Raw genomic sequence first — 55,042 nt, forward strand, 5'->3', positions numbered from 1 at the left:
CTGAACACACCGAGCACTCCGAGCACTGAAGAGCCGTCCCGTCGGGCTCGTGTTCCTGCCCGGTCCGCGATGCCGGACCGTGCGTCGATGGACGATGAGGAGATCTTCGGGCCGGTCGTGTACCGGCTGACGATGTCGGAGGCGATCGAGCGGGGGCTGATCGCGCAGTACCAGGTGGTCTGCGTGGATATTGCTGATCCGCAGTTGTCGGCGGTGCGGTTGGTGGGTGCAGAGGCGTTCACGGATGAGGTGCGGGGGGTGCGGTTGGCGGCCTTGCAGACGGCGGTTTTGAAGGCTGCTGCGGAGCACCGGCTGCAGCGGGTGCTGACGTTTCATCACCGCACGAGTGAAGCGGAGGCTTTCGCCGGCGGGCTGGGGCAGGTGGCCGCGGCGCTGTGGGAGGCCGATGCTGGATCGTTCGCGGAGCCTGAGGCGGTGTGGGCGGACTGGCTGTGCGGGGAGCATCGGGCGGTACACCGGCGGCGGGTGCTGGAGACTTTTTCCGCGGGGGTGGTCCAGGATGCCGTGATGGAGCTGTGCGTGCTGTCGTCGGCGCGTGTGCTCGGCGAGGGGGTCGATACCGCGACGTGTGATGCGGTGGTGTTCGTGGATGCGCGGGGCTCGACGCCCGATGTGGTGCAGGCGGTGGGCCGGGCGCTGCGGATGCAGCCCGGAGAGGGCAAGGTGGCCTCGCTGGTGGTGCCGGTGTTCCTGGAGCCGGGTGAGGAGCCGGACGAGATGCTGGCCTCGCGGTCGTACACGCATCTGGTGAAGGTGCTGACCGCGCTGCGGGCGCACGATACCGAGGCCGTCGAGCAGCTCGCCGTCCCCCAGTCCCCCAGCCGACAGGCTGCCTCGGCCGCAGGCGGGACGGCGGGTGGGGTGGCCAGCGGGGCGGCGCAGGGGCTGCTGCGGTTCTCCACGGCCCGGGATCCGGTGCATTTGGCGGCGTTCATCAGGGCGCGTGTGCTGCGGCCCGAGGGCGAGTACTGGCGACGGGGGGTGCAGGCCGCGATCGCTTACGCCGCCGATCACGGGCACCTGCGGGTCCCCTACGGGTATACCGCTCCCGATGGTTTCGCACTTGGGGTGTGGATCGCCAAGCAGCGCGTCGCCTACCGCCAGGGCACCCTGGCCGAGGAACGGGTGCGGGAACTGGATGCGGCCGGGATGGTGTGGTCCCATCTCGAGGTGGCCTTCTCCGGGGGCCTGGCCGCCGCGCGTGGCTGGGCAGGGGAACACGGGCACCTCCTCGCTCCCACCGGGGCAACCTGGCAGGGCTATCCCGTGGGGATCTGGCTGCGTGACCAGCGTGCCGCCGCGCGACGAGAACGAGCGGCACAGAACGGGCCTGACGGGGGCCGGACATCGGGGAAGCCCAACAGTCCGCGGCGGTGGCGGAAACTGGAGATGATCGACCCTGCCTGGTGCCCCGCCTGGGACATCGTCTGGCAGCGGTGCTTCCACCTCGCCCGCACCCATGTCAACGGCGGCGGGGAACTGCCCGCTGTGTCCGGAGAGATCGTCGTCCAGGGCGAGGACCTCGGGCGGTGGGCCGGCGCCCAGCGCACCGTTGCGGTATGGGACGGCTTGCTGCCCGCGCAACAGTGGCTGCTCACGCAGGTGCTGCACCTGACGCCGGACCAGGAGCAGCCTCAGGCAGGACCTGCGCCAGGCCGGCAGAGGGCCGTGGGCAGGACGCGGGCGCAGATGTGGGCCGACAACCTCGCCGCCGCACGCCAATATCACCAGCGGGAAGGACACCTGAACGTCCCTCGCCAGCACGTGGAAACCGTGGACGGCGACGACCGTGCGCTAGGCGTGTTCATCGCCAACTGCCAGGCCCGCAAGCAACGCCTGGCCCCTGAGCGGGTGCAGGAACTCAATGCCGTCGGGATGAAGTGGTCTTGAGGGCGTTGTCAGTTGTTGGCTGTGTGACTGCCTGACGGCGCGTCGTGGTGTGGTGGAGCCTGGTTCCGGGCTGTGTTCAGGCCGTGGTGGCGAGGCCGGCGACGCCGGTGATCTACTCCTAGATGGCGAAGCGGACGGTCATATCGGCCCGGTAGTCGTGGGCGGGCATCAGATGGCGGCGGGGCCGGAAGTGGGGCGAGATACCGCTGAACGCGGACAGGAACCGCTGCGCTCCGCCCACGCTGCGGAAGCCTTTCATCGCCCGTTCGCGCTGCCTGGTGGGCTGGTGGCTGTTCTCCGCCCGGTTGTTCAGGTACTTCGACTGGCGGTGCTCGACGGAGGGCATGACCTCGCGGTGGCCGCGCCGTAGGAGCGGAGCTTGTCGGTGACGACCACCCGCGGCACCATGCGCGTCTTCTTCATCAGCCTGCGGAAGAAGCACCTGGCCGCTGCCTTGTCCCGGCGCTTCTGCACCAGGATGTCGAGGACGTTGCCGTCCTGGTCGACGGCCCGCTACAGGTATTTCTGCTCGCTGTTGATCTTGATGAAGACCTCGTCCAGGTACCACTTGTCACCGGGCCGGGGCTGCCGGCGGCGCAGCGCGCCCGCGTAGGCCTGCCCGAACTTGGCGCACCAGCGACGCACGGTCTCGTAGGAGACGACGATCCCGCGCTCGAGCATCAGCTCCTCGACCTCGCGGAATGACAGCGGGAAGCGGAAGTACAGCCACACACAGTGGGAGATGACCTCGACCGGGTACCGGTGACCCTTGTACGACAGCGACGCGCTCCCCACGGACAACCCTTCCCAGGCTGATCAACCAGAAGATCATCCCACCGGTCAGCCAACGTGACAGTGCCTGGACGACAACATCTACGCCACCGCCACGTCGCTGAGCGGCACCTGGTCGTCGTTCCGTGACTTCGCCGCTCCCGGCACACGCACCTCCGGCAGGCAGACCGCGAACGTCATCACCGTCCAGTGCGCCTCCGGTACCAAGCACATCTACGCGGGCGACCGCTGGAACACCGCCGATCTGGGCGCGTCGAAGCTGATGTGGCTTCCCCTGACCATCAGGGGTACTGACCGTGAACTGAACTGTTCCGGTTAATGGAACATGTTCTGCCGTGCTCGGGGTGTGTCGTCTATCCATGGAGTGCCGCATTCGATTGCTGCACCCGCACTTCCGGAGGTCGCCCATGCCGTCCCATTCGTCCCGCACGCCCTCCCCGGAGACGAAAAAAACGGCCCACGCCCTCTGGGAGGCTGAGCAGTCCGGTACGCCATGTCCGCCGGTACGCGACCAGTTGCCTGCCGGAGATGTGAGCAGCGCCTACGCCGTGCAGCGCCTCAACGTCGAGCGCAAGCTCGCTCGGGGCGGTCGCCTCGTCGGTCGCAAGATCGGTCTGACCTCGCCTGCGGTGCAGGCCCAACTCGGCGTAGATCAGCCGGACTTCGGCGCGCTGCTGGCGGACATGGCGGTGCCCGACGGCGGGACGGTGCCCTACGGGCGGCTGCTCCAGCCCAAGATCGAGGCAGAGGTCGCGCTCGTGCTGGCGGCCGACCTGCCGCACCCCGACACGACGGTCGCCGACGTGCTGCGAGCAGTGGACTTCGCCCTCCCCGCCCTGGAGATCGTCGACAGCCGGATCGCGGACTGGGACATCAGTCTGATCGACACGGTCGCCGACAACGCCTCCTCCGGCCTGTTCGTCCTCGGCGCAACACCAGTGCCGCTGACCTCTGTCGATCTGCGCGCCGTGCGCATGACGCTCAGCCGCGACGGCGAGGAGGTCTCGCACGGCACCGGCGCCGACTGCCTCGACGGCCCCCTGAACGCGGCCGTGTGGCTCGCGTCGACGCTGGCCGGGATGGGCGATCCGCTGCGCGCCGGCGACGTCGTGCTGACCGGCGCCCTCGGCCCCATGGCTGTCGCCACCCCCGGCAGCCGCTTCGAAGCGGTCATCTCCGGACTCGGCTCCGTACGCGTCGGCTTCGCACCCGCATCCGACCAGAAGGCAGGGCAGCAGTGACCACCACAACACCTTCTCCCCGTACCAAGGTGGCCGTCATCGGCTCGGGGAACATCGGCACCGACCTCATGATCAAGGTTCTGCGGCTCTCGGAGAGCCTGGAGATCGCTGCCATGGTGGGCATCGATCCGGATTCCGATGGTCTCGCCCGGGCGAAGCGCCTCAAGGTCGCCACCACGCACGAGGGCATCGACGGCCTGGTCGCCATGGACGAGTTCCAGGACGTGAGGATCGTCTTCGACGCCACCTCCGCCGGCGCTCACCGCCACCACGACGAGGTGCTGCGCGCGCACGGCAAGACGGTGGTCGACCTCACCCCCGCCGCACTGGGACCGTACGTCGTCCCGCCGGTCAACGGCGCCGCGCATCTGGACGCGACGAACGTGAACATGGTCACCTGCGGCGGCCAGGCCACCATCCCGATCGTCGCCGCCGTGAACGCCGCCACGCCCGTGCACTACGGCGAGATCGTCGCCTCTATCTCGTCCCGCTCCGCCGGTCCGGGTACCCGGGCCAACATCGACGAGTTCACCGAGACGACGTCGTCGGCCATCGAGAAGGTGGGTGGCGCGGCGCGCGGCAAGGCGATCATCATCCTCAATCCGGCCGAACCGCCGCTGATCATGCGTGACACCGTGCACTGCCTGGTCTCCGACTGCGCCACCGAGGCCGTCACCGCGTCGATCGAAGAGATGGTCGGGCGGGTGCAGGCGTACGTGCCCGGTTACCGCCTGAAGCAGATGGTGCAGTTCGAGCGGGTGGCCGCTGACGATCCGCTGCACACCCTCGCCCCCGGCGGTGGCGACGCACTGAAGGTGTCCGTCTTCCTGGAGGTGGAGGGCGCCGCCCACTACCTGCCGGCCTACGCCGGCAACCTCGACATCATGACCTCGGCCGCGCTGCGCACCGCGGAGCGCATGGCCGAACTCCCCCACTCTCGGCTTCGCTCGAGCGGGGGGACCCCCATCGCCCCGGAGGTGGCGTCCCGATGACCCGTCTGTACGTCCAGGACGTCACCCTGCGGGACGGCATGCACGCCGTCCGCCACCGCTACACCGTCGACCAGGCCCGCACCGTCGCCGCCGCCCTCGACACGGCCGGAGTGTCCGCCATCGAGATCGCCCACGGCGACGGATTGTCCGGCTCCAGCATCAACTACGGCGTCGGCGCGCACACCGACTGGGAGTGGATCGAAGCGGTCGTGGACGCTGTACACCAGGCGACCCCCACCACCCTGCTGCTCCCCGGTATCGGCACCATCCACGAACTGAAGCAGGCCCACTCCCTCGGCATCCGCTCGGTGCGCATAGCCACGCACTGCACCGAGGCCGACATCTCCGCCCAGCACATCGCCGCCGCGCGCGAGTTGGGCATGGACGTCGCCGGGTTCCTGATGATGTCCCACATGGCCGAACCGGCCGAACTCGCCCGCCAGGCCAAGCTGATGGAGTCCTACGGCGCGCACTGCGTCTACGTAACCGACTCCGGGGGCCGCCTCACCATGGACGGCGTCCGCGACCGCTTCCGCGCCTATCGGGACGTCCTGGACCCGGCCACCGAACTGGGCATCCACGCCCACCACAACCTCGGCCTGGGCGTGGCCAACTCGGTCGTCGCCGTCGAGAACGGCGTCACCCGCGTCGACGCCTCCCTCGCAGGGCAGGGCGCCGGGGCGGGCAACTGCCCCCTGGAAGCTTTCATCGCGGTCGCCGACCTGATGGGCTGGGAGCACGGCTGCGACCTGTTCCCCCTGATGGACGCCGCCGACGACATCGTACGACCGCTGCAGGACCGCGAGGTGCGGGTGGACCGCGAGACTCTCACTCTCGGCTACGCGGGCGTGTACTCGAGCTTCCTGCGGCACGCCGAGAAGGCCTCCGAGCGTTACGGCATCGACACCCGCGCCATTCTCGTCGAGGTCGGACGCCGCAAGATGGTCGGCGGCCAGGAGGACATGATCACCGACATCGCCCTCGACCTCGTGTCCCAGGCGTCGTCGGCCTGACGGCGGGGAGGGCGGGGCGGCGGGTGCCTTCGCGGGACACGCTGAGTGATCTCGTGTCTTGTGCCTGCTCCTCATCGCTGTTGGCGCGGAAAGCCGACAGGGGCCTGATCCACCGGGATCAGGCCCCTGCCCTGGTACTGGCTCCGGTGCCGGCCGTCGGCCCCTGATGCCTGCTTCAGTAGGCGACCGTGAATCGGTCGCGGATGTGTGAGGGACTCTCCAGCTCGTCGACGATCGCGATGGCGTAGTCGTCGAACGAGATCCCGGGCAGCGTCCCGCCCGGGGTTTGGAGCAGTTCCCGACCACCACGACGGAAACGGCCGGTGCGCTCACCCGGGCCGATTCCGGGCGGCGGAGCGAGGTAGATCCAGTCCAGGTCGTCGACCTGCTCCAGCAGCTTCCAGAAGTGCGCCGCGGCGGCGGCCGATTTCGCGAATTCCGGGGGGAAGACGTCCGTGTCCATGACGCGTGTCTTCGTGCCCGGCACGAGCAGGGTTCCGCTTCCGCCCGTGACGAAGTAGAGCGGCGCCTTCGATTCCCTGACGGACGAGATCAGCCGGGGCGTGGTCTGTTTTGGCGTACTGGATCGCCGTGACGACCACGTCGTGGCCCGTGATGACGGGCACGAGCTGGGCGGAGTCGTTGGCGTCGGCCTCGACGGTCCGTACCGACGGGTGGGATGCGACGAGTTCCGGATGGGTTGTCACGGCGGTGACCCGGTGTCCCCGTGCGATGAGCTCGGCGATCAGGGGGCGGCCGACGTTGCCGGTGGCACCCACCACCGCGACGTTCAACGACGGACCGGGCGTGCTGTTTGATTCAGCCATGGACTGTGCTCACTTTCATCACCGCGAGCATCGGCGCTCCGTAGAGCATCTCCACCACCAGGTCGAATCCGCCCTGGCTCGCCGTCGGAGCGCGGCGGGACAGTCGTCGTCCAGCCGGACGGCCTCGTCCGCTCCCCGCTCCTTGATGGCGTCGAGCACGGCGGGGTTGCGGCCCGCCGCCACCACCCGTCCGGCACCGAGGACTTTGACCGCCTGGACCGCAATCCGACCGACGCTGCCCGTGGCCCCGAGGACCAGAACCTGCTCACCCTGGCGGAGACAGGCCTTCCAGGTCAGGGACAGCCGCGCGGAGATTCCGGCCACGCCGATCGCGAGCGCGGCACCGTCCGCCAACGCGTCCGGGATCTCCTGCACCGAGTCCGCCAAGGTGACCGCCCGCTCAGCGAACGAGCCATGTGGCAGGTGCGTGCGTCCGAAGTAGACGCGAGTTCCGTCACCGACGGTGCCGACGCCCTCGGAGCCCGGCACATAGGGAACCGGCGGAGGTTGGTTGACTCCGACCGCGACCACCAAGTCCTGCGGGTTGACCCCGGCGGCCGTGACGGTCACAACCGTGCCGTGCTCGGTCGGGAGGGGTTCGTCGACCTCCTGCAGCGCAGGGGCCCCTCTGGCTCTTGTAATGACAGCTGCTCGCATGACGGCGACGCTAGGCCGGACGGCCAGAGCTGCCGAGCGCCGGTTTCGGCTGCTGGAACCCCGGAGGCGGCACGATGACGCCCGGAGCCCGTGGCGTGGCCGGGGCGGCGCCCGTGCGCTCGCTCGGTCGAGACGTGCTCGACATGTCCAGGGGGATCGGATTCAGCTTTGTTTCTGCCGCGTGGACGCCAACGCGCGAGTGACGGGGTTCCGGGGGGTGGAACAACCTCCTGCCGTCACAACGGTGGCGTGTGAATCATGGCGGTCTGCAGCACATGTCAAGTGAGGAGTGAGCATGGCCGACGCACCGATCACCACGACCAAGGTCGCGGTCGGAGAGTACGAATTCCAGCTGAACGCTTCCGGTGACAAGTCCAAGCCGGCCCTCCTATTCCTGCACGGTTCCGGGCCGGGCGCGACCGGCCTCTCGAACTGGGAGGCGGTGCTGAAGGATCTCGGGAACGACTACTACTGCCTCGCGCCGGACGTCATCGGCTTCGGCGACTCCAGCCACCCCGAGCCGCCGCCGCAGGGCCTGGCGGCCTTCACCCAGCTCCGAGTCGACACCCTGATCGGGCTGCTGGACGAGCTGGGACTGGAGAAGGCGGTCTTCGTCGGCAACTCCATGGGCGGCATATGGTCGCTCGGTGCGACGCTGCAGGCGCCGGAGCGGGTCGAGAAGATCGTTCTCATGGGTTCCGGCGGTTCGCCGATTCCGCCCGGTCCCGCGATCCCGTCGCTGGCCCTGTTCTACGACAATCCGACGACCGAGGCCATGCAGCACATGCTGGAACAGTTCGTCTACGACCCGCAGCTGTTCGGCGGGGACCTGCGGAAGATCGCGGAGCAGCGGATCCCGCGCGCCGTGCGGCCGGATGTGGAGCGCTCCCACCGGGCCACCTTCGTAGACGTCCTCGACCGGCCGTGGGCGCTGACGCCCGAGGACGCGGCCAAGATCGAGCAGGATGTTCTCGTCATCCACGGGCGTGAGGACCGGTTCGTTGTCTTCGACGGCGGCAAGTGGTTCTTCGACCACCTCCCGAACGTGCGGCTGTACGGCATCGGGAAGTGCGGCCACTGGACGCAGATCGAGCAGCACGACCGTTTCGTGGCCGCCGTGCGCGGCTTCGTCAGCGGGAGCCTGTGACAGTGCCACTGTACGAGCTCGACGGGATCGCACCCGCCGTCCACCCGGACGCGTTCGTCGCGCCCTCCGTCGTACTGATCGGCGACGTTGTCATCGAGGCGGGCGCGTCGGTCTGGTACAACGCGGTCCTGCGGGGCGACTACTCCCGCATCACAGTGCGCCGAGGAGCCAATGTGCAGGACGGCAGTGTGCTGCATGGACCACCCGATCTGCCCACGGAGATCGGTCCCGGCGCGACCGTGGGGCATCTGTGCGTCGTGCACGGCGCGGTCATCGGGGAAGAGGCACTGATCGGGAACGGCAGCACCGTGCTCGACGGTGCGCGGGTCGGGGCGCGGTCGCTCGTCGCCGCGCATTCGCTGGTACCGGCCGGTTCGGACTTCCCGGCGGAGGCCCTGGTGGCGGGTATTCCGGCGGTGGTCAAGCGGTCCATCGTCGGAACGACCGCCGAGCAGTGGATACTGAACAACCCAGGTGTGTATGAGGTGTTGGCGCGAAGACACGCCGCGGGAATCAAACCAGTTCGGTGAGCATGGGCGGGAGCTGCCCCGGGATCGGTCCGATCAAGGCCGGTCCCGGGGCAACTGCCGTTATCGGTGGCGTTCATGGCAATGAGTTCCAGTGACCGGCACTCGACATTGTGGCCGCTGCCGGTAATTCCGACAGTGCATGCATGACTGTTCTGATCATCGGCGCCTCGGTGGCGGGCGTGCGTACGGCGCAGGCTCTCCGGCAGGGGGGCTTCCAGGAGCGCATCACCCTCGTCGGCGAGGAGCGGCACCAGCCGTACGACAAGCCGGCCCTGTCCAAGGAGGTGCTGGCCCCCGACCGTGCGGGCGAGCCTCCCGTCCTGCTGACGAAACAGGAGGCCGACGAACGCGGCATCGAGCTGATGCTCGGCGTGAAGGCGGTCGGTCTCGACCTCACCGAGCGGCGCGTGGCGACCGACGGGGGCGAGCGGTTGCCGTTCGACCGGCTGGTCCTCGCCACGGGGGTCACCCCGCGCACACTGCCGGGTACCGGCGACCTCTCGGGCGTCCACACCCTTCGGACGGCCGACGACGCGTGGGCGCTGCGAGCCGAACTCGACCGTTCGCCCAGGGTGGTGGTCATCGGGGCCGGCTTCATCGGCGCCGAGTTCGCTGCAGCGGCCCGGGCGCGCGGGCTGGACGTCTGTGTCGTGGAAGCGCAGCCGATCCCCATGGCCCATCTGTTCGGTGAGCGGGTAGGTCGGATGCTGGCGGGCATTCACGCCATGAACGGCGTCGCGGTCGAGGCCGGCGTCGGATTCAGCAGCTTCACCGACGACGGACGGGGCCGGGTAACCGGTGTCGTCCTGGCCGACGGCCGCACCCTCCCTGCCGACCTGGTCGTCGTCGGCATCGGCGCACGTCCCGCCACGGACTGGCTGGAGTCCTCCGGGCTCGATCTCGCCAACGGGGTGGCCTGCGACAGCTGGCTGCGTGTCACGGGCGTGGGCGTGGGCGCGGTCTACGCCGCAGGTGACATCGCTCACCGGTATCACCCGATGTGCGGCAAGTCGCTGCGCATCGAGCACTGGACCAATGCCGGGGAGCACGGGGAGATCGTCGCGGCCGACATCCTCGGGCAGCAGGCGCCACGGGCCCAGGTGCCCTACGTCTGGTCCGACCAGTACGGTCAGCGCATCCAGATCGTCGGCAGGCCCGCTGAGGGCCGGCTGAGCGCGCTGCGAGGCGGCATCGAAGACAGCGGGATGACCGCCGTCTACGCCGATGAGGCGGGGCGGGCCGTCGGCGCCCTGGTCGTCGATGATCCGCGCACCTTCATGTCCTGCCGCAAGGCGGTCGCCTCCGGGGCGCAGGTCAGTGACCTCGGCCTGGGCCTGCTGGAAGCCGCGTGAGTAGTGCGGGCCCACGAGGCCGCCGGGCTGTTCCAGCCGACGGAACCACCGCTGTCCGGTGGCCGCGGGCCGCGCGAAGGTGCAGGACACCGCTGACGGGAGGGTGAAAGATGCTTCACGATGTCACCGTGGTCGAGGCCGGGAGCCGGGTCTCGACCATGTACTGCGGCAGGTTGCTAGCCGATGTCGGCGCCCGCGTGGTACGCCTTGAGCCGCGTGCCGGCGAACGGCCGACGGCGCAGGACGCCGGATACGAGGCCTACGTGAGTCATCTGCACCAGGGCAAGCGCGTGGTGCGGTGCGACTCCGATGAACTCGCGGACGCCAGGACCGCCGTCGCCCGGCTGGTGCCGGAACTCGCGACCGGCCCGGCCGTCGTGATCTGCGACGACGACCTGCCGGGATTCCGGGCGCTGGCGGAAGCCCTGCGCAGGGAGAATCCGCGGCTGGTCGTCGTCACCGTTTCCGACTACGGGCTCGACGGCCCGTTCGCCAAGTTGCCGGCGACCGAGTTCACACTCCAGGCCGAGGCCGGCCTCACCGTGCTCCACCCCAGAGGGGACCGTCCGCCGGTCGCCAGCGGCGTGGAGTTTGGCGAGCTCACGGCCGGAGCGTGCGCGGCCGTGGGTGCGGTGTCAGCGCTGTTGAGCACCGAGGCCGGGGCGGCCTCGGCGATCGACGTCGACGTCTCGCGTTTCGAGGCGCTGGTCGGACTGCTCCAGTTCCCCTGGCTGTTCTCCCAGCTCTCTCCCCACACGCGCTACCCGATCCCGCAGAACCCCGTTCCCGGTGTCGAACGCGCGAAGGACGGCTGGGTGTGCGTCGTCGCCGTCACGGACGCGCAGTGGAAGGCGTTCAAGGAGATGGCAAGGGTGCCCGAACTGGACGACTCCCGGTTCGACATGGTCTCGGACCGGCTGTACAACGGCACCGAGATCACCCCGTTGGTCCGGCGGTTCACCGAGCGCCACACGGTCGAGGAGCTGACCGAGCTCGGTGTGCTCCACCGTGTGCCCGTGGTCCCGCTGACCTCGCCCGACACGGTCGCCGAGCTGGCGCCGTACGCCGAGCGGAACTCCTTCGTACGGCATCCGGAAGCCGGCTTCCTACAGCCTGCACCGCCGTTCCGGATCTCGCGCCCGAGCGTGCGGACTCCCGCTGCGGCCACTGCCGAGGCGGACCCCGCGCAGCCTCTGAAGGGCCTGCGCGTCGTGGAGTTCGGCACCTTCCAGGCGGGGCCCCTGGCCACGGCCCATCTCGCCTCCCTGGGCGCCGAGGTGATCAAGGTGGAGGCGGTGAACCGCCCCGACGCCATGCGCTTCTCGGGCAATCCCATGACCGTGAACCGCTCGTGGGAGCGCGCAGGCCCCTTCCTCGGCCCCAACATCGGCAAGCGGGAGGTCACACTGGACCTCTCCGACGCCAAGGGCCTGGACCTGGCAAAGCGGTTGATCGCCACCGCGCACGTGGTGCTGGAGAACTACACGCCTCGCGTGCTTGACGACCGGGGACTGGACTTCGACGGCATGCGCGAGGTCAACCCGGACCTCATCGTCGTCCGCATGCCCGCATGGGGGCTCACGGGCAGCTGGCATAACCGCCCGGGGTTCACCTACACCGCCGAAGCGGCCGCAGGGGTCACCCAGATGACCGGGTACGAGGACGGCGAACCGGTTGTCACCGGCACGGTCACCGACCCGTTCTCCGCGCACCTAGCGTCGTTGGTACTGCTGACGGCGATCCGGCGGCGCCGCCGTACCGGCGAGGCCGTGTGCGCGGAGCTGGCGCTGGGCGATGTCGCCATACAGCTGACCGCCCGCCCGGTGATCGAAGCGTCGGCCACTGGAGAGCCGCGCACACGTGCCGGTAACAGATCCCCGCTCGCGATCCCGCAGGGGATGTACCCGTGCGCCGACGACGACTGGATCGCGATCTCCGTCACGACCGACGCGCAGTGGATAGCCCTGTGCCGTGTCCTGGGCCGCGACGACTGGGCCGCCGACGCGGAGTTCGCGACGGCCGAAGGACGCCGCGAACGGCATGCGCAGCTCGACGACGGCCTTGCCCACGCGTGTGCCGGGGAGCCCGCCGAAAAGATCGTGGCGGCCCTTCGTTCCGCGGGGGTGCCCGCGGCCGTCATGGCCGTCGGTCTGGATCTCGCCGACCACCCTCAACTCGTTCATCGGCAGCGGCCGTTCCCGGTGCACCATGCGGTCGCCGGTACGGTGCGACACCTCGCACCGGCCATGCGCTTCTCCCACGCCCCCCGTCCGCCGGCCGTGGGCCCCGCCCCGCTGTTCGGCCAGGACAACGAGGCCGTGCTGACCGAACTCGGGTGCACCGAGGCGGAGATACGGGAGCTCGCCGAAAAGCGTCTGGTGGGCGACAGCCCGTACGGAATCACGCACAAATGACGCACATTCCCGAAGATACGGCCGCACTTGCGGCGATCTGCCGCACGTGGGCGACACGCACACCCGAAGCTGCCTGTCTCACCTACGACGGTGTGACCCGGAACTGGCGCGAGGTGTACGAACGCAGTTGCCGTGTCGCACAGGGGCTCGCCGGTTCCGCGCCGGGTGCGAGGGAGCGGGTGCTCTACCTGGGCCGCAACAGGCCCGAGTTCTTCGAGGTCCTGTTCGGTGCGTCGATGGCGGGTTGGGTGAGCGTCGCCGCGAACTGGCGGCTCGCCCCGCCGGAGTTGCTCTTCGTGGTCAACAACGCGCGCCCCAGAGTGCTGTTCGTCTCGGAGGATCTCGTCGGCAAGCTCACCCCTGTCCGGGACGAGCTTACGACGGTGGAAACCGTCGTGGTCATCGGGGACGAGACCGACGACTACGAGAAATGGCTTCTCTGCCAGAACCCGCAGGAGCCCCCTGCCGTGACCACGGACTCCGATCCAGCGTTCATGATGTACACCTCCGGCACGACTGGAGTGCCCAAGGCCGCGCTGTTCGACGGCCGGGCCGTGCGCGCGACGTTCAGCGCCGCCGGCGTCATGGGCGTCACCCAAAAATCCGTTCTGCTGGCGGCGCTTCCCCTCTTCCACGCCGCAGGGCTGAACACAGCGATCGCGGCACTGGCCGTCGGGGCCCACTGCGTGCTGTCCGCCGATGCCAAACCCCGCTCGGTGCTGGAAGTCGTGGAACGCCACCGGGTGACCACGACCATGGTCGTGCCCGCGGTTCTGCAGGCCCTCCAGGACGAGGACGTCGACCACTACGACCTCTCCGCCCTCGACACCATCGCCTATGCCGGCTCTCCCATGGACCCCGACCTGCTGCGGACCTGCCTGCGCCGCTTCCGCTGCAAGTTCCTCCAGTTCTACGGCTCGACGGAGACCATCGGCATCACGGTGCTGCCTCCCGAGGACCACGATCTGGCCGACACCGACGGCAGACTGGGCTCGGCCGGGCTCCCACTTCCCGAAGTGACGGTACGGGTCGTCGATCCCCTGACGGAGAAGGACGTCGCCGAAGGCGTGGTGGGCGAGGTCTGGGCGAAGACACCGACGGCGATGTCCGCGTACTGGGAGGCCCCGGAGGAGACGGCACATGTTCTCGCCCCGGACGGGTTCCTGCGCACCGGCGACGCCGGGTTCCTGCGCGGTGGCTATCTCCATCTGTGCGACCGGCTCAAGGACGTCATCATCACGGGCGGCGAGAACGTGTACCCGACCGAGGTGGAGCACGTCCTCTCGACTCACCCGGGGATCGCCGAGGTCGCGGTGATCGGGGCCCCCTCCCGCCGGTGGGGCGAGACGGTGCGGGCCGTCGTCGTACGGGCGCCCGCACAGCCCTCGCTGACAGAGGGCGAGGTCATTTCGTACGCCAAGGAATACCTCGCGGGCTACAAGAGCCCGACCGTGGTGGATTTCGTGGCGCAGCTCCCGAGGAACGCCTCGGGAAAAGTACTCAAGAGCAAGTTGCGTGAGCCATAGAACGTGGCCGCCATGGAGGTACATGCGCATGGACATCGCATTTCCGCGGATCGAGCCGAGTGTTGCGGAGGACTCGTTCAGGCATGGATCAGGTAGGTCGCTGCCGGTGGCCCGGATCGAGCTCGGCGGTGTCCCGAGAGGCGCGGCGATCGTGCTCTGCGACGCTGGCGCCCTGGAACGGGACGCCGCCGGGTTCATGAACGGACTGGCCGAGCACGGATACGAGTCCGTCGCCGTCGACCTGTCGCCCACCGGTGGCGACCCGACCGGCACGACCGACCGGGATCTGGTGAGCGACGTCGCCGTGCTGGTGGGGCGGTTGGGTGAACGCGGCTGGTCGCCGGCGCAGGTGGGCCTCGTCGGCTACGGCTTCGGGGGCCGGACGGCACTCTTGGCCACCGCCGAGTTCGCACTCGGCGCGGCGGTGAGCATCGCCCCGTCCGGAGTGGCGGACGCATGGTCCGACGCCCTGCCGCCGCTGATCCAAGTGGCCCGGCACGTCCGGACGCCGTGGCTCGGACTGTTCGGTCAGCAGGACCCCGGTGCCCCTGCGGACGTCCTGGCCAGGCTGGGCTCGTACCTGGGCGGCTCGCCGGCCCACACGGAAGTGGTCACCTATCCGGGCGTCGCCCGGGATTTCTATCGCGACGCCCGCGAGACCCTGGCGCACGTGGCCTCTTTCGACGCGTGGCAGCGAACCATCGAGTGGCTCGATCGGCGCGTGGTGCCGCGGCCCACGCCATTGGCCGCGGAATGGCAAAGGCGTGTCGCAAGCGCGGCCCGCGCGTAATTCCTTTCACTTCTGTGAATTCGACGCCCCGGTTCCAGCCGCCGGAACCGGGGGGAGCGCCACATGCAGCTCCACGGCACGGTGCCATTGGGACAGGAAAGGACGGACTACAGGTGTCTGAATACATCGAGGTCGACCAGGAAATCCCCCGCTTCAGGGTGAACCGGAAGGTCATGACGGATCCGGCTGTGTTCGCCGTGGAGCGCGAGCGCATCTTCGACCACAGCTGGCTCTACATCGGTCACGAGACCGAACTCGCCAAGCCCAACGACTACGTCACCCGAACCGTGGCCGGGCGGCCGTTGATCCTGGCCCGGGACGCCAAGGGGAAGGTGAGGGTCTGGGTCAACTCCTGCCCCCACCGCGGTGCGATGCTGTGCCGTGAGCCGAAGGGCAACGCTCGCTTCATGACCTGCTTCTACCACGGCTGGAGCTTCAACAACTCGGGCGAGGTCGTCTCGATCCCCGACGACGCGGGCTACGGGGCCGGCTTCGAGCGACCGGGGCTGGCGGCTCCCGCGAAGGTCGGCTCCTACCGCGGTTTCGTCTTCGTCAGCTTCGATCCGGACATCGTCGATCTCCCCACCTACCTGGCGGGCGCCAAGGAGTACCTGGACCTGGTGTCCGACCAGTCCGAGGTCGGCATGAGGGTCCTGCCAGGCACGCACGAGTACTCGGTGAAGGCCAACTGGAAGCTCCTGACGGAGAACAGTTACGACGGCTACCACCTCGTCTCCACCCACCAACGCTATCTGGAGATGATCACCGCCGCCCACGGCAAGGCCGACATCTCCTTCGCCTCGAACTCCATAGCCGTCAACCTGGGCGGTGGCCACGCCGTCATGGCCGGCACTCCCGCGAGCGGCGCCGCGCTGGGACGGCCGCTGTCCGAGGAGGCCAAACACGAGAAGGCCGAACACTTCGAGCGGCTCCGTCAGACGCACGGCGACGCGTGGGTGGATCGCATGGGCGGCACCCGCAACCTGGTGATCTTCCCCAACCTGGTGGTCATCGACCTGGTCATGGGCGTGCTGATCCGCAGGATCGAGCCCGTCACGCCCGACTACATGGAAGTCAGTGCCTGGCAGCTGGTGCCACCGGAGGAGGGCGAGGAACTGCACAGGCAGCGCCTGGACAACTTCCTCACCTTCTGGGGTCCGGGCGGACTCGCCTCGCCCGACGACGTGGAGGCACTGGAGACGTGCCAGCGGTCCTACGCGGCCCAGCGGGAACTGCCCTGGTCCGACATCTCCCGTGGGATGCACACGCCTCACAAGGGGATGAACGGCGAATACCAGATGCGCACGTGGTGGCGCCGCTGGCACGAGCTGGTCGCGGGGGAGGCGCTCCCCGAAGAACCGCAGGCCCCGCTTCCGGACTTCTTCGCCGGACAGCGGCAGCGGCCGGCCTCCGCGACCGCAGAGGCCAAGTAGCCCCCTCCAACCGAAAGCAGAGAGTCGATCATGGATCTGCAGCCCACTGAAGAGCATCTCGCCGTCGCCGAACTCACCCGCGCCATCGGACTCGACGTTCTGGCCCCCGCAGCGCGGACGGCGGAGGAGGAACGAGCCGTACCGGACGACGTGTGGCGGACCCTGGTGGACACCGGTCTGACCATGCCGCTGTCGGAGGAACTCGGCGGCGGGGGGATTCCGGACACCGTGACGCAGATGATCGCCATCGAGAACCTGGCGTACGGCGATCCCGGTCTCACGATGGCGGCCTTGTGGGGTGGCGCTCCCGCGCTGCTGCTGTCCCGTCACGGTTCGCCGGAGCAGACCGCCGGCCTTGCCCGCCTGAGCGAGGACCCCAAGGCCCGCGGCGCCGTCGCCCTCTACGAGGGATACGGGCGGGGCCCCGAGGACTTCACCACCACCATCAGCACCGCGCCCGACGGAACCGTGCGCGTCAAGGGCCGCAAGGTCGCCGTAGCATTCGCCGAGACGGCCGACCCCCTGATCGTGGTGGGCCGCGACGCGGACACCGGGGCGCTGCGCGCCTCGCTCGTGCCCGTCTCGGCCGCCGGAGTCAGCGTGCGGGGAACGACACCCGGCCTCGCGCTGGACGCCGCCGCCCTGGCCACCGTGTCGTTCGACGTGACCTTGGCGGCCGCCGCGGCGATCGACGGCGAAGAACTCGCCGGAACCGTGCACCGCCTGCGTCTGGCCCTGGCCGCGGCTCAGGTGGGCACCGCGACGCGCGCGGTGGAGTACGCGTCGGCCTACGCCACCGAGCGTGTCGCCTTTGGAAAGCCGATCGCCGGATTCCAGGGCGTCTCCTTCCCGCTGGCCGAAGCGCTGATGCGGATCTACGAAGTGCGCGCTGAGGTGTTCGAGGCGGCTGTCCTGGTCGACGCGGAGCGGTACACCGAGGCCGCACCCGCCGTTACCCGAGCCGTGAACTACGCCAGTGAGGTGGCCGCAGAGGCGACGCGGACCGCCGTACAGACACTCGGCGGCCATGGCTTCATCGACGAGCACCCGGTCGAGCAGTGGTACCGGAGCGCGGCAGCGCTCTCCGCCATCGACTTCGACCCGCTGCGGTCGGCCTTCACCCCCGCGCTCTGAGCGCCCCACAGACCCGATCACAGAGAACGAGGAGTCATGAGCCTGCCCTTCGAGATCAGCAAGGAACTGGCCGACTACGCCAATACGGTACGTGAATGGTCGGTCGCCGAGTGCCGGCCATACGCGCGAGAGGCCGACGACCGGCACGCCCCGCCGGCGAACTGGGCCGAGATCCTCGACACCAGCCCGGTCCCGCTCGGCCGCGCCGACAAGCCCGAACAGGGTTCCGTACCGGACTTCGAGGAGGGCGACTATGTGTCCAAGGCGGTGATCACGGAAGCGCTCGTCTACGGCGACGTGTGGGTGCCGCCCGTGCTGGGCGGCGGCATCGGCGAACTGGTCGTGGAAGCCATGGGCACGCCCGAGCAGGTCGCCAAGTGGTACGACCCCATCGTGGAGGGGGGCGCCCCGACGGGCTTCGCACTCACCGAGCCGGGCTTCGGTTCGGACACCTCCCTGGTGTCCACCACCGCGACCCGCGAGGACGACACCTGGGTGATCAACGGCACCAAGATCTTCTGCACCAACGGAGCCACCGGTGAGTACGTCACCGTGTTCGCCACGGTCGACAAGTCGCTGGGCGCCAAGGGCATCAGCTCCTTCGTGGTGCCCAAGGGAACGCCGGGCTTCACCGTTCCCAAGGTCAGCGAGAGCAAGCTGGGCATCCGCAGCTGGGTGACGTCCGAACTGTTCTTCGACAACTGTGTGGTCCCGCTGGAGAACCGGCTCGGCTGGACGGCCGAGGGCGAAGCGGAGACCAGGGCCAGCGGCCGCAGCGGTGCGTTCGCCGCTCTGGTCCACAACCGTCCTCGCATCTCCTCCATGGCCATCGCCCTGGCCCAGGCGTCGCTGGATGTCACCAAGGGCCTCCTGGTCGGGCAGAAGGCGGGGTTCACTCCGCAGCGGTGGTCCCAGATCGAGACCGAGCTGGAGAACATGGAGCACACGCTGGAGCGGGGCCGCCGACTCGTCCTGCGCGCCCAGTATCTCGTCGACATCGGCAAGGACCGCAGCGACACCGCGGCCGCCGCCGCGGCCAAGGGCTACGCGCCGCAGTCCTGCGAGCGCGTGGTCCGGCGCTGCATCCAGCTCCTGGGGCCCGAGGGCTGGAGCAAGGAACTGCTCCTGGAGAAGTGGTACCGGGACATGAAGATCATGGACATCTTCGAGGGGTCGGGCCAGATCCAGCGCATCATCGCCGGCCGCTCACTCATGGGCCGACTGGTCGGCTGAACCGAGCGCAGACACGTAACAAGGAGTCGCAATGGCCACCCAAGCCCCCACCCCGCCGATCGCACCGGCGAATGTCCCCGACAGCCTGGTCCGCTCGGTGGAACGCTACCTCTACGAGGAGGCCGAGCTGCTCGACACATGGCGGCTGCACGAGTGGCTGGAGTTGTTCGCCCCGCACGGGCAGTACCAGGTTCCGTCCACCGACAAGCCGGACGGCGACCCCGCGCGGGATCTCTTCCTCATCCAGGACGACCGCTTCCTGCTGGAGCAGCGGGTGAACTCGCTGCTCACCCGCGCCGCACACGCCGAGTACCCGCACTCCCGTACCCGGCACCTGATCACCAATGTGCGGGTCACCGACGCCACCGACGGACGGCTGACCGTCACTGCCAACTTCGCGGTGTACCGGGTGCGTTCGGGCACGGTCGACACGTATGTCGGCCAGTACCGGCACATCCTGCTTCAGGACGAGGACGGATCTTTCCGCTACGAGCTCCGCAAGTCCGTACTCGACCTCGACGCGCTGCACCCGCACGGCAAGGTGAGCGTGATCCTGTGAACCGCCTGCAGGACAAGGTCGCGATCGTGACCGGTACCGGCCCGCTCATCGGCGGTGCCATAGCGGCGGGACTCGCCGCCGAGGGCGCCCGGGTGGTGTGCACCGGGCTCGACGAGGAGTCGGTCAAGCCGTCCGTCGCGGCCATCGAGGCGGCGGGCGGCGAGGCGATCGCCGCCATCGGCGACGTCACCGACCCGGCGCACGCCCCGGAGGTCGTGGAGCAGGCGGTGGCCCGTTGGGGGCGCGTGGACATCCTGGTCAACAGCGCCGTGTGGTTCCACAAGCGCGGGCTGCTGACGATGACCGTCGAGGACTACCGTCGGCAGCTCGACGTGATCCTTGGCGGATCCTTCCTCTTCACCCGCGAAGTCGCCATGCACATGATTGACGCCGGCACTCACGGTAGCGTGATCAACATCCTGTCCACGGCGGCCTGGCAGGGTGAACCGGGCAACATCGGCTACTCCACCGGCAAGAGCGGGCTGATCAACTTCACCCGCTCCGCCGCCATGGAACTGGCCAGGCACGGCATCCGGGTCAACGGCTTCACTCCCACCGTGACCCTTCCCGACGACCCTGAGCGGGCCCGTGAGCTCGTGGGACTGATGGCCGGGCCCAGCGAGTACCCGATGAATTTTCAGGGTCTTTTCCCGATGGGCCGGCTGCCCACTCCCCAGGACTACGTCCCCGCGGTGGTGTTCCTCGCCTCGGACGAGTCCTCGATGATCACCGGAAGCAACATCACCGTCGACGGCGGAGCCACGGCCAAGTACTGGCCCTGGCTCTCCGGCTCGGGTCAGGAAGGACGGCTTGGGCCATGACCACCGAACGCCGCTTCGCCTGCCTGGCCGAGGACGTTGCGCCGGGCACGGCCATCACCGTGCCCGGGGACCCGCCGATCGCCGTGTACCACACGGAGGAAGGAGAGTTCTACGCGACGGCCGACACCTGCACCCACGAGAAGTGGTCGCTCGGGTCCGACAGCGACCTGGAGGGTTGCGAGGTGACCTGCCCGCTGCACATGGCGCGGTTCGACATCCGCACGGGCGAGGCACTCTGCTTCCCCGCCACCGTGGCGCTCCGGACGTACGCGACAGAGATCGACGACGGCAAGGTGTTCGTCGTCGGCTGAGCGCGAGCCGGCTCAGCGACGGTGAGGCCCACAGCGCAACGCTGTGGGCCTCACTGCCGGTCTCACGGCAGAAACGTCTCATGGAAGAAACAACGTGCCGCGCAGTTCCAGGCTCTCGAGGAGGTGGCCGCGGAGCAGGTGCGGATCGGCGGCCATACGGCGGCAGTGCTCGACTCCCTCGGCGAACCGCTCCGGGCTCTCGGTGAGGAACAGCAGACGCATGGCCTGCGCCGACAGCGGGGACACGGACTCCTCGAAGACCTTGCGGCGGTCCTCCGCGTACTGGTCGAGAACCGTGTGTTCCGCGTCGCCGTGCACCACGGAGACCAGCAGCCGGGCGAGTGCGAGGGCGTCGAAGATCCCGCAGGCCAGGCCGAAGCCACGGCTCGGGTTGGTGACGTGGGCGGCGTCTCCGGCGAGTACGACCCGTCCCGACCGGAAGCTCTCGGCCGCACGCTCATGGACCCGGGAGGCCGCCCAGCTCTCCAGCAGCGGGTCGGCCCCGTGCGGCAGCACGGCCTTGAACACGGCGGACATGCGGTCGGAGATCGTCTCCTCCGGCAGCAGCCGGCTCTCCGCGAAGGTGTACCGCCACAGGCCCGTGTCGTCGGCCAGACCGATCAGCGCGCCGTTGTCGAGATCGAGCTGCCAAGAGGAGGGAGACATCCCGAGCCCGGCGAGGTCGAACCGGATATCGGCGGCCACGAACCGCTTGGGCCAGGTCACGCCGGGGAAGCCCATGCCCAGCGACCGCCGGACCTGGCTGTGCGCCCCGTCGGCACCGACCAGCCACGCTGCCCGCAGGGTGGAGACGCCGTGCGGGGTATCTGCCGTCACAGTTACGCCGTGCGAGTCTTGCCACACATCGGTCAGGCGTGTGCCCCATTCGAACCTGACCCGGGGGTGGCGGGCCAGCCGGTCGACCACGATCCTGGCCAGCACATGGGACGGGACGAGCAACTCGAAAGGATGCTCGACCTCGTCCGTGAGGGACCGCAGGTCGAGGACCAACCGCTCACCGGTGCTCGGAACGACGAAGGATCTGGTGTGTGCCACGACGCCGGCCTGGCAGAGCTCCTCCAGGAGGCCGAGGTCCTCCAGCCCGGGCAGAACCGCCCAGTGGTAGACCATGTCGTACGGTCGCGGCTCGATCCCGGACGCTGCTTCGAGCACCGTGACGTCCAGGCCCGCCCTGGCCAGTCCCAGGGCGGTGAGCAGCCCCACGGGGCCGGCTCCTGCGACGACGACCTGTGCGTCCTGCATAGCGGCTTCTCCTTTCCGCCTCATCGGCTGCGCGAGCGCAGAGCAAGCCGTCTACTTACGCTACGGACCGGTGACCAGGGATGACATGGAGTGTTCCAGTGGCTGGAACCTGGACCGCACGGCCTGGGTGGGGGTTTCATACTGCTGAGATGCGGACGAAACCTGGGTGTGCGGTCCGTCGTATGTGCCAGGCCGAACGGAGGGCTGATGCTGATCGCCGAGAATCCGCCGTCGATCCTCTCCAAGGCTTTCGACGTGCTGCGGGCGTTCAACAGTCATGAACGCGTGATGACCCTGACGGAGCTCTCCCGTGCCTCGGGGCTGCCCAAGTCCACCGTGCACCGGCTGCTGGCCCGGTTGATCGAACTGGGCGCGATCGAGCACCACCGCGCCGGGTACCGGATCGGGATCGAGCTGTTCCAGTTGGGCAGCACCACTCCGGCGGGCGTCATGCGGGATGCGGCCATGCCACACATGGCCAGGCTTCACCGATGGACGGGACACACCGTGCAACTGGGGGTCCTGCGCCAGTTCGATGTCGTGTACCTGGAAAAGGTGGCGCGCAACAGCAAATCGTCCGACCCGGACGGTGTCGGTGTACGGTTGCCGGCCAGCTGCACTGCCGTGGGGAAGGCCATGCTGGCGCACGAGAACCTGGAAGACCTGAAGCACTTCCTGCCCAGCCCTCTCCCCGGCCTGACACCGCACACCATCACAGACGTCGACAAGCTGATCCCCGAGCTGCGGCGCATCCGTCAGGGCGAACTGGCTCGTGAACGCGAGGAGGCCAGGCTTGGCCTGGCCTGTGTCGCCGCGCCGATCGTGGTGCGGGGCTTTGCCGTGGGGGCGCTCTCCGTGGCCTATCCGTCCGACGTGGAGCTCGACCCCAAGACCGGGACCGTGCTTCGGGACACCACCGCACAACTGGCCAAGGAGCTCAAGCAGGGGTTGCCGGAACACGCCCGCTGGTTCCCGCGCGACGTATGACCCGCGGTGGCGGCCATACGTCGCGCGAGAACGTCGTCACTGGTACAGCGCGAAGACCTTGTTGGAGTTGAGGATCTCCGTCTGGACGAAGTCGCTCCACTGCAGTTCGAGACCGAGTTCCGACATCGCACCCAGCAGACAGAACCAGTTGAGCATCTCGTGCTGGCCGGCGTCGACCACCTCTCGCGTGGTCACCTTCTGCCAGGTGTCGTAGTCACCCGCGACGAGGGCGTCGTAGAGCCTGATATCGGCGTCGGAGTCCGGGCGCAGGTGCCAGTCCTTGTCGTTGAGGAAGGCATGGGACCAGCTCGCCGACGCGACCAGCGCCACACGCTTGTCGCCGGCCGCCACCGAACGCGCCACCGCCCGGCCCAGCTCGAAGCAGCGCACCGGCGACGGACCCGGCGGGTCGAGCTGCTCACCGGCCTCGATGTCGGCGAACTTGGCCATGCCGCCCTGCCGGGCGATGACGTGCTCGCCGTAACAGTTCACCGCGATGGGCACGATCGGGTACGGGAATTCCTTTCCCACGTGCTCGTAGTCGAGGAAGATCTGCGTGTTGGCGAACGCGTGCGGGAAATGGACGCCCTTGCGCTGCTCGTAGGAGTAGGCGACGTCCACCCCTGAGGTGAGCACGTCCGTCGCGAGCTGCTTGGCGAAGGCCGGCAGGCCACGCATACGGTAGGTGGTGTCCTTGGGCAGGCCCCAGGCGTTCGGCACCTTGATCATGTCCAGTACGGCGAATGCCTCGACCTCGGTGTCGTCGTAGGCCAACACGCAGAATGAGGGGATGACTTCTTCGCGGAAGTTCTCGTACTGGTCGTCGCCCCAGACCACGACGACATCCGGACGGAACTCGTCGAGTGCCTCACGGCAGCGGGTCAGACCGCTGAGCAACCGGGCCCGGTGGGCGGCGGCAGCGGCGACACCCTGGTCGTCTCCCCATTCACGCTGCGCGAGCTCGGGCCAGTTGCGGACGTCCTTCCGGTCGGCGGGGATGTCGGGATCCTTCAGGGTGCTCTTGAGCAGATTCGCCATATGCGTGTCGGCACCCGCCAACATCGGATAGTGCGTGATGCCGAGACCAAGCACCTCAGCCATGGTCGTTCCTCCCGAAGATCCATGCGGGGAGGCGTAGGGCCCCTCCGTCGTATCGGCCGCGGTGCGCGGCCTCGAACTCCGGTCTACCTGTCAGCAGCTCCTGCGCCGATGGTGAGTTCTACTGCCCGGAACCGTTCGTTGGCGGGGTACGTGGCGGTGCACAGGATAAGGGCATGCCTGGTCGTCCGGCCGGGCACGGTCATCCGGCCGCCGGACGCAGGGAGGCCGGAAGGTGGTGGGCACGGAAATCTACGGCCCGGCGTAGTCGCTACCGTCGCCGCAGCGGCCGACCAGCATGTCCTCGGCGAGTCGCAGGCGGACCGCGTCCTCGGGCGAACGAGCTTGATTTCCTGGGCCTGTGAGCCCGGCCTCACGACGACGAAAGGAAAAGTGATGGACCTTCGACTCGGCGGCAAGCGGGCGATCGTCACAGGAGGGGTCGTGGAATCGGCTTGGCGGCAGCCCAGGCGTTTGCCGCTGAAGGAGTCCGTGTCGCCTTGGCCGCCAGGGACGAGTCCGTCCTCAAGCCGGCCCGTGACCAGGTGGCGGCACACCGTGCGCGGCACGGTGCAGGCGGACATGAAGCGCAGCCAGCTCAAGCGCGTCCCGGACTTTCAGGCCCGCCACCAGGAGCCGGCGCACACGGCCCTGACCGCCCTCAAGGACGCGGCGGTCAGCGGCGACAACGTCTTCGCCGTCCTCATGGACGCCGCCCGGGTCTGCTCGCTCCAGCAGATCACCGACGCCTTCTTCGAGGTCGGCGGCCAGTACCGCCGTAACGTCTGAAAGGTAGCCCATGGATTCCGTCACCCGCCCGGCCCGGCGTGGTCGGGCTGCGGCCTCATGGGGTCCGGTATCGCAGAAAGATCGATGTAGGCGCGCAACCCACAGTTCCAACGATGTCAAACAGGAGCAATAAAGCAAAATGTAAATTTTTGCCCTATATTGCCAGCATGGGGACGAATGTCGATGCCTTTCTTTGTGATCTTGCTCGGAGTCTCCGCCGACGAGCTGATCGAATGGCAGCCCAAGTGGTCGAGAGCAAGCGCATCCACACCCCGACCATCTGGGAGTACGACGATTTGGCCGCTCTGGCGGCGCTGGAGGTGCACGAGCACGTCGCTCTGATGTTGGACGTGCTGGAGAGTGGTCGCGGTGTCGCGGACGCGACCGTGCCGCCGACCGCCGTTGAGTTCGCCAGACGTGTCGCCGAGCGCGGGATTCCGATCAGCGAGCTCCTGCGCACCTATCGGGTCGCCCATGCCGGTGCTCTCCAGACGGCCCTGGAAGAGGTGGCCCGTCTCACCCGGGACGCGGAACTGCGCACCGCGGCGGGCGTTGCGTTGGTCCAGCTGACGTTCGACTACGTGGACCGTGCATCGGAACAGGTCGTCGCGGTGTACCAGGAAGCGCGCGATCGCCGACTTCAGCGGCGTCTGCTCGTGATCAATGAGGCGAGCAGACGGATAGGGGGCACTCTCGATGCCGTCCGAACGGCTCGCGAACTGGCAGAAGTGGGCGCCGACCAGCTTGCCGACCTGGTCACTGTCGACCTGCTTGACTCCGCGCTGCAGGAACAGATCCATGCCCACCCGGAGCCCGAAGCGTTTGTGCTGCATCGAGTTGCCCGGAAGTCCTCGTCCGGAGGGAGGCCGGATCCGCCTGCCGTGGGGACGGTCTATCGATTGCCTGATGGATCGGAGCCGGCGTGCGCGATGGCGCAGGGCCGGCCCGTGCGTTACGCCATGACCTCCTCCGATCTGCCGGAATGGGCTGCGAGGCCCTTTGCCGACAGTAACGACACGGGTACATCACGCATTCGCTCGATCCTCCTGGCGCCGCTATGGGCCCATGACGGTCCGCTGGGGCTGGCACAGTTCGTTCGCCATCAGACACATGCGCCCTTCGATGATGACGATCTGCTCCTCGCTCAGGAGATCGCATCCCGAGCTGCGGTCCACATCGACAATGCGCGCCAGTTCGCCCGCGAGCGTTCGACCGCACTGACTCTCCAGCACAGCTTGCTGCCAAGGCGCGTGCCCCAGCACTCGGCTGTCGAGACCGCGGTCCGCTACCTTCCCTGTGAGGCCCGGGCCGAGGTGGGCGGCGACTGGTACGACGTCATTCCCCTGTCCGGAGGCCGTGTCGCCCTGGTCGTCGGGGACGTGGTCGGCCGTGGTCTGCGTGCCTCAGCCACCATGGGCCGACTGCGTACGGCCGTTCGTACCCTTGCGGACATCGATCTGATGCCGGACGAACTGCTCACGCATCTCGACGACGTCGTCATTCGCCTGCAGAAGGAGGAGGAACAGGGCGCTGACGAGACCAGCGCCACATGCCTGTATGCGGTGTACGACCCTGTGTCCCGTGTGTGCTCCATGGCCAGTGCCGGGCACCTTGTACCCGCGGTGGTCACTCCTGCGGGTGTCTCCGACGGTCTCGCGGTCTCCCGTCGGGCGCACTTCCCGGAGCTGCGGGTCGGTCCGCCACTGGGACTGGGCGGTCTTCCCTTCGAGATGAGTCAATTCCAACTCCCAGAAGGCAGCTTGCTCGCTCTGTACACGGATGGGCTCATCGAAAGCCGCACTCGTGACGTCGACACCGGCCTGGACCTGCTGCGTCACGTTCTCGAAGAGGCCTCAACGGAGCTGGAGGACACCTGTGACCAGCTGCTGTCGGAGCTCAGGCCCGTAGGGTCACCCGACGACGTGGCACTTCTGGTCGCCCGCACCCGGGTGCTCGATGCCGATCATGTCCTCACGCTGGACCTCCCCTCCGACCCGGAGATCGTCGCCCAGGCCCGTGCGTGCGCAGTCGGACAACTGACCTCCTGGGGTCTGGTCGAGATGGCGTTCGCAACCGAGCTCATCGTCAGCGAGCTGGTGACGAACGCGATCCGGTACGGACGGCCGCCCATTCAACTGCGACTGATCCTTGAGTCCACTCTCATAGTCGAGGTCTCCGACTCCAGTAGCACAGCTCCGCACCTACGCCGGGCCCGTGTTTTCGACGAGGGCGGCCGCGGACTGCTCCTGGTCGCCAAGATCGCGGGTCATTGGGGCACGCGGCACACCCGCGAGGGCAAGGTCATCTGGGCCGAAACATCGCTTCTCACCGGGGATCGCTCCGCGGAGGCGGCAGCAGTCCGGGCATAGCTCAGGCTGCACGGACTGCTCGGGGCAAGCCGTCCGGACTGCCGCCGGCGGAAGCGGACCCATCGTCGGCTCTCCTGCCGAGCACTGGGTCCCGATCGCTCCCGTACCGCACCTCGAACTCCTGGGGCGGTACGGGAGGTGCTGAAGAACGATCTCCGGCTGGACGCTGCGCTGGTCGTTCATCCGCGGCCAGATGGTGACGAACATGTGTAACGCGACGAGCCGGCAGTCGGGCGCGGAGGTGAGCGCCACCGACGTCCCCAAGTCCGCCACGATCCCCGCCGGTGGCACGCAGGTGGTCGGGTTCCCCGGGAACAACCGGTTCGACAACCCCGACCCCACTGTCTTCTCCCTGAACGACCACTCCTGCCCAGTCCGACGATAAGTAACACTTGACTACTTAGTAACAGGTGTGCATGATCTGTGCATGACCTGTACGAGGCCGAGCCCGCACGCGATCCGCGGGTGCGCCGCACCCGCGCCGCCGTGCTGCGGGCCTCGTTCTGGTCAGCGAGCGCGGCACGACGGCGGTCACGGTCTCCGAGATCGCCGAGGCGGCGGACGTAAGCCGCCGGGTCGTCTACCAGCACTTCGGCGACCTCGACACCGCGCTGCTGGAGGCAGGGCTTGATCTCGCGAGGCGTGAGCTGCTGCCGCTGCTCGGCGACACCGCAGAGCCGGCGGACGCGTGCGCCCACACCCTCGCCATGGCCCGGCACTTCGCCGGGCACCAGAAGTTCTACCGCGCCCTGCTGACCGGTTCCTGCGCGTTCGCCCTGAACCGCGGGCTGATCAGCCTGCTCCTGCCGATCACCCGGCGAGTCATCGAGCGCATGCACGGCCACCGGCTCACGACCCAGGCCGCCGACGACCTCGCCGCCTTCGTCACCGGCGGAGCCGGCTCGTTCGTCACGGCCTGGGTCATCGACGGCGCGCACGACCCGGAAACGTTCACCGACCGGCTGATGAACGTGATCGGCCGGTTCGCCGAGGAGGACCAATGATCAGCCGCCTGATCCTGCGCAAGCTCGAGCGCAAGCTCCAGCTCGACCCGCCGCTGACGCGGAGGATCACCGTCCAGCGGAACCTGCGCATCCCGATGCCGGACGGCGTCGAGCTGCTGGCGGACCGGTGGCTGCCGCGGTCCGGTGGCGACGGGCTGCCGACCGCGTTACTCCGCACCCCCTACGGCCGGGGCACGTACGGCGCGATCCTGGCCAGGCCGCTGGCCGAGCGCGGATACCAGGTGGTGATCCAGAGTGTGCGCGGCGGGTTCGGCTCCGGTGGCACGTTGGACCCGATGCGCCAGGAACGCGCGGACGGGCTCGCGACCCTCGACTGGCTGGTGGCGCAGCCGTGGTCCGATGCGATCGTGCTGTACGGCCCGAGCTACCTCGGATACGTCCAGTGGGCGGTCGCCGACCAGTTGCCGCCCCAGGTCAAGGCGATGATCCCGGTGGTGACGGAGTCCGCGCTGACGCTGGAGTCCCTGCGTCCCGGCGGCATGTCGCTGGAGGCGTCGTTCGAGTGGAGTGTGCTGATCGGCACCCAGGAACGTCCGCTCTCGGGGCTGCGCAAGATGTCGCAGGACAAGAAGACCGCGCGAGCACTGTGGACGCTTCCGCTGGCCGAGGCCGACATCGCCGCGTTCGGTGAGCGTTCCCCGTACTTCCAGGACACCCTCACCCACGACGCCACCTCCCCGCGGTGGGACGGGATCGACCACAGCCACCGGGTCGCCGACGTGACCGTGCCGGTCAGCTCGGTCGGCGGCTGGTACGACATCTTCCTGCCCGGCCAGCTGCGCGACTTCCAGGTGCTGCAGGAGAAGGGGCGTTCCGCACGGCTGACGGTCGGCCCGTGGACGCACGCGGAGTTCACCGGCACGCCGATCGAGGAGGCGGTGAACTTCGGTCTCGCCCACGCCCGCGGCGTCCAGCCGCCACACCGCGCGCCGGTCCGGCTGTACGTGATGGGCGAGGACGCGTGGCGCTCGTTCGACTCCTGGCCACCGGCCGGGTACTCGCCACAGCGTTTCCACCTCGGTGCCGCGGGTGCGCTGACTTCGGAGCCACCTGCTGAGTCCTCAGTGGACACTTACCGCTACGACCCGGCCGACCCCACCCCGACGGCCGGCGGCGTGCGGCTGGCCGTGGGCGCCGCCGGACGGGCCGAGAACACCGAGCTCGAGGCCCGCCCGGACGTGCTCACCTACACCACACCGGTACTCGACCAGGACGTCGAGGTCGTCGGTGAGGTCAGCGCCGAGATCTGGTTCTCCTGCAGCCTGCCGCACGCCGACGTGCTCGTGCGGCTCTGCGACGTCGACCAGGACGGCCGGTCGTGGAACGTGTGCGACGGCCTGGTGAGCCTTACCGACGCCGCCGAACCACAGGGCGTCTCCGTGACGTTGTGGCCGACGGCGTACCGCTTCCGGCGCGGGCATCGCATTCGCGTCCAGGTCGCCAGCGGCACTTTCCCGCGGTACACCCGCAATCCCGGCACCGGCGAGTCTCCAGCCACCGCCACCACGCTGCTCGCCGCCGACCAGACCGTCCACTTCGGGCCAGATCGGCCGTCCGCCATCACGCTTCCGGTCCTCGGGTCAGCCTGAGGACAGCTGTCACGCGGTCCGGCACGGCGACACCGTCCGGACCGCGATGCCGGCCGACCGCGACAACGCCCAGGGCGCTGGGGCGACAGAGATTGTCAGTGCCCGGCGCCACGGTTTTCGAGTCACTGACCGAAACGAGGGGATCGTCGTGGACAAAGTGACCAAGGCCGCCGACTCCTCGCAGGTCACCGCCGCGACCAACCCTGTCGAGACAGGGACGATCAGCCGGGACGGCACCACGGTCATCGCCACCGTCAACTACAAGGTGGTGCACGACAAGCTCACCGACGCCACCAGGAACACGCTCCAGGAGGCAGCCCAGCAGGGCCGGGACGGGGGCCTGACGGTGGAGATCGGTGGCGATGCGCTGCACGAGTCGGCGTCCGACAAGGCGGTGGCGGTCAGCATCGCCATCGACGCGCTGGTGCTCCTGATAACGTCCGGTTCACTGGCCGCGGTCGGCATGCGGTCAACGCGGCCGTCGGCGTGGGACTGCCTCGGATCAGGGACGGCCCTTCAGCGCCTGTAGGCCGCGTCACAGGAGCGCGCTGATGCCGACGATGTGTCTGACCTGCGGCACCACCTGCACTGTGGCGGCCACGCGAAGACCGGGCACGGCGACGGAGTGTCTCGCCGCCATCCGTCGCGGCTAATCCTGCCGATCATCGACAGGAGATGAGCGGCCCCTCATTCGGCGACGACACGGCCTGAACCGGATTGCCACCGTCGAGTCCCAGCCTCCCCTAGGTCCATGTCAGCTCCGTCGCCGTGACCGCCGGTCTCTCCGTTGTCCGGTCGAGGAGCCCGGGCACGCCAGAGCACATCTCTGTCTGGCGACGGCGCTGGTTGCAACAGGTGGAGACTTCCTTTGTACCCGGCGTCGGGTGGCCGGACGAGTGCGTTCGGGACCCCGCGGCGACGGGGAGTTCTACTGCCCGGAACCGCTTGTTGGCGTGGTGTCCGGGGGGGCGGGAACATAGCGGGCATGCCTGATCTTCCGGCCGCTCACGGTCACCCGGTCGTCGATATCCACGCTCATTACTTCCCGTCCGCGCTGCGTCCGCCGACTCGGGTGGCTGACGATCCGCGTTGGCCGTTCCTGGCCATCGACGAGGGCGGCGGGGCGGGGCGGATCATGCGCGGCACCGAGGTCTTTCGGCGTGTGAAGCCCGCGCTGTGGGACATGCAGGCCCGGCTGGCCGAGCTGGATGCGGCAGGCGTCGACATGCAGGTGATCTCGCCGGTGCCGGTGACCTTGTCGATGTGGGCGGAGGGCAAGGACGCCGCGGAGTTCCTGCGCCGGCAGAACGACCTGTTCGCCGAGGCCGTGTCCGCGTCGGGGGGCCGGCTGCGCGGTCTGGGTGCCGTACCTCTGCAGGATGTCGACGCGGCCATCACCGAAATGCTGCGCGTCAAGCAGGAGCTGCGGCTGGACGGAGTGGAGATCGGCACCCGCATCGGTGATCTGGAGCTGGATGCTCCGGTGCTCAGGCCGTTCTTCGCGGCGGCGCAGGAGGCGGGGGTGCCACTCTTCGTCCATCCTACGGACGTCGCGCACGCGGTACGCCGTGCGGAGCCGATGTACTCGTTCGGTGTCGGCATGCTGACGGACACCGCTCTGGCGGCGACCGCGCTGGTCTTCGGCGGGGTGCTGGAGGAGTTTCCGGAACTGCGGGTCGCCCTGGCACACGGTTGCGGCGCGTTCCCCTGGACGTATCCGCGTACGGCGTACGGGGACGCGCTCCTGCGGGGCGGCCCCGATCCCGAGCGCACCGCCCAACTCAACCGGCTGGTTGGCTCGTTGTGGGCGGACGCGTTGGTCTTCGACCCGGAGCATCTGCGACTGGTGGCCGAGCGTGTGGGTGCCGACCACCTGATGCTCGGCACCGATCATCCCTTCCTGACGGCACCGTTGGAGACCGCCCTGACCACCGTCACCGGGGCAGCCGAGCAGAACGTGCTCAGCGAGTCCGAGACGGCACGTGTCCTTGGCCGCAACGCCCTCGAATTCCTGGGTCTGTGAGCCCGATGCACCGCAGGCCGGAGACGACCGAGCAAGGAGAAAAAGCGCGTGAGCATGAAGATCCTCACCCTCGTGAAGTACGTGCCGGATGCGACGGGTGACCGGCGGTTCACCGAGGACATGACGACTGACCGGGACGCCGTGGACGGGCTTCTCTCGGAGCTCGACGAGTACGCGGTGGAACAGGCACTGCAGATCTCCGAGTCGCACGGGGACGCCGAGGTCATTGTTGTCACGATGGGGCCGGCCGACGCCAAGGACGCGTTGCGCAAAGCCCTTTCCATGGGGGCGGACAGGGCCGTCCACACGGACGACGAAGACCTTCACGGCACCGACGTTTTCGGTACCTCGTCCGTCCTGGCCGAGCTCGTCCAGCACGTCGGCTTCGACCTGGTCGTCTGCGGTATGGCCTCGACCGACGGCGGCATGGGCGTCCTCCCGGCGCTGCTTGCCGAGCGGCTGGGCGTCCCCCAGGTCACTCTGCTCTCGGAGGTGGCCGTCGATGACGGCGTCGTCAGCGGTCTGCGGGACGGCGACACCGCTACGGAGCGGCTCCAGGCGGAGTTGCCGGCGGTGGTGTCGGTGACCGACCGCTCGGGCGAGGCTCGTTACCCCTCTTTCAAGGGCATCATGGCCGCCAAGAAGAAGCCGGTGGAGTACCTCGACCTGGACGACCTCGGCATCGACGCCGCCACCGTGGGCCTGGCAGGCTCCTGGACGGCCGTCGACACCGCCACCGCCCGTCCGCCGCGGACCGCGGGGTCGGTCGTCAAGGACGACGGCGACGGAGGAACCCGCCTCGCGGAGTTTCTGGCGTCCCAGAAGTTCATCTGAGCCGGCCCCACGAGATTCAGGAGAGTAGATCAATGGGTGAGGTTCTCGTCCTGGTCGAGCACGCGGACGGTCGCGTTCGCAAGCCGGCCCTCGAACTGCTGACACTGGCCCGTCGTATCGGCGAGCCGTCCGCCGTAGTCCTCGGAGCCGGCGAGGCCGCCGACAGCATCCGGGCCAAGGCCGCCGAGTACGGCGCGGTGAAGGTGTACGTCGCAGACGCGGCGCAATTCGCCGACTACCACGTCGTCCCCAAGGTCGACGCGCTGGCGCAGATCGCCCGGGCTGCCGATGCTGTCGCCCTTCTCGTCACTTCCAGTGGTGAAGGCAAGGAGATCGCCGCGCGAGTGGCACTGCGCCTGAACTCCGGCATCATCACAGACGCGATCAATGTGCATGCCGGGGAAAGGGGCCCGATCGCCACTCAATCGGTGTTCGCCGCCTCCTACCAGGTGACCTCCACGGTGACCGAAGGGACCCCGGTCATCACGGTCAAGCCCAATGCGACCAGTCCGGAACCGGCACCTGCCGAAGGTACGGTGGAGAACGTCTCCGTGACCTTCTCCGCGGCTGCCACTGGTACCAAGGTCGTCTCGCGTGTGGCGCGAGTGTCGTCCGGCCGCCCGGAGCTGACGGAGGCGGCGATGATTGTCTCCGGCGGCCGTGGTGTCGGGGCCGCCGAGGGCTTCTCGGTCGTGGAGGAACTCGCCGACTCGCTGGGCGCGGCCGTCGGTGCCTCGCGAGCTGCGGTGGACGCCGGCTGGTATCCGCACAGCAACCAGGTGGGCCAGACCGGGAAGCAGGTCTCGCCGCAGCTGTACATCGCCAACGGCATCTCTGGGGCGATTCAGCATCGCGCGGGTATGCAGACGTCCAAGACCATCGTCGCGGTGAACAAGGATCCGGAAGCACCGATCTTCGACCTCAGCGACTTCGGTGTCGTGGGTGACCTGTTCGATGTGCTGCCCCAACTGACCGCCCAGATCAAGGCACGGAAGAGCTGACGTGCGGGTGCTACGAGCCCGGCGGTGAAGTGCCCTGTATCGGTTCCCTGCGAGAGGGGTGCAATTGTCAAGACCTGTGGATGGGAGCTGTGCCGACCCAGCGGTGGTAGGCGTCTACGTCGACGTTGCTGCCGCACACGATGGTGAGAACGTGTCGGCCGGCGAAGCGGTCGCGGTCTTCGAGGATCGCTGCGATGCCGAGCGTGGCCGAAGGTTCGACGACGAGGCCGGCGTGGTCAAGGAGCATCCGCATACCGGAGATGATCGACGGCTCCTGGACCAGGACGGCGTCGTTCTCATACCGCTGAGCTTGTCCTACCTGACCGTCGCCCTACCGCGCGGGGTGCGGCGCGCAGGCGCCGGATGCCGCCCCGAACGGCGTCGACGGCGACGACGTGCAACGCACGAACCCTGCCCCGCACATCGCGGGGGCGGGTACGTATCCGAGCGCCGGGCCGGCCTTGCACCTGCATTTCCCCGCAGGAAGCGGGGCATCTTCCCTTGGACCACCGACGCAGTACCAGTCGACCGGAGTTGCGGCGACCAGCTCAAGATCCCCTCGCGGGCGAGAACCAGAGCGCCCGGCCCGGGCGCGGAAGCGGTTGAGGTGGTACACCATGCGGGTTCCGCGTCCGTCTGTGCTGCCGGCGGTGGCCGCCTCCCAGCAGGCACCGACCGCCTCGTTGAAGAACACGTGCGAGGACGCAGGCTGGTCGTGGTCTTGGCGACGGTGACTTCTACCAGCAGCCGCTCCCCCCTTGGCAGGGCCGGGGTGCGCTCATGACACGCGCCCGAGAGCCGAGATCTCGCACCAGCGGAAGCAGCGTGGTGGTGCGCTACAGCCGCAACGAGGACCGTCCGCCGTACGGGCTGATCGAGGACGAAACTAGTGCGGACGAAGAGGCAGAAGCCGACGCATGAAAACGCCCTCCCAAACACGGGCCTTTCCTTGGCAGCAGGCTGCCCCCCAAAGGCACAGCGTTACGGATCACGGCCACCGGGCGTTCGTCTCCGTCAAGCGCAGGCAGAACACCATCAAGACCACCACGTTCAGCTGCGGCCAGGGCCGCATGCACGAAAAGACCGCCTTGCGCACCGAGGGCATCGCCGAGCAGTTCCGCACCATCCCACGGTCAGGGCCCAGGTCGACTCCGGTACCAGGGGCTGGCCAAGGAGTTCCCCGACCAGGTCAGTGCACCGCCGAAGAAGCCCGCGGACGAGGCGTGCGACGGCGACAAGTACATCTGGCAGGAGGCCAGGCGCCGCCAGTGCTCGGACCGGATCTGCGTCGAGCACACCAACGCCGAGCTCCCACCGTGATCAAGAAGATGGGCTACTGGTGGCAGCTGCGGCACCGGATGGCCGAGCAAGGCATGTTCCAAACCTCGGATCTCGTGCCGCGGCTGGCCGAGCGTGGCGTCGTGCTGCCCCGTGAGCAGGTGTACCGGCTGGTGACCCGGCCGCCGCAGCGCCTGAGCATGGACATCCTCGTCGCGCTCTGCGACATCCTGGACTGCACACCAAACGACCTGATCAAGCCCGAGGTCGTCAACACCCCGGTCCGCAAGCCCAGTGGTGGGGGAGACGCTGGCCCGGCGCCGGTCACGCCCCGCCGCTCGGTGGTCCGTCGCCCCGGCCGTCTTTGAACTCACCGGCGACCGCACAGGCGCGAGCGTCGGACTTGGCGGCTGCCCGGCATCAGCTCGTCGCCGCCGTCCGCGCAGTAGTGGGCGAGACGATGGCCGCCGAAGCACGGCTGTGTCCCGTCCCGCCTCGTTGCCGTCGGGCGATGGGTGACGAGGCGTTCCGCGCCCAGCGACGTCTAGTGTCGCGCGCCCTTCAGATACGTAACGCTTGCGAATTCTTGCGCACCTGCGCAATACTTTGGTCATGATGCTTGAGTCCCCCACGCTGCCGCCTGCCCGGGATCGCCGCGTTCGCCGATCCCGGGCCGTGCTCATGGCGGCCGCAGTGACGCTCGTGAGCGAGCGGGGCACTGCTGATGTGCCCGTCGCGGAGATCGCCGACACCGCGGACGTGAGCCGGCGGCTGGTGTACCAGCAGTTCCACGACCGCGAGACGCTGTTGCTGGAGGCCGCGCTCGACCTCGCGCGCCGGGAGTTGCTGCCCCGCATCACCGAGGACTGGTCATCCGAAGGCGCCGTGTCCGCCAAGGCACTAGCGCTGGCCGAACACATGGCCAGCCATCGGCGGTTCTATCGAGCCCTGTACACGAGTCCCTGCGGCTTCGCCATGAGCAAGGCGTTGAACAGCCTCTTCCTCCCGGTCAACCGCCAAGCGGTGTGCGACACCTACGGCAGGCAGATCGACGAGCGCACGACCGAAGACATCGCTGCGTTCCTCACCGGGGGCTGGGGTGACTTCGTCCGCGCGTGGGTGGTCGAGGACCCGGATCCACTCGATCCACACGAGTTCACCAGCCGGCTGGTGCACATCGCGTCGATGGTGCTCCCGCAGGGCCGACCGACATCCGCAACCTTCAAAGGAGCAGACGATGGCAACTGAGGTGCAACCCGAGGTACGCACCACCGCAGGGACCGTGCGCGGGCGCTGGGAGGACGAACTCGCTGTCTTCCGGGGCATCCCCTACGCCGCACCACCCGTCGGCGAAGCGCGGTTCGCCGCGCCCCAGCCCGCACCACGCTGGGACGGTGTGCGCGAGACCGTCGCCTTTGGCTCACCGGCGCCGCAGGACTACGCCGGCTTCCGGCATCTCAACCTCGGCGGCGGCGGCGAGCGACCGAAGTCGACCGGCGGGGACTGGCTGACACTGAACGTGTGGACGCCAGCCCCGGATCGGGCCGCAGGCCTTCCGGTGATGGTGTGGATCCACGGCGGGGCCTACAAATTGGGTTCTGGCGCAGACGCACTCGCCAACCCCCGGATCGCCCGGGAGGGCAACCTGGTGCTGGTCAGCCTCAACTACCGGCTCGGCATCGAAGGCTTCGCCGCCATTGAGGGCGCCCCACCCAACCGCGGCCTCCTCGACCAGATCGCCGCCCTGCAATGGGTACAGGACAACATCGCCACGTTCGGCGGCAACCCCGACCGCGTCACCGTGTTCGGCGAATCTGCCGGCGGCAGCTCCGTCGGCACCCTGATGGCCATGCCTGCCGCGGCCGGGCTCTTCCACAGGGCCATCGCACAGAGCTTCGGCGGCCCCTTCCTCACACCCGAGCTGGCCACCGACATCACCACCGCCATCGCCCGCCAACGAGGCCGGCGCCCCACCGTCGCCGACCTGTCCACGGTGGAACCGAACGACCTGGCCAAGGCCGGCGAGGAGACCGCCGCGACCCAGCACCAGCACCTCGACAGGTGGGGTCCGATGGCCGCGCACCTCACCTTCTTCGCCCCGACTGTGGACGGCGAGGTGCTCCCAGCTACCCCCTACAGGGCATTGGCAGCAGGCGCCGGGCGCGATATCGAGCTAATCGCCGGGCACACCCGCGACGAGTACCAACTCTTCCTGGTCACGTCCGGGAAACTGGGCACGATTGACGATCAGGAAGCGGCCCGAGTGCTCGACGTCTTCGGCCCCGGCTCGAACGCCGAGAAGGCCTACCGTGCGGCCTTCCCGGAGGCCACTGCAGATCGACTCTGGGAACGGGTCCAGTCCGACTGGCTCTTCCGCATGCCCACCCTCCGGCTGGCCGAAGCCCACGCGACCGGCGGCGGACGAACCCGCTTCTACGAGCTGACTTGGGCCTCCCCTGGCGCCGGGGGCCTACTCGGCGCATGTCACGGCCTCGACCAGCCGTTGGTCTTCGGCGACTTCGACAGCGGATTCGGTCAGATGCTGTTGGGCGGCCCGGTGCCATCGGCTGAGACCGTGGCGGTATCCGCGCATATGCGCTCGGCATGGATCGCATTCGCCATCCACGCAGATCCCGGGTGGCCCACCTTCGACACCGAACACCGGCTGACCCAACTTTTCGACGCAGTACCCACCGTCGCCGCCTACCCCGAGGAAAGCTCGCGACAGCTCTGGGAGCACGACGACATGGCGCCACTGCCACTGCTGCAGTAACCGTACCTAATGTCAACGGTCATTGAGATGCCCAGGTGGGTGGCCGTTGGGTGTCCAGGCTGGTGGCCATCAGAAACCCAGGTGTGTGGCCGGTGGTGTTCCTGGGGGTGGGGGTCAGTTCAAGGGGACCACTCCCTTCCCGGCGAGGGCCTCGGCGAGGCGGTGTGAGTCGCCGGTGGTGGTCACGAGGTGAGCGTGATGCATGAGGCGGTCGGTGCTCGCGCCCGCGAGGGTCTTCGGCATGATCGTGTCGAAGCCATCTGGGGCTGGCACTTGTTCCCTCACAAGAGTTGCCCCTGCCACCTGGCCGTATCTCCCTCCCGCAGTCCTCGTTGGTTCTCGCGGTAGCACACCGGTTTTCAAGGTGCTGCCTTGACCGTTCAGGCGCGAGGAAGGTGTGCCGGTGGGCGAGGCGAGACTGCAGGTCATCGCGGGTGGGGCCGTCCCGCAGGAGCCGCTGACGACGGATCCGTGGCTGTTCCAGACCGCGTGCGTCGACGCGTTCGTCGCCTTGTGGCGGGCCCGTGGCTTCAGCCCGGTGACCATCGACAACGACATCGGTCTGCTCGAGCGGACCCTCCAGGCCCTGGGCTGGCCTGCGTGGGAGGTCACGTCCGAGGACATCGACCGCGTGGTCGGTGACCTGGCGGTGCAGGGCCGCAAGACATCGACGCGACGCGAGTATGTGCAGATCTTCAAGGGCTTCCATCGGTTCCTGCAGGCCCGCAAGGCAGCCGAGATCGAGGCCGTCTTCGGCATCCGACTGGTCTGCCCGATCGACGAGTTCAATGCCTCCCGTCATGTCGGTGACGACTCCCCGGCCCTTCTCCCTCCACCGACCCCGGAGCGGATCAACGAGTTCTTCGACTTCATGAAGGAGCGGATCGCGACCGCGAGGAAGTACGGTCCCGCTGCGAGGGATTATGCAATGTTTCGGACGCTGTATCACGCCGGGCTTCGAGCCGACGAGGCGTCGTTGCTGGAGAAGCCGGACCTGCACTTCTCCCGTGGCCCGTTCGGCAAACTCCATGTCCGGTTCGGCAAGGGCGCCCATACTTCCGGGCCGCGGCCTCGCTGGGTGCCCATGCTCGACGGCCTCGATCTGGTGCTGCGATGGTTCCTGGAGGACGTGCGGCCCAAGTTCCCTGATTCTCCGGTGCTGTTCGCCGACGAGTCCGGCGGCAGTCTGCATCGCGGGACCATCCGCAACCGCCTTCGCTATCTGATGGAACTCGAAGGCCGCCCGGCAGCCGACCGGTTCAGCCCGCATGCCCTGCGAAGAGCGTGCGCGACGCACAACTACGAACGCGGCGTCGACCTGGTGGCGATCCAGCAGATGCTCGGTCACTGGACGGTCAGCTCGACCATGCGTTATGTCCGGCCCTCGGCGACCTTCATCGAGGACGCCTATCAACGGGCGGTCGCCGGCACCCTGGCTGAACTGACCGGGAAGGACACCACGGCATGAAGATTCAATGGCGGCTGCGGCTGGCCGCCGCCCAGCGCGAGGTGTGGACCGGGACCCAGTTGCGGCGACTGCTGGCCGAGAAGGCCGGTCTCGAGTTGTCCTCGGCGTCGGTGTCCGCGCTGTTCACCAAGAAACCCTCGCAGGTGAAGATGACCACCCTGGCCGCGTTGTGCACTGCCCTGGAGTGCACTCCCAATGACCTGATCGAGGTCGACACCACCCCGGTCGAGCGGCCGATCGCACCCTCTCGCCCCGTCGCCGACTTACCCAAGGCCGCCTCCTCTCGGGGCCGGTCGATGCCGCCGATGTGACGGGAGGAGGCGATGGGCAAGAGGCAACGGGACTGCGTCACCTGCGGTGCCCCCGTGGGATATCTCGACCGACTCCACTGCTGCTTGTGCTGGCGCCGGGTGAAGGAACAGGCGGCCAAGGCCCCGTGTCCCTCGTGCGGACGCGACCGCGTCCTGCAGAGCGACACCGGTCGCTGCATCATTTGCTCGCGTGTCTGCGAACAGTGCGGACATCCGGTCAGGTCGCCACAGAACCAGCTGTGCCGCGAATGCCGGCGCAAGGCCGGACAGTTGGCCGGCCAGCGCATGTGTCCACGCTGCGGCAAGCTGGGCTATCTGCGCGAGACGACCGGCTGGTGCGGTCACTGTTCCAGGCCCCGGCCGCAGAAGCAGCCGCCACGGGTCTGCCGTGAATGCGGGCAGCTCAGACGGCATTAAGGGCTGGGATTGTGCTCGGCCTGCTGGCAAAAGCACCCCGGCCGTCCCTTCGTCCGCGGCGAACACCTCCGCGAACGACTCGTCGATCCGCCCGAGTGGCTCGAGGAGTTCGTGGCCGAGGTCGCCGCCCGCCACTGCGTCGCCAGGGCCTGCGGCTTCATCACCGACCTGGGACGGCTTTTGAACGACGAGCATTCGAACTCGCCCCAGGCTCTGTTGGAACGCTCCCGCAAACCCGGACGGTCCATGGGTTCCTTCGCCCGTGCACTCGAGGACTTCTTCACCCACCGCGGTCTCGCCCTGCCCACCGACCAGACCGAGCGGCTCGCCGCGGGACGTCGTCGCTGCCGCATCGAGGCCGTGCCCGAACCGCTCCGAGCGGCCGTCTCGGAGTTCGACCTCTCCCGGATGCGGGCCCAGGACCGAGCCCGCCGGGCCGGCACTCGCCCCCGCAGCAACCACACACCTGGAAACGGCCCTGGCCATCCTGCGTGACCTTGCCCTCTTCCTGATCAACGAACAGGGCAAGGATGACTGGGCGCTCGTCGACATCCACGACATCGAAGCCTTCCTCACGACGTTGCCCAAAGCCCGAAAACGACGGCTGACCGTGCTGCGGCAGTTCTTCCGGTTCGCGCGGGTCCGCAAACTGGTGCTGGTCGACCCGACCCACGGCCTGGTCGCCAAGGGGACCAACGGCTTCCGCGGCAAGACCCTCACCCTCGACCAGCAGCGCGAGCTCTTCCGCCGGTGGACCACCGGCGAGCACGTCCATCCGCACGAGGCACTGGTGGGAATGCTCGCACTGCTTCACGGGGCCTCCAGCTCGGAGGCCCGCCTGCTGCTGGTCACCGACGTGGACCACGTCACCCAGACGGTCAGGCTCGGCAAGCGCCCCCATCCCGTTCCGCTGGACCCCGCTTCCTGGACGGTGCTGCAGCGGTGTCTGATCCACCGTGACCGATGGCGAACCGACAATCCGCATGTCATGGTCACCAAAGGAACAAAGGCCGGGCGAAGCCCGGCCTCAACTGCCTACCTCTCCCACGTCCTTGACGACTGTGGATACCCGCCCCGGATCATCCGCAGCACCCGCCTCGTCGATCTGGTGAACACCATGGACCCCAAGCTCGTCGCCGCGGCCTTCGGCATGGACCCACAAGCTGCCCTGATCTATCTCGGCGACCACGTCGACGAAGGCCGCCTGCCGAACCCGTGAAGTTTCGGCAGCACCTCGCACGAGTTCGCCGGAACATGTGCGCTTTCGAGGGGTGGATGTTGCTGGTCACAGCGATGGAGCGGCGTTCGTAGGCGGCGTCGATGATGCGGTAGAACGCCTCGGCGGCGTCTTCCCCGACGGGCAGCAGGCCGATGTCGTCGCCCGAACTTCCGGCACCAGCGGCGGACCGTCTCATACGAGACGATCACACCGCGCTCGAGCATCAGCTCCTCGACCTCGCGCAATGACAGCGGGAAGCGGAAGTACAGCCACACACAGTGGGAAATGACCTCGACCGGGTACCGATGCCCCTTGTACGACAGCGACACGGACCCCACAGACAGCCCCCTCCAGCACGATCAACCAGAAGATCATCCCACCCGGCCAACCAACGTGACAGCGCCGGCGTTCGTAGTGAGAGCGGACAGCGCAAGATGGCTCTGTCGCGACTTCCGCGATCCCGCGCTGTTGATCCAAAGCGGGTAGGGAATACGGGTTTGTGGAGGCCGTGCTTCGCGCGGCCGGGAACATCTGCCGCTTGAGTATTTTGATGCGGTTGACGTGGCCTTCGACAGCGCCGAAGTTCCAGTGCAAGGTGAGGCCAGCAATATCCGCGCCCCAGTCCTCTCGGAGCCCGGAGGCAAATCCTCGCAGCTCGGGGTGCTGGCTTTACTCGGTGTCGTGGGCTACTGCTCGAGTTCCCCCGGCCTTGGCGATGGGCAAGGATCTCGACGAAGCGTGCGACAAGCTGGCAGGAGGCGTCCAAGTCGACGCTTCGGTCGCGGAGTTCCGTGACGGCGACGCGGTCAGGTCCGGACCGGTTGTCGAGGTGGGTGAGGACCAACCTGGTCACCTCGCGGACCTTCGGGAGGGGCGACCGCGTCCTTGAGCCGCAACAGGAAGCGGCGGACCCTCGCTCCAGCAGTCAATCGACGAGCTTCCGGCCGGGACGCCCGATTTCACCTCCACGTACTGCGAGCCGCAGCCGACCGGGCTGGCGACGCGGTGCTCTCCTCCTTCGCGGCGGAGTGGCCCGGCGTCCTGTCAGTCACGCCCGGCTTCGACGAACTTGGCCGCCAGGTCGGCGGGTCGCGTGAAAAGCACCTCGTGACTCCCGGGCATCTGAACGAGGCGACAGAGGCCGAGGCGTGCGGGGAAGCGCGGTGACCATGCGTACTCGCCCGGCGGCATGGCGGTGTCGTCCAAGCAATTGAGATACGAACAGCGCAGGGTCCCCTCCGCAATCAGCGTGTGGAACCGCTTGAGGTCGACTTTGTCCTCGAGCATCGCGAGCGGTGTCGGGCATAGCTTCTCGAACGCAGCGCGGGCGGTGGATTCATCGGCGTCATTGAGGAACCGCTCGCGCCACAGCGTCCACGGAAGCGAGAACGTTCCGTCAATGGCAGTGGCAAGCATCAACTCGCGGTAGACGACGGGTGATTCGTCGTTGATGCTGTGGCCGTCCTCAAGGACGAAGGCGTTCCAGTAGGGGAGACGCCGTATGCGTTCGGGCATGGCCTCGGCGACCTTGGAGACGATCGTGCCGCCGAAGCTGTGCCCGAGCAAGACGATGTTGGTGAGATCGTGCTGCTCGATATAGCGAACGATCGAGGTCACGCCGTCAGCGTGGGACACATCGGTGGAGGCGCCCGAGCCGAAGCCGGCGACGGTGGGCGTGTGCACGACGTGTCCCTCGGTTCGCAGGTGGCTGGCGACCGGCTCCCAAAGGGAGCCGTCGTGCCAGGCGCCGTGGATCAACACAAAGGTGAGGTGTGCGGTCATCGGTTTCTCCGGTTCCTGTGCAAGTGGATAGCGCATGCGGTGGTGGCGGTGGATCGCCGAACGTGCACCGCTTGTCCGGCTCGCCTGAGCACGGCTGCCGCCGGGCGGCGGTCTGGGCGGGAGAGTTCGTGTGCACCCCAGTGGTCGGGGTGGGTGAGGCGACCCATGCGCCGGGGTTTCGGGGGTAGGTGGCCCGCCCTATGCCGATATCGCGGCGGTGCCGCGGTCGTGGCCTGGTTGACCGGTTCGACGGCGGCCGGCATGGCCGTTTTCCCCTCATGGCACGCCTGGGCGGTTCGTCCCCTGAGTGGCACGGAGATAGCGTGGTCAGCACGTGCTGATTGCGTAGGAACCTCGAACCGCTACGGCTGGTCGGTCAGGTCACCGTCGAGCGCGCGGTGCGCCTGGCCGAGGTGTACTCGCCGGCGACGGCCACCGAGTGCAGCGCGGAGACTACCTCGTACGCGTCGCGGTGTGAGACGTACAGGGCGTTGCAGCCGAATCGGAGGATGTCGGGCACTCGCATGTCGCCGATGAAGCCGCGTTCGGTCAGGGCTTGCATCATGGGGTAGGCGTGCTCGTGGCGCAATGAGACCTGACTGCCGCGGCGTTCGGGTTCGCGCGGGGTCGCCACGGTGAATCCGAGTCCGTCCAGGAGCGTGTCGGCGCATTCGAGGAAGAACTCTGTCAGGGATAGCGACTTGGCCCGCAGGGCCTTCATGTCCACCCCGTCGAAGGCGGTCAGCGCGGCTTCGAGTGCGAGCATCGACAGGAGGGGTGGTGTGCCGATGCGTGCGCGGGTGATGCCGGGGGGCGGGGGTGTACGTCCCGTTCATCGCGAACGGATCGGCGTGTCCGTGCCAGCCGGTGATCGCGTGGTCGAAGGCCTGCTGGTGGCGGGTAGCGACATAGAGGAACGCGGGTGCGCCGGGTCCGCCGGACAGGTACTTGTAGCCGCACCCGACCGCGAAATCCGCCTGTAGGGCGTCGAGCTCGACCGGTATCGCGCCAGCGGCATGGCACAGGTCCCACAGGATCACCGCGCCGGCGTCGTGCGCCGCCGCGGTGAGCGCGGCCATGTCGTAGAGCTCGCCGGTGCGGTAGGCGACCGGGCCGTACGCGGCGACCGCGACCCGGTGGCCGTCGCGGGCTAGATGATCGATTCCAAGGGATCGGCTGCGCGCACAAGGGGAGGGAGCCCAACGTCAGTGTGTGAAGACAGAGTTGGACTCCCTCGCCACCGCACTCTATGTGAAGACCGACGACCTGCTGAGGGCATCACCGCATCTGGCTCCCTGGCGTCCGGCGGTCGGGATCGCTCCGCGGCTGACCGATGCCGAGCTGGTCACGCTCGCCATGGTGCAGGCCATGCCGGGCCTCACCTCGGAGGCCAAGTGGCTTCGCCATGCACGCTCCCACCTGCGGCATCTTTTCCCCTGTCTGCCGAAGCAGCCCGGCTGCAACAAGCGTCCGCGCAAGGCCGCCGAATTGCTGCCGCGAGTGACGCGGCTGCCGGCTACCGACACGTCCGTATGGAGCGACGACGTGTGGATCGTGGATTCCACACCGGTGGAATGCGGACGCTCCCGCGAGACCGTCAAACCCTCCGACCTGGCCGGATGGGCCGTGTACGGGTACTGCGCCAGCCACAGCCGCTTCTTCTGGGGCCTGCGCCTGCACCTGGTGTGCACCCTGCAGGGCCTGCCGATCGCCTTCGCCCTGACCGGGGCCAAGGCCGACGAGCGCGAGACCCGGCTGGACCTGCTCACCGCCGAACCGGGCTTGACCGCCGCCCGGCCTGGACAGACGCTGACCAGCGACAAGAACTACATCGGCCGCGACTTCGAGCACCAGTTGGCCGAGCAGGACATCCAGCTGCTGAGGCCGGCCCGCAAGGGCGAGCCGGAACGACCCGGGGCCCGCTGTTCAAACCGTTGCGGCAGGTCATCGAGTCGGTCGACGAGACCTTCAAGGGCCGGCTCAACCTCGGACAGCACCGAGGACGCGCACCGGCCGGCGTGATCGCCCGCGTCATGCGGCGAATCCTCGCGCTGACCGCCGCGATCTGGCACAACGACCACACCGGCCAGCCCGTCCTGTGCTCACTGACCGCCTACGACCACTAACCCCTTGGAATCGATCATCCAGCCAGTCGGCCGGGTCGTGTACGGGGACGCGGTGCACGTTCAGCCCGAGGGTGCGGGCGGCGGCGTCGGCGATGTGCTGGTCGGTGGGGAAGTGGTCGGGGTCGGTCAGCAGCAGCGTTCGGCCGGGCGGCGGCGGTGAGCGCGTTGTACAGCTGCACGCTGGTGGAGTCGCCGCACACGACCTGCCCGGTGGCGGCGCCGATGAGACGGCCGATCGCATCGCCGATCCGGGTGGGAGCCTGCCACCAGCCGTTGTCGTTCCACGAGCGGATCAGGTCGGTGTCCCACTGGCGGCGGATCGCGTCCTCTACGGCGCCGGGCACCGCGGCGGGAAGCGCGCCAGGGAGTTCCCGTCGAGGTAGGCGACACCGTCTGGGAGGAGGAACCGGTCGCGCAGGGAGGCGAGTCCGTCGGCGGCGTCGAGCCGGTCGGCGCGGTCGGCAAGACGCTTGAGGTCCAGCGCCGTGGGAGGCTCGGGGCGGGTCACAGATTCTTCTGCGGGGTCGGTGCGCTGGTGCGGGCGGTCAGGTCGAGGGCTACGTCGGCCAGGAGGTCTTCCTGGCCGCCGACCATGCGCCGGGCGCCGACCTCGACGAGGATGTCGCGGGTGTCGACGCCGTACCGGGCGGAGGCGGCCTCGGCGTGCCGCAGGAAGCTGGAGTAGACGCCCGCGTAGCCGAGGGTGAGGGTTTCGCGGTCGACGCGGACGGGCCGGTCCTGCGTGGGGCGCACGAGGTCTTCGGCGGCGTCCATGAGCGGGAACAGTGCGCAGGCGTGCTCCCAGCCGAGAAGGTCCATCACGGCGACGAACGGCTCGATCGGGGCATTGCCGGCGCCTGCGCCCTGCCCGCCGAGGGAGGCATCGACACGGTACGCGCCGTTCTCGACCGCGACGACACTGTTGGCGACACCGAGGGCGAGGTTGTGGTGGGCGTGGATGCCGATCTCGGTCGCCGGGTCGAGTACGTCGCGGTAGGCGCGGACCCGGTCGCGGACGCCGTCCATGGTGAGTCGGCCACCGGAGTCGACGACGTACACGCAGTGCGCGCCGTAGGACTCCATGAGCTTGGCCTGTTCGGCGAGCTGCTTCGGCTCGGCCATGTGGGACATCATCAGGAACCCGGAGACGTCCATGCCCAGTTCGCGGGCCAGGCTGATGTGCTGTGCGGAGATGTCCGCCTCTGTGCAGTGGGTGGCGATACGGATCGACGACACCCCCAGCTCGCGGGCGGCGCGCAGGTCCTCGGCGGTGCCGATGCCGGGCAGCAGCAGCGAGGTCAGCTTCGCCCGGGTCAGGACCGAGGCGGCGGCCTCCAGCCATTGCCAGTCGGAGTGTGCGCCGGGGCCGTAGGTGAGGGAGCTGCCGGACAAGCCGTCGCCATGAGCGACTTCGATGGCGTCGACGCCGGCCGCGTCCAGGGCCCCTGCGATGGCTTTCACCTGGTCGAGGGTGTAGCGGTGCCGAACGGCATGCATGCCGTCGCGCAGGGTCACGTCCTGGACGTAGACCCGGGGTGTCTGGGGGGTGTGTGTGGTGGTCACGCGGCGACCCTCCCGGTGGCGAGGTGTTCGGCGGTGCGCAGCGCGGCCGCCGTCATGATGTCGAGGTTTCCGGCGTAGGCGGGCAGGTAATGGGCCGCGCCCTCCACCTCGAGGAAGATGGTGATGTGCCAGCCGCCGTTGGGCAGGCCGGCGAGCTTCGCGGCCTGGTCGCCGGCGGCGACGGGCACGAACTGCACCTCCTGCTTGAGGCGGTAGCCCGGCACGTAGGCGCGGACCTTCTCGGCCATGGCGTGCACGGAGGCAGTGACCGCGTCCCGGTCGCAGTCGGGGACGAGACAGTGCACGGTGTCGCGCATGATGAGGGGCGGCTCGGCGGGGTTGAGCACGATGATCGCCTTGCCGAGCGCGGCGCCGCCGACTTCTTCCAGGGCGTGAGCGGTGGTCTCGGTGAACTCGTCAATGTTGGCGCGGGTGCCGGGACCCGCTGACTTCGACGAGATCGAGGCGACGATCTCGGCGTAGGTGACGGGAACGACCGCGCTGACCGCGGCGACCATGGGCACGGTGGCCTGGCCGCCGCAGGTGACCATGTTGACGTTGGCGGCGTCCAGGTGGGCGCCGAGGTTGACCGGCGGAACGACGTACGGTCCTATGGCGGCCGGGGTCAGGTCGACAAGGCGCTTGCCGTGCCCTGTCAGGAGGTCGTGGTGGAACCGGTGCGCCCTGGCGGAGGTGGCGTCGAAGACGAACTCGATGTCGGAGAACTCATCGAGGGCGATCAGTCCCTCTCCCCCGTCGGCGCTGGTGGCCACCTTGAGGCGACGGGCACGGGCGAGGCCGTCGGAATCCGGGTCGATGCCGATCATCGCGGCGACTTCGAGGTGCTCGGAGCCCCGGAGGACTTTGATCATCAGGTCGGTGCCGATGTTGCCCGACCCGATGATCGCGACCTTGGTGCGGCTCATCGGGAGACCTCCGTGGTGGACAGCGCGGGGGTGGTCTGGAGGGTGGTGGGGAGCAGGTCCTGCAGCCCGAACAGGCGCACGGCGTTGCCTGCGAGCAGCGCGTTTTGACCTGTGGGGTTCAGCCTGCTGGCGCGGATCAGAGCGCCGGGCTCGGCCTCGCCGAGTGGGAAGGGGTAGTCGGTTCCCAGCAGGACCCGGTCGGTGCCCATGACGTCGACGAGCAGCCGCAGCGAGTGCTGGTCGAAGACGGCGGAGTCGACGTGGAAGCGGTCCAGGTAGCCGGACGGCGGCAGCGGGCTGTCCTTGCGGACGATGTCGCGGCGCCGCCAGGCGTTGTCTGCGCGGCCGAGCAGGTAAGGAAACGCGCCGCCACCGTGCGCGAACAGCAGCTTCAGCTCCCGCGGGATGCGCTCGAACGCGCCGGACAACGCGAGCCGCAGGATGCTCAGGTGAGTCTCGGCGCTCATGCCGACCAGCCACGCCAGCATGTACTCCTCAGTGCGCGGATCGTGGGCCATGTCCCACGGGTGCACCAGGACGGTGGCGCCCTCGATGGCGCAATGGGTAAGGAACTCGGTGACGGCTCCGTGGTCCAGGTCGCGCGGCCCGACGTGGTTGCCGATGTGCACGCCGCGGTGACCGGCGCGCACGGCGCGGGTGACGGACTCGCACGCCGCCTCGGTGTCCTGCAGCGGTACCTGGCACAGCGGGACGAGGTGGTTGGGGGCCTGTGCGCAGTAGTCGAGCATCTGCTGGTTGACGTAGTCGCACCATGCGGCGGCGCGGGCGACGTCGGCGTCGTATCCGAACATCAGCGGCGTGCTGGAGACGACCTGGATGTCGACGCCCAGGGCGTCCATCTCCGCGACACGCGCAGCGGGGTCCCACAGGGCAGCGGTGACCGGGCGGTACTCGGTGTCGCCGGCCATCATCATGCCGGTGCCGTCGCCGTGATCGCGCAGCCATGGGCCGTCGTGGTCGCGCAGCACCCGTGCGTCGGTTCGGGAGATGCGGGGGAATACGTGCGCGTGCACGTCGATGACGGTCATGGCGCCTAGCTGTCCTGACGGGTGCTGGGGGCCGCGGGCGCGCTGGGCGGGGAGGCTTCGCCGAGGGTGCGTGCGGTCTGCGGGCGCAGCGCGTCGGGCCAGTCGCGCCCAGGGTGCACCGCGCCGCAGTGCGGGCAGGTCCGCGCGGTGTCGTCGCGGTAGAAGGCGTCGAACAGGGGCGGCAGGTCCTCGACGATCGACTGCACCTGCACCTCGGTACGGTGCACCAGGTGGTGGCACGTCATGCAGTACCACTCGAACGCGTCGCGTACCCCGGCCGGGCGGGCGAACTCCACGACCAGGCCGATGCTCCCGGGTTCGGGCCGCTGCGGCGAGTGCCGCATGTACGCGGGGACGAGGAACACATCACCCTCGCGGATCGCGATGTCGCGGGGCGGCTTGCCGTCCTCCTCGTGCACGCGCAGCACCATGTCGCCGCGCAGCTGGTAGAAGAACTCCTCGATCGGGTCGTCATGGAAGTCGGTGCGCCGGTTCGGGCCGCCGACCAGGGTGACCATAAGATCGGCGTCCTGCCAGACCTGCACGTTGCCGACAGGCGGCTTGAGAAGGTGCTGGTTGGCGTGGATCCAGGCGTTGAGGTTGAACGGCGTGGTCGGCGAGTTGCCGGACATGTGCACTCCTCGGTTGATCGTGTGGTCGGTCAGTTCCCGGCTTCGGGCGCAGCCCGGCCGGTGAGGTCCGGACCGGCCGGGAGATGGGCTGTTGCACTGATCTCGATGAGCAGGTGGGGGTGGGGCAGCTGGTGGACGGCGACGGTGGTCCGTGCGGGACCGCCTTCGTCGAAGAAGTCGGCGTATACCTCGTTGTATCCGCCGAAGTCGTTCATGTTGACGAGGTAGGCGGTGATGTTCACCAGGTCTGCCAGTGACCCGCCGGCGGCGGCGAGGATGTCACCGATGTTGGTGATGACCGCGCGGGTCTGAGCGCGGATGTCGAGGTCGGTGACCCCCATGGGGTCCGCGCTCGCGCCGGCGAAGCTGCCGTCGGGGAGCCGGGAGCTGGTGCCGGAGACGAACACCAGGTCGCCGGCGCGGCGCAGGTGCGGGAACCGGCCCCGCGGCGTGGCCTTTCCGGGCACCACAAGCGCTTCGCTCATCGCGCACCCGCCGGGGCCGAGGCGGTGACCTCGACCGTGCCGAGCCCGGTGACGCAGGCACGCACATGCGCGCCGGGCGGCAGCGGGACCGCGGCGGTAGCGGAGCCGGCGAGGATGACCCAGCCGGGCTGCAGTGTCAGACCAGCTGCGGCCGCCAGCCGGGCGGCCGCGGTGAGCGAGCGCAGTGGGTGACCGAGGATCGCCGCGGTCGTCCCGCTCTGCGCGAGCCGCCCGTCCACCTCCAGCAGCACGCCGAGGTTGTCCAGGTCTATGCCGTGCGCCGGCCGCCAGGCGCCGACCGCGAACCCGGCCGAGGACGCATTGTCAGCGATCACCTCGGGGAGCGTGAAGGCGAACCCGGCGTATCGCGAGTCGATGACCTCGATGGCGGGTGCGACGGCTGCGACGGCCGCGAGCGGGTTTGTGCCTTCGACGCCGGCGCCCAGCGGCGCTCCGAGGAGGAAGGCGACCTCAGGTTCGATGCGCGGGTGCAGCAACGCCTCGACGTCGACGGTGCCCCCGTCCGCGACCCGCATGCCCTCTGTCAGCCGGCCGTGGATGAGGTCGTGCACGCCCATCTGCCGCATCTTGGCGACCGAGGTGAAGCCGAGCTTGAAGCCCGCGAGGCTCTCACCGCGGTCCAGGCGATGGCGCACCACCTCGCGCTGTACCGCGTAAGCGTCCGCGAGGGACACTTCGGCCAGTTCGGTTGGCCCGGCGACCGCGGTGCGACTGGTGGCCGCGTCGTCCAGGGTGCGCGCCCAGCGCTCTACCAGCCCGTTCATCGGCCCTCCTCCGTCTTCGGTTGCGTCTTCGCGAAGGCGGCGCGGACGCTGCCCAGGCCCTCGATGCGTGCCTCCAGCACGTCGCCCGGTGCGACGGCGACCATGGGGCCGAGCGCGCCGGTCAGGACCGTGTCGCCGGCACGGAGCGGTTCGCCGAGCGCCGCCAGCGCGTCGGCCAGCCACAGGGCGGCGTTCAGCGGGTGACCCAGGCAGGCCGCTCCGGCGCCCGCCGACACCTGTTCGCCGCGGCGTTCCATGACCATCCCGACGGTACGCAGGTCCACGTCCCGCAAGAGGGTCGGCCGGCCGCCGAGCACGTACAGGCCGGACGAGGCGTTGTCGGCGACCGTGTCCACGATGGTGATGTCCCAGTCGCGGATGCGGCTGCCGACCACCTCGATCGCGGGCAGCGCGTATGCGGTCGCGCCGATGAGGTCCGCGACGGTGTGCCGCTCGAACGCCAGGTCTCGTTCCAGGACGAGCGCGACCTCTGCTTCTGCGCGCGGCTGCAGGACGGCGCCCACGGGGATCTCCGCGCCGTCCGGGACGGCCATGTCGTCGAACAGCACCCCGAAGTCCGGGCTTTCCACACCGAGCTGGGCTTGCACTGCGCCGGAGGTCAGGCCGATCTTGCGGCCCACCACGCGGCGCCCGGCGGCCAACCGGCGCTCGGTCTGGATCTGCTGCACGGCGTAGGCGGCTGCCACGTCGCCATCGCCCAGCAGGTCACGTACCGGCGGGCAGGGCTCGCCGGTCGCGTGCGCCCGGTCCAGCCGGTCTGCGGCTTCGATGAGGGTCGTCGTGCGGTCGTCGGTCACAGCTTCACGCACACATTCGTGGGTTCGGAGAAGAAGTCGAGGGAGTGGGTGCCGCCCTCGCGACCGATGCCGGAGGCCTTCACGCCTCCGAAGGGAGTCCGCAGGTCGCGCAGGTTCCAGCAGTTCACCCAGGCGATGCCCACTTCCAGGCGTGGTGCCACGCGGTGCGCCCGCGATACGTCGGTGGTCCAGAGCGTCGCCGCCAGGCCGTAGGGGCTGTCGTTGGCCAGCCGCACCGCCTCGTCCTCGGTATCGAACGGGGCCAGGTGCACCACCGGTCCGAAGATCTCCTCGCGTACCACCGGATGGGTCTCGGGCAGCCCGGCCAGCACGGTCGGCTCGACGAAGAACCCACCGTCCCGGTCGTCGCCGAACTCCGGCACGCCGCCGCCGGCCAGCACCGCCCCGTCAGCCGCTGCCTGCCCGTAGTAGCCCAGCACCTTGGCGCGGTGCTCGGCGGAAACCAGCGGGCCCAGCCCGGTGCCCTCGTCACGGGGGCGGCCAATCACGAGCTGCTTGGCACGTGCGGCAAGTGCCGCGGCGAAGTCGTCGAAGACCTCGCGCTGCACGTACACCCGCTCGGTGCACAGGCACACCTGGCCGCTGTTGGTGAACGCGGAAGCGATGGTGCCCTCGACTGCCCGCTCCAGGTCGGCGCCGGCGAACACCAGGCCGGCGTTCTTGCCGCCGAGTTCGAAGGAGACCGGCGTCAGGTTGCGTGCCGCCGCACCCATGATCGCGGTGCCGGTGCGGGTCTCGCCGGTGAACGCGATGGCATCCACCCCCGGGTGCGCCGTGAGGAACGTTCCAGCGCTGTCCGTACCCAGGCCATGCACAAGGTTGAAGACGCCCGCCGGCACGCCGGCCTCATCCATCACCTCGGCCAGCAGGGTGGCGGTCGACGGAGTCAGCTCGGACGGCTTGGCGACGACCGTGTTACCCATCGCGAGTGCAGGGGCGACCTTCCAGGTGAGCAGGAGCAGCGGCAGGTTCCACGGCGAGACGACCGCGACGACGCCAAGGGGGCGGCGCACTGTGTAATTGAGGGCGCCCAGCCCATCCGGTGTGGTCGTCCGGTGCGCCTCCTCCGCACGACCCAGCGCAAGGTCGGCGTAGCTGCGGAAGTTGGCGATGCCACGCGGGATGTCGACGCTGGAGGCCAGCGCGTACGGCTTGCCGGTGTCGGCGATCTCGGCCGCGACGAACTCCTCGAACCGGGCCTCGATACCGTCCGCGACCCGCCGCAGCACTCCGCACCGGCCCGCGGTGTCCAGGTCCCCCCACGGCCCGGACAACGCGGATTGCGCCGCGGTGACCGCACGGTCCACGGTGGACTCCAGTGCCTGCGGGGCCATGCCGAACGCACGGCCGGTGACCGGGTCAACCACCTCGAAGCGGTCTCCGTCGCTGCTGGCGTCGAACCGACCGCCGATGTAGTGCTCCCACTTGGTCATACAAGCATCATGAGGTTCCACGACATACCAAACAAATACCAATACCGGCGCTTGATATACTGAAACCGATATACGAAGGGGAGTCGCCAATGGCCATCGACCTGCTCGACGGCAGGCTCAAGTTCCGCCACCTCACCCTGGTAGCCGCGATCGCCCAGCACGGCAGCGTCGTGCGCGCCGCCGAGGCCCTGGGCCTGACCCAGCCATCCGCCACCCGCACCCTGCGCGAACTGGAGGAGCTCCTCGGAGCCCGACTGTTCGAACGCGAACCGCGCGGGATGACCGCCACGCTCTACGGAGCCGCGCTGGTCGAACACGCGAGAGTGATCCTCGCCGAGGTCCACCGCGCCGGCGACCATCTCGCTGGGCTCCGCGAGGGCCACACCGGAACAGTCACCGTCGGTACCCTGCTCGCAGGGACCACCATGCTGCTGCCGCGCGCGGTGGCCGCTCTAAAACGCGAGCGCCCGCGCATCATCGTGGTCATCCGCGAGGCCACCTACGACGTCCTCTACCAGCAGCTGCTCGCCGGCGAGCTCGACGTGATCGTCGGGCGGATCGGGCCGCCACCCGACCCGGGCAGGATCCGCCAGCACACGCTCTACCACGAGCCGATCCGTCTCATCGCCCGCCGCGACCACCCACTCCACGCCCGCGAAGCCCACCCGACACTCGCCGACACCCACAGCCACCCTTGGATCCTGCCGCTCGAACAGACCACGCTGCGCGGCGAATTGAAAGCACTGTTCGACCGCCACGGACTGTCGCTTCCGGCGGACCGCGTGGAATGCACCTCCATCCTCACGGTCCGCGAGCTGCTGATCGCGACCGACATGATCGCCGCGCTCCCCGAGCTGGTCGTCACCGGCGACGACAAGCTGGCAGCCCTGCCCGTCCCCCTGGAGTCGGTACGGCGAACCGTGGGAACCACGGTGGTCGCCGACCGCACCGGCACACCCGCCGTCGTCGAGTTCCTCAGGCATCTCGAAACCGAAGGCGAGGCTCTGCGGGCGACCATCGAACGCTGACCTACGCCCCGGCAACACAGCCCCCGGCCACGGCTGAGGGAAGAGGATGTTACGCGCTGTGGCAGAAGGGTGGGGTGCGGCCGGGGTGCGGTTGCGTCGGAGTGCGGGGCCGGGGTCCGGTACCGAAGGCCGGGAGGTGCCCCGGCGCTCTGGGTCGCCTTTCGGGGGCCGGCACCGGATGACCCCCGCCGACCTGTTCTCCCGCGCCTGAGTCGCACAGCCGCCAGACTCCTGGCCACGCCCCCACACACGGGACTCAGCAGGTAGGCGGGCCTTTCCGGCAGATAGGTGAAAGGTCGTGGCATCTGGGTGAAACCTGCCCTGGCTCTGCACGCGGCCGCGTTCACGCGAGATGACACTCGCCAGGGGGGCCCGTTGATCATCACTGCACGGCGCACGTTCGCTGGGCCCGGCCGCGGGCAACTCCTGTGGCTGGTAGATAGTCCCGAGCCGGAGGTAGACCGCCCGTGGCGGTGAACGGAAACCCGACCGTCAGGCGACGTCGGCTGGGCGCGGAACTGCGCCGGCTCCGCCTGGCCTGCGGCTAGACCAGTACGCAGGTGGCTGAACGCTTGTTGATCTCCCAGCCCAAGATCAGCCACTTGGAGAACGGCCGCCGCGCCATCAAGCCCCGTGATGTGCGGGACCTGTGCGCCCTCTACCACGTCACAGACCCGCAGGTCATCGACTCGTTGATGCAGATGACCAAGGAGGCGGACCAGCAGGGCTGGTGGGTCGCCTGCGGCGAGGTCCCGTACCCCGTCTACATCGGCCTGGAGACGGCAGCCGCATCAGTCCGCTCCTACGAGCCCCTGGTGATCCCCGGCCTGCTGCAAACGCCCGCCTACGCGGCCGCAGTCATCGAGGAAACGATCCCTCTGGCCACAGCCGAACAGATCGCCGTACGCCGTGAGGTCCGGCTGCGCCGTCAGTCCCGGGCCCACCACCCGGCCCGGCCTTTCCACCTCTCGGTCGTACTGGACGAATCCGCACTGCGCCGTGTGGTCGGCAGCCCAGAAATCATGCGCGAACAACTCGAGTACCTGAACCGGCGCTGTCACGTTGGTTGGCCGGGTGGGATGATCTTCTGGTTGATCGTGCTGTAGGGGGCTGTCCGTGGGGAGCGCGTCGCTGTCGTACAAGGGGCACCGGTACCCGGTCGAGGTCATCTCCCACTGTGTGTGGCTGTACCACCGCTTCCCGCTGTCGTTGCGCGAGGTCGAGGAGCTGATGCTCGAGCGGGGCGTGAGCGTCTCCTACGAGACGG

General features: G+C 68.7%; 50 protein-coding genes and 12 pseudogenes. 39 read left to right on the forward strand and 23 right to left on the reverse strand.

Annotation, left to right across the window (positions count from 1 at the left end; genetic code table 11):
* Window positions 1–87: 87 nt before the first annotated feature.
* Window positions 88–1,911 carry a helicase associated domain-containing protein gene (locus G6048_RS15540; protein WP_235989903.1) on the forward strand — a complete coding sequence of 608 codons (1,824 nt, stop codon included), beginning with the start codon at window positions 88–90 and terminating at the stop codon, window positions 1,909–1,911.
* Window positions 1,912–2,029: 118 nt separating this feature from the next.
* On the opposite strand, the pseudogene G6048_RS15545 reads toward G6048_RS15540, so the two are convergent.
* Both G6048_RS15545 and G6048_RS50935 read right to left on the reverse strand, forming a co-directional pair.
* A pseudogene (locus tag G6048_RS15545) lies at window positions 2,030–2,706 on the reverse strand (IS6 family transposase).
* A 78-nt stretch (window positions 2,707–2,784) separates the two neighbouring features.
* Complete coding sequence (locus G6048_RS50935) at window positions 2,785–2,916, reverse strand: hypothetical protein (RefSeq protein WP_268978797.1); 132 nt, start codon at window positions 2,914–2,916, stop codon at window positions 2,785–2,787.
* A gap of 194 nt (window positions 2,917–3,110) precedes the next feature.
* Here G6048_RS50935 and mhpD (G6048_RS15550) point away from each other — a divergent pair, with 194 nt between their 5' ends.
* From mhpD (G6048_RS15550) to dmpG (G6048_RS15560), 3 genes are read left to right on the forward strand one after another with little or no spacing between them, the layout of a single operon-like run.
* Entirely contained in the window at window positions 3,111–3,944 is an 834-nt protein-coding gene (mhpD, locus tag G6048_RS15550; RefSeq protein WP_165340127.1) for a 2-keto-4-pentenoate hydratase, read from the forward strand.
* Window positions 3,941–4,936, forward strand: coding sequence for an acetaldehyde dehydrogenase (acetylating) (locus G6048_RS15555; RefSeq protein ID WP_165340128.1), 996 nt, complete (start codon window positions 3,941–3,943; stop codon window positions 4,934–4,936). The genes mhpD (G6048_RS15550) and G6048_RS15555 overlap by 4 nt, the downstream gene beginning before the upstream one ends.
* Window positions 4,933–5,949: a 4-hydroxy-2-oxovalerate aldolase gene (dmpG, locus tag G6048_RS15560; RefSeq protein WP_165340129.1), complete on the forward strand. Its 1,017-nt coding sequence runs from the start codon at window positions 4,933–4,935 to the stop codon at window positions 5,947–5,949. Before G6048_RS15555 ends, dmpG (G6048_RS15560) begins: the two co-directional genes overlap by 4 nt.
* Before the next feature lie 175 nt (window positions 5,950–6,124).
* Here dmpG (G6048_RS15560) and G6048_RS51385 read toward each other — a convergent pair whose 3' ends face one another.
* From G6048_RS51385 to G6048_RS15570, 3 genes and pseudogenes are all read right to left on the reverse strand, one after another.
* Window positions 6,125–6,436 (reverse strand): NAD(P)-dependent oxidoreductase, encoded by a 312-nt coding sequence (locus G6048_RS51385; protein WP_328826079.1) that lies wholly within the window; start codon window positions 6,434–6,436, stop codon window positions 6,125–6,127.
* Window positions 6,437–6,461: 25 nt separating this feature from the next.
* Window positions 6,462–6,776: pseudogene (locus G6048_RS51390) on the reverse strand (NAD(P)H-binding protein); the annotation flags it as partial.
* 18 nt (window positions 6,777–6,794) lie between these two features.
* Window positions 6,795–7,433 carry an alcohol dehydrogenase catalytic domain-containing protein gene (locus G6048_RS15570; RefSeq protein ID WP_165340131.1) on the reverse strand — a complete coding sequence of 213 codons (639 nt, stop codon included), beginning with the start codon at window positions 7,431–7,433 and terminating at the stop codon, window positions 6,795–6,797.
* 295 nt (window positions 7,434–7,728) lie between these two features.
* On the opposite strand from G6048_RS15570, the gene G6048_RS15575 reads away from it, so the two are divergent.
* From G6048_RS15575 to G6048_RS15630, 12 genes are all read left to right on the forward strand, one after another.
* Window positions 7,729–8,580 carry an alpha/beta fold hydrolase gene (locus G6048_RS15575; RefSeq protein ID WP_165340132.1) on the forward strand — a complete coding sequence of 284 codons (852 nt, stop codon included), beginning with the start codon at window positions 7,729–7,731 and terminating at the stop codon, window positions 8,578–8,580.
* A gap of 2 nt (window positions 8,581–8,582) precedes the next feature.
* Entirely contained in the window at window positions 8,583–9,110 is a 528-nt protein-coding gene (locus tag G6048_RS15580) for a gamma carbonic anhydrase family protein (protein WP_165340133.1), read from the forward strand.
* Window positions 9,111–9,253: 143 nt separating this feature from the next.
* Window positions 9,254–10,462: an NAD(P)/FAD-dependent oxidoreductase gene (locus G6048_RS15585; protein ID WP_165340134.1), complete on the forward strand. Its 1,209-nt coding sequence runs from the start codon at window positions 9,254–9,256 to the stop codon at window positions 10,460–10,462.
* A 110-nt stretch (window positions 10,463–10,572) separates the two neighbouring features.
* Entirely contained in the window at window positions 10,573–12,876 is a 2,304-nt protein-coding gene (locus G6048_RS15590; RefSeq protein ID WP_165340135.1) for a CaiB/BaiF CoA-transferase family protein, read from the forward strand.
* The gene (locus G6048_RS15595) at window positions 12,873–14,402 is read left to right on the forward strand and encodes an AMP-binding protein (RefSeq protein WP_165340136.1); all 1,530 of its coding nucleotides are present in this window, start codon (window positions 12,873–12,875) and stop codon (window positions 14,400–14,402) included. Before G6048_RS15590 ends, G6048_RS15595 begins: the two co-directional genes overlap by 4 nt.
* Window positions 14,403–14,430: 28 nt before the next feature.
* Window positions 14,431–15,192 (forward strand): dienelactone hydrolase family protein, encoded by a 762-nt coding sequence (locus G6048_RS15600; RefSeq protein ID WP_165340137.1) that lies wholly within the window; start codon window positions 14,431–14,433, stop codon window positions 15,190–15,192.
* A gap of 113 nt (window positions 15,193–15,305) precedes the next feature.
* A complete protein-coding gene (locus tag G6048_RS15605) occupies window positions 15,306–16,625 on the forward strand; it encodes an aromatic ring-hydroxylating oxygenase subunit alpha (RefSeq protein WP_165340138.1) in 1,320 nt (439 codons plus the stop codon).
* Between the two features lie 30 nt (window positions 16,626–16,655).
* Window positions 16,656–17,759: an acyl-CoA dehydrogenase family protein gene (locus tag G6048_RS15610; RefSeq protein WP_206341633.1), complete on the forward strand. Its 1,104-nt coding sequence runs from the start codon at window positions 16,656–16,658 to the stop codon at window positions 17,757–17,759.
* 36 nt (window positions 17,760–17,795) lie between these two features.
* Entirely contained in the window at window positions 17,796–18,992 is a 1,197-nt protein-coding gene (locus G6048_RS15615; RefSeq protein ID WP_165340139.1) for an acyl-CoA dehydrogenase family protein, read from the forward strand.
* 31 nt (window positions 18,993–19,023) lie between these two features.
* Window positions 19,024–19,551, forward strand: a complete 528-nt coding sequence (locus G6048_RS15620; protein WP_165340140.1) for an aromatic-ring-hydroxylating dioxygenase subunit beta — start codon at window positions 19,024–19,026, stop codon at window positions 19,549–19,551.
* A complete protein-coding gene (locus tag G6048_RS15625) occupies window positions 19,548–20,372 on the forward strand; it encodes an SDR family NAD(P)-dependent oxidoreductase (protein WP_165340141.1) in 825 nt (274 codons plus the stop codon). Before G6048_RS15620 ends, G6048_RS15625 begins: the two co-directional genes overlap by 4 nt.
* Window positions 20,369–20,683 carry a non-heme iron oxygenase ferredoxin subunit gene (locus G6048_RS15630; protein WP_165340142.1) on the forward strand — a complete coding sequence of 105 codons (315 nt, stop codon included), beginning with the start codon at window positions 20,369–20,371 and terminating at the stop codon, window positions 20,681–20,683. Before G6048_RS15625 ends, G6048_RS15630 begins: the two co-directional genes overlap by 4 nt.
* 78 nt (window positions 20,684–20,761) lie before the next feature.
* On the opposite strand, the gene G6048_RS15635 is transcribed toward G6048_RS15630, so the two are convergent.
* Window positions 20,762–21,946, reverse strand: coding sequence for an FAD-dependent oxidoreductase (locus G6048_RS15635; protein ID WP_165340143.1), 1,185 nt, complete (start codon window positions 21,944–21,946; stop codon window positions 20,762–20,764).
* A 207-nt stretch (window positions 21,947–22,153) separates the two neighbouring features.
* Between G6048_RS15635 and G6048_RS15640 the strand changes: the two genes are divergently transcribed.
* Window positions 22,154–22,933: an IclR family transcriptional regulator gene (locus tag G6048_RS15640; RefSeq protein ID WP_165340144.1), complete on the forward strand. Its 780-nt coding sequence runs from the start codon at window positions 22,154–22,156 to the stop codon at window positions 22,931–22,933.
* A 36-nt stretch (window positions 22,934–22,969) separates the two neighbouring features.
* Here the strand turns inward: G6048_RS15640 and G6048_RS15645 are convergent, their stop codons facing one another.
* On the reverse strand, window positions 22,970–24,034 hold the full coding sequence (locus G6048_RS15645; RefSeq protein WP_165340145.1) for a DODA-type extradiol aromatic ring-opening family dioxygenase: 1,065 nt from the start codon (window positions 24,032–24,034) through the stop codon (window positions 22,970–22,972).
* A gap of 582 nt (window positions 24,035–24,616) precedes the next feature.
* Between G6048_RS15645 and G6048_RS15650 the strand changes: the two are divergent.
* The 10 genes and pseudogenes from G6048_RS15650 to G6048_RS15690 form a co-directional block, all read left to right on the forward strand.
* Window positions 24,617–24,820, forward strand: a pseudogene (locus tag G6048_RS15650) (hypothetical protein); the annotation flags it as partial.
* Between the two features lie 113 nt (window positions 24,821–24,933).
* Complete coding sequence (locus G6048_RS15655; protein WP_165340146.1) at window positions 24,934–27,189, forward strand: ATP-binding SpoIIE family protein phosphatase; 2,256 nt, start codon at window positions 24,934–24,936, stop codon at window positions 27,187–27,189.
* A gap of 151 nt (window positions 27,190–27,340) precedes the next feature.
* Window positions 27,341–27,574, forward strand: coding sequence for a cellulose binding domain-containing protein (locus tag G6048_RS15660; RefSeq protein ID WP_328826077.1), 234 nt, complete (start codon window positions 27,341–27,343; stop codon window positions 27,572–27,574).
* A gap of 118 nt (window positions 27,575–27,692) precedes the next feature.
* Window positions 27,693–27,737: pseudogene (locus G6048_RS49545) on the forward strand (hypothetical protein); the annotation flags it as partial.
* Between the two features lie 159 nt (window positions 27,738–27,896).
* Window positions 27,897–28,193, forward strand: coding sequence for a TetR-like C-terminal domain-containing protein (locus G6048_RS49550; RefSeq protein ID WP_235989908.1), 297 nt, complete (start codon window positions 27,897–27,899; stop codon window positions 28,191–28,193).
* A complete protein-coding gene (locus tag G6048_RS15670; RefSeq protein WP_165340147.1) occupies window positions 28,190–29,803 on the forward strand; it encodes a CocE/NonD family hydrolase in 1,614 nt (537 codons plus the stop codon). Before G6048_RS49550 ends, G6048_RS15670 begins: the two co-directional genes overlap by 4 nt.
* A 46-nt stretch (window positions 29,804–29,849) precedes the next feature.
* Window positions 29,850–30,332: an MMPL family transporter gene (locus tag G6048_RS15675; RefSeq protein ID WP_165340148.1), complete on the forward strand. Its 483-nt coding sequence runs from the start codon at window positions 29,850–29,852 to the stop codon at window positions 30,330–30,332.
* Between the two features lie 456 nt (window positions 30,333–30,788).
* Window positions 30,789–31,826 carry an amidohydrolase family protein gene (locus tag G6048_RS15680; RefSeq protein ID WP_165340149.1) on the forward strand — a complete coding sequence of 346 codons (1,038 nt, stop codon included), beginning with the start codon at window positions 30,789–30,791 and terminating at the stop codon, window positions 31,824–31,826.
* Between the two features lie 54 nt (window positions 31,827–31,880).
* Entirely contained in the window at window positions 31,881–32,660 is a 780-nt protein-coding gene (locus tag G6048_RS15685; protein ID WP_206341638.1) for an electron transfer flavoprotein subunit beta/FixA family protein, read from the forward strand.
* Window positions 32,661–32,692: 32 nt separating this feature from the next.
* On the forward strand, window positions 32,693–33,661 hold the full coding sequence (locus G6048_RS15690; RefSeq protein ID WP_165340151.1) for an electron transfer flavoprotein subunit alpha/FixB family protein: 969 nt from the start codon (window positions 32,693–32,695) through the stop codon (window positions 33,659–33,661).
* A 67-nt stretch (window positions 33,662–33,728) separates the two neighbouring features.
* Here the strand turns inward: G6048_RS15690 and G6048_RS15695 are convergent.
* A pseudogene (locus G6048_RS15695) lies at window positions 33,729–33,959 on the reverse strand (threonine dehydratase); the annotation flags it as partial.
* A gap of 1,018 nt (window positions 33,960–34,977) precedes the next feature.
* Here G6048_RS15695 and G6048_RS15700 point away from each other — a divergent pair.
* The 3 genes from G6048_RS15700 to G6048_RS15710 all read left to right on the forward strand — a co-directional run bounded on the left by G6048_RS15700 (window position 34,978) and on the right by G6048_RS15710 (window position 37,712).
* A complete protein-coding gene (locus tag G6048_RS15700) occupies window positions 34,978–35,307 on the forward strand; it encodes a helix-turn-helix domain-containing protein (RefSeq protein ID WP_165340152.1) in 330 nt (109 codons plus the stop codon).
* A gap of 208 nt (window positions 35,308–35,515) precedes the next feature.
* Window positions 35,516–36,187, forward strand: a complete 672-nt coding sequence (locus tag G6048_RS15705; protein ID WP_235989909.1) for a TetR/AcrR family transcriptional regulator — start codon at window positions 35,516–35,518, stop codon at window positions 36,185–36,187.
* The gene (locus G6048_RS15710) at window positions 36,177–37,712 is read left to right on the forward strand and encodes a carboxylesterase/lipase family protein (RefSeq protein WP_165340153.1); all 1,536 of its coding nucleotides are present in this window, start codon (window positions 36,177–36,179) and stop codon (window positions 37,710–37,712) included. Before G6048_RS15705 ends, G6048_RS15710 begins: the two co-directional genes overlap by 11 nt.
* A 114-nt stretch (window positions 37,713–37,826) precedes the next feature.
* Here the strand turns inward: G6048_RS15710 and G6048_RS15715 are convergent, their stop codons facing one another.
* Window positions 37,827–37,985 carry a hypothetical protein gene (locus G6048_RS15715; protein WP_158711643.1) on the reverse strand — a complete coding sequence of 53 codons (159 nt, stop codon included), beginning with the start codon at window positions 37,983–37,985 and terminating at the stop codon, window positions 37,827–37,829.
* A gap of 130 nt (window positions 37,986–38,115) precedes the next feature.
* Between G6048_RS15715 and G6048_RS15720 the strand changes: the two genes are divergently transcribed.
* The 4 genes from G6048_RS15720 (at window position 38,116) to G6048_RS49555 (ending at window position 41,127) form a co-directional block, all read left to right on the forward strand.
* On the forward strand, window positions 38,116–39,180 hold the full coding sequence (locus G6048_RS15720) for a tyrosine-type recombinase/integrase (RefSeq protein ID WP_165340154.1): 1,065 nt from the start codon (window positions 38,116–38,118) through the stop codon (window positions 39,178–39,180).
* Window positions 39,177–39,491, forward strand: a complete 315-nt coding sequence (locus G6048_RS15725; protein ID WP_165340155.1) for a helix-turn-helix domain-containing protein — start codon at window positions 39,177–39,179, stop codon at window positions 39,489–39,491. Before G6048_RS15720 ends, G6048_RS15725 begins: the two co-directional genes overlap by 4 nt.
* Window positions 39,492–40,019: 528 nt before the next feature.
* Window positions 40,020–40,403: a hypothetical protein gene (locus G6048_RS48685; protein WP_206341634.1), complete on the forward strand. Its 384-nt coding sequence runs from the start codon at window positions 40,020–40,022 to the stop codon at window positions 40,401–40,403.
* An 85-nt stretch (window positions 40,404–40,488) separates the two neighbouring features.
* A complete protein-coding gene (locus G6048_RS49555) occupies window positions 40,489–41,127 on the forward strand; it encodes a site-specific integrase (RefSeq protein ID WP_235989911.1) in 639 nt (212 codons plus the stop codon).
* 46 nt (window positions 41,128–41,173) lie between these two features.
* On the opposite strand, the pseudogene G6048_RS51820 reads toward G6048_RS49555, so the two are convergent.
* The 5 genes and pseudogenes from G6048_RS51820 to G6048_RS51830 form a co-directional block, all read right to left on the reverse strand.
* A pseudogene (locus G6048_RS51820) lies at window positions 41,174–41,287 on the reverse strand (ATP-binding protein); the annotation flags it as partial.
* A pseudogene (locus G6048_RS49560) lies at window positions 41,244–41,465 on the reverse strand (IS6 family transposase); the annotation flags it as partial. The pseudogenes G6048_RS51820 and G6048_RS49560, both read right to left, overlap by 44 nt.
* 706 nt (window positions 41,466–42,171) lie before the next feature.
* The gene (locus tag G6048_RS15745; protein ID WP_165340156.1) at window positions 42,172–42,909 is read right to left on the reverse strand and encodes an alpha/beta fold hydrolase; all 738 of its coding nucleotides are present in this window, start codon (window positions 42,907–42,909) and stop codon (window positions 42,172–42,174) included.
* Window positions 42,910–43,285: 376 nt separating this feature from the next.
* The gene (locus tag G6048_RS51825) at window positions 43,286–43,675 is read right to left on the reverse strand and encodes a kynureninase/PvdN C-terminal domain-containing protein (protein ID WP_406163866.1); all 390 of its coding nucleotides are present in this window, start codon (window positions 43,673–43,675) and stop codon (window positions 43,286–43,288) included.
* A 118-nt stretch (window positions 43,676–43,793) separates the two neighbouring features.
* Window positions 43,794–43,988: pseudogene (locus G6048_RS51830) on the reverse strand (aminotransferase class V-fold PLP-dependent enzyme); the annotation flags it as partial.
* Here G6048_RS51830 and G6048_RS51835 point away from each other — a divergent pair.
* Window positions 43,926–44,063, forward strand: a complete 138-nt coding sequence (locus G6048_RS51835) for a hypothetical protein (protein WP_406163865.1) — start codon at window positions 43,926–43,928, stop codon at window positions 44,061–44,063. The pseudogene G6048_RS51830 and the gene G6048_RS51835 overlap by 63 nt on opposite strands.
* Before the next feature lie 58 nt (window positions 44,064–44,121).
* Window positions 44,122–45,035: pseudogene (locus tag G6048_RS15755) on the forward strand (IS982 family transposase).
* A gap of 28 nt (window positions 45,036–45,063) precedes the next feature.
* On the opposite strand, the pseudogene G6048_RS15760 reads toward G6048_RS15755, so the two are convergent.
* The 9 genes and pseudogenes from G6048_RS15760 to G6048_RS15800 all read right to left on the reverse strand — a co-directional run.
* A pseudogene (locus G6048_RS15760) lies at window positions 45,064–45,516 on the reverse strand (kynureninase); the annotation flags it as partial.
* Window positions 45,517–45,539: 23 nt separating this feature from the next.
* Window positions 45,540–46,598 carry a 4-hydroxy-2-oxovalerate aldolase gene (dmpG, locus tag G6048_RS15765; RefSeq protein ID WP_328826072.1) on the reverse strand — a complete coding sequence of 353 codons (1,059 nt, stop codon included), beginning with the start codon at window positions 46,596–46,598 and terminating at the stop codon, window positions 45,540–45,542.
* Entirely contained in the window at window positions 46,595–47,524 is a 930-nt protein-coding gene (locus tag G6048_RS15770) for an acetaldehyde dehydrogenase (acetylating) (RefSeq protein WP_165340157.1), read from the reverse strand. Before G6048_RS15770 ends, dmpG (G6048_RS15765) begins: the two co-directional genes overlap by 4 nt.
* Window positions 47,521–48,573, reverse strand: a complete 1,053-nt coding sequence (locus tag G6048_RS15775; RefSeq protein WP_165340158.1) for an amidohydrolase family protein — start codon at window positions 48,571–48,573, stop codon at window positions 47,521–47,523. Before G6048_RS15775 ends, G6048_RS15770 begins: the two co-directional genes overlap by 4 nt.
* A 5-nt stretch (window positions 48,574–48,578) precedes the next feature.
* On the reverse strand, window positions 48,579–49,205 hold the full coding sequence (locus tag G6048_RS15780; RefSeq protein WP_165340159.1) for a 3-hydroxyanthranilate 3,4-dioxygenase: 627 nt from the start codon (window positions 49,203–49,205) through the stop codon (window positions 48,579–48,581).
* Between the two features lie 29 nt (window positions 49,206–49,234).
* Entirely contained in the window at window positions 49,235–49,690 is a 456-nt protein-coding gene (locus tag G6048_RS15785) for a RidA family protein (RefSeq protein WP_165340160.1), read from the reverse strand.
* Window positions 49,687–50,475: a 2-keto-4-pentenoate hydratase gene (locus G6048_RS15790; protein ID WP_165340161.1), complete on the reverse strand. Its 789-nt coding sequence runs from the start codon at window positions 50,473–50,475 to the stop codon at window positions 49,687–49,689. The genes G6048_RS15785 and G6048_RS15790 overlap by 4 nt, the downstream gene beginning before the upstream one ends.
* On the reverse strand, window positions 50,472–51,305 hold the full coding sequence (gene mhpD / locus G6048_RS15795; RefSeq protein ID WP_165340162.1) for a 2-keto-4-pentenoate hydratase: 834 nt from the start codon (window positions 51,303–51,305) through the stop codon (window positions 50,472–50,474). The genes G6048_RS15790 and mhpD (G6048_RS15795) overlap by 4 nt, the downstream gene beginning before the upstream one ends.
* Entirely contained in the window at window positions 51,290–52,747 is a 1,458-nt protein-coding gene (locus tag G6048_RS15800; RefSeq protein ID WP_165340163.1) for a 2-hydroxymuconic semialdehyde dehydrogenase, read from the reverse strand. The genes mhpD (G6048_RS15795) and G6048_RS15800 overlap by 16 nt, the downstream gene beginning before the upstream one ends.
* Before the next feature lie 89 nt (window positions 52,748–52,836).
* Here G6048_RS15800 and G6048_RS15805 point away from each other — a divergent pair, with 89 nt between their 5' ends.
* From G6048_RS15805 to G6048_RS49565, 3 genes and pseudogenes are all read left to right on the forward strand, one after another.
* A complete protein-coding gene (locus G6048_RS15805; RefSeq protein ID WP_206341635.1) occupies window positions 52,837–53,775 on the forward strand; it encodes a LysR substrate-binding domain-containing protein in 939 nt (312 codons plus the stop codon).
* Between the two features lie 467 nt (window positions 53,776–54,242).
* Window positions 54,243–54,824 (forward strand): annotated as a pseudogene (locus G6048_RS15810) (helix-turn-helix domain-containing protein); the annotation flags it as partial.
* Window positions 54,825–54,891: 67 nt separating this feature from the next.
* Window positions 54,892–55,042 (forward strand): annotated as a pseudogene (locus G6048_RS49565) (IS6 family transposase); the annotation flags it as partial.

The organism is Streptomyces ureilyticus (assembly GCF_011045025.1).
GTDB classification, from domain to species: Bacteria; Actinomycetota; Actinomycetes; order Streptomycetales; family Streptomycetaceae; genus Streptomyces; species Streptomyces ureilyticus.

What these genes read in the sequence shown, in the direction of transcription:
- G6048_RS15805 (WP_206341635.1), top strand. Translation starts at nt 52,837, where the DNA reads ATGGCCATCGACCTGCTCGACGGCAGGCTCAAGTTCCGCCACCTCACC.
- dmpG (WP_165340129.1), top strand. Translation starts at nt 4,933, where the DNA reads ATGACCCGTCTGTACGTCCAGGACGTCACCCTGCGGGACGGCATGCAC.
- G6048_RS15615 (WP_165340139.1), top strand. Translation starts at nt 17,796, where the DNA reads ATGAGCCTGCCCTTCGAGATCAGCAAGGAACTGGCCGACTACGCCAAT.
- G6048_RS15585 (WP_165340134.1), top strand. Translation starts at nt 9,254, where the DNA reads ATGACTGTTCTGATCATCGGCGCCTCGGTGGCGGGCGTGCGTACGGCG.
- G6048_RS15775 (WP_165340158.1), bottom strand. Translation starts at nt 48,573, where the DNA reads ATGACCGTCATCGACGTGCACGCGCACGTATTCCCCCGCATCTCCCGA.
- G6048_RS15710 (WP_165340153.1), top strand. Translation starts at nt 36,177, where the DNA reads ATGGCAACTGAGGTGCAACCCGAGGTACGCACCACCGCAGGGACCGTG.
- G6048_RS15595 (WP_165340136.1), top strand. Translation starts at nt 12,873, where the DNA reads ATGACGCACATTCCCGAAGATACGGCCGCACTTGCGGCGATCTGCCGC.
- G6048_RS15635 (WP_165340143.1), bottom strand. Translation starts at nt 21,946, where the DNA reads ATGCAGGACGCACAGGTCGTCGTCGCAGGAGCCGGCCCCGTGGGGCTG.
- G6048_RS15690 (WP_165340151.1), top strand. Translation starts at nt 32,693, where the DNA reads ATGGGTGAGGTTCTCGTCCTGGTCGAGCACGCGGACGGTCGCGTTCGC.
- G6048_RS15655 (WP_165340146.1), top strand. Translation starts at nt 24,934, where the DNA reads ATGTCAAACAGGAGCAATAAAGCAAAATGTAAATTTTTGCCCTATATT.
- G6048_RS51835 (WP_406163865.1), top strand. Translation starts at nt 43,926, where the DNA reads ATGGCACAGGTCCCACAGGATCACCGCGCCGGCGTCGTGCGCCGCCGC.
- G6048_RS15725 (WP_165340155.1), top strand. Translation starts at nt 39,177, where the DNA reads ATGAAGATTCAATGGCGGCTGCGGCTGGCCGCCGCCCAGCGCGAGGTG.
- G6048_RS15600 (WP_165340137.1), top strand. Translation starts at nt 14,431, where the DNA reads ATGGACATCGCATTTCCGCGGATCGAGCCGAGTGTTGCGGAGGACTCG.
- G6048_RS15645 (WP_165340145.1), bottom strand. Translation starts at nt 24,034, where the DNA reads ATGGCTGAGGTGCTTGGTCTCGGCATCACGCACTATCCGATGTTGGCG.
- G6048_RS15685 (WP_206341638.1), top strand. Translation starts at nt 31,881, where the DNA reads ATGAAGATCCTCACCCTCGTGAAGTACGTGCCGGATGCGACGGGTGAC.
- G6048_RS15770 (WP_165340157.1), bottom strand. Translation starts at nt 47,524, where the DNA reads ATGAGCCGCACCAAGGTCGCGATCATCGGGTCGGGCAACATCGGCACC.
- G6048_RS15630 (WP_165340142.1), top strand. Translation starts at nt 20,369, where the DNA reads ATGACCACCGAACGCCGCTTCGCCTGCCTGGCCGAGGACGTTGCGCCG.
- G6048_RS15640 (WP_165340144.1), top strand. Translation starts at nt 22,154, where the DNA reads ATGCTGATCGCCGAGAATCCGCCGTCGATCCTCTCCAAGGCTTTCGAC.
- G6048_RS15680 (WP_165340149.1), top strand. Translation starts at nt 30,789, where the DNA reads ATGCCTGATCTTCCGGCCGCTCACGGTCACCCGGTCGTCGATATCCAC.
- mhpD (WP_165340127.1), top strand. Translation starts at nt 3,111, where the DNA reads ATGCCGTCCCATTCGTCCCGCACGCCCTCCCCGGAGACGAAAAAAACG.
- G6048_RS15620 (WP_165340140.1), top strand. Translation starts at nt 19,024, where the DNA reads ATGGCCACCCAAGCCCCCACCCCGCCGATCGCACCGGCGAATGTCCCC.
- G6048_RS15800 (WP_165340163.1), bottom strand. Translation starts at nt 52,747, where the DNA reads ATGACCAAGTGGGAGCACTACATCGGCGGTCGGTTCGACGCCAGCAGC.
- G6048_RS15590 (WP_165340135.1), top strand. Translation starts at nt 10,573, where the DNA reads ATGCTTCACGATGTCACCGTGGTCGAGGCCGGGAGCCGGGTCTCGACC.
- G6048_RS15675 (WP_165340148.1), top strand. Translation starts at nt 29,850, where the DNA reads ATGCCGGCCGACCGCGACAACGCCCAGGGCGCTGGGGCGACAGAGATT.
- G6048_RS50935 (WP_268978797.1), bottom strand. Translation starts at nt 2,916, where the DNA reads ATGTGCTTGGTACCGGAGGCGCACTGGACGGTGATGACGTTCGCGGTC.
- G6048_RS15790 (WP_165340161.1), bottom strand. Translation starts at nt 50,475, where the DNA reads ATGAACGGGCTGGTAGAGCGCTGGGCGCGCACCCTGGACGACGCGGCC.
- G6048_RS15785 (WP_165340160.1), bottom strand. Translation starts at nt 49,690, where the DNA reads ATGAGCGAAGCGCTTGTGGTGCCCGGAAAGGCCACGCCGCGGGGCCGG.
- G6048_RS15575 (WP_165340132.1), top strand. Translation starts at nt 7,729, where the DNA reads ATGGCCGACGCACCGATCACCACGACCAAGGTCGCGGTCGGAGAGTAC.
- G6048_RS15670 (WP_165340147.1), top strand. Translation starts at nt 28,190, where the DNA reads ATGATCAGCCGCCTGATCCTGCGCAAGCTCGAGCGCAAGCTCCAGCTC.
- G6048_RS49550 (WP_235989908.1), top strand. Translation starts at nt 27,897, where the DNA reads ATGGCCCGGCACTTCGCCGGGCACCAGAAGTTCTACCGCGCCCTGCTG.
- G6048_RS15745 (WP_165340156.1), bottom strand. Translation starts at nt 42,909, where the DNA reads ATGACCGCACACCTCACCTTTGTGTTGATCCACGGCGCCTGGCACGAC.
- G6048_RS15610 (WP_206341633.1), top strand. Translation starts at nt 16,656, where the DNA reads ATGGATCTGCAGCCCACTGAAGAGCATCTCGCCGTCGCCGAACTCACC.
- G6048_RS15540 (WP_235989903.1), top strand. Translation starts at nt 88, where the DNA reads ATGGACGATGAGGAGATCTTCGGGCCGGTCGTGTACCGGCTGACGATG.
- G6048_RS15780 (WP_165340159.1), bottom strand. Translation starts at nt 49,205, where the DNA reads ATGTCCGGCAACTCGCCGACCACGCCGTTCAACCTCAACGCCTGGATC.
- G6048_RS51825 (WP_406163866.1), bottom strand. Translation starts at nt 43,675, where the DNA reads ATGCTCGCACTCGAAGCCGCGCTGACCGCCTTCGACGGGGTGGACATG.
- G6048_RS15570 (WP_165340131.1), bottom strand. Translation starts at nt 7,433, where the DNA reads ATGCGAGCAGCTGTCATTACAAGAGCCAGAGGGGCCCCTGCGCTGCAG.